This window comes from Bacillus sp. SD075, assembly GCF_017355165.1.
GTDB lineage: Bacteria > Bacillota > Bacilli > Bacillales > DSM-1321 > Peribacillus.
In genome coordinates, this window is record NZ_JADILK010000001.1 from 1 (window position 1) to 57,671 (window position 57,671).

52 protein-coding genes, 1 pseudogene and 1 other annotated feature (1 of these 54 running past the window's edge) are annotated in these 57,671 nt (G+C 42.9%); of the genes and pseudogenes, 40 read left to right on the forward strand and 13 right to left on the reverse strand.

Annotation, left to right across the window (positions count from 1 at the left end; translation table 11 throughout):
* The first annotated feature begins 439 nt into the window (after positions 1-439).
* The 7 genes from IOC57_RS00005 (at position 440) to IOC57_RS00035 (ending at position 7,313) form a co-directional block, all read left to right on the forward strand.
* Positions 440-1,255 carry a uroporphyrinogen-III synthase gene (locus IOC57_RS00005; protein WP_207436801.1) on the forward strand — a complete coding sequence of 272 codons (816 nt, stop codon included), beginning with the start codon at positions 440-442 and terminating at the stop codon, positions 1,253-1,255.
* Positions 1,256-1,268: 13 nt separating this feature from the next.
* A complete protein-coding gene (cobA, locus tag IOC57_RS00010; protein ID WP_207436802.1) occupies positions 1,269-2,717 on the forward strand; it encodes a uroporphyrinogen-III C-methyltransferase in 1,449 nt (482 codons plus the stop codon).
* Between the two features lie 254 nt (positions 2,718-2,971).
* Entirely contained in the window at positions 2,972-3,382 is a 411-nt protein-coding gene (locus IOC57_RS00015; RefSeq protein WP_207436803.1) for a DUF4064 domain-containing protein, read from the forward strand.
* 176 nt (positions 3,383-3,558) lie between these two features.
* The gene (locus IOC57_RS00020) at positions 3,559-5,454 is read left to right on the forward strand and encodes an immunoglobulin-like domain-containing protein (RefSeq protein WP_207436804.1); all 1,896 of its coding nucleotides are present in this window, start codon (positions 3,559-3,561) and stop codon (positions 5,452-5,454) included.
* Positions 5,455-5,642: 188 nt separating this feature from the next.
* On the forward strand, positions 5,643-5,903 hold the full coding sequence (locus tag IOC57_RS00025; RefSeq protein WP_207436805.1) for a DnaJ family domain-containing protein: 261 nt from the start codon (positions 5,643-5,645) through the stop codon (positions 5,901-5,903).
* A gap of 82 nt (positions 5,904-5,985) precedes the next feature.
* A complete protein-coding gene (gene lepB / locus IOC57_RS00030; RefSeq protein WP_207436806.1) occupies positions 5,986-6,567 on the forward strand; it encodes a signal peptidase I in 582 nt (193 codons plus the stop codon).
* A 260-nt stretch (positions 6,568-6,827) separates the two neighbouring features.
* Positions 6,828-7,313, forward strand: coding sequence for a DedA family protein (locus IOC57_RS00035; RefSeq protein ID WP_207436807.1), 486 nt, complete (start codon positions 6,828-6,830; stop codon positions 7,311-7,313).
* Between the two features lie 87 nt (positions 7,314-7,400).
* On the opposite strand, the gene IOC57_RS00040 is transcribed toward IOC57_RS00035, so the two are convergent.
* Entirely contained in the window at positions 7,401-8,135 is a 735-nt protein-coding gene (locus tag IOC57_RS00040) for an SDR family NAD(P)-dependent oxidoreductase (RefSeq protein WP_207436808.1), read from the reverse strand.
* Positions 8,136-8,601: 466 nt separating this feature from the next.
* Here IOC57_RS00040 and IOC57_RS00045 point away from each other — a divergent pair, with 466 nt between their 5' ends.
* The 8 genes from IOC57_RS00045 (at position 8,602) to IOC57_RS00080 (ending at position 17,690) form a co-directional block, all read left to right on the forward strand.
* Positions 8,602-9,939, forward strand: coding sequence for an MATE family efflux transporter (locus IOC57_RS00045; protein ID WP_207436809.1), 1,338 nt, complete (start codon positions 8,602-8,604; stop codon positions 9,937-9,939).
* A 155-nt stretch (positions 9,940-10,094) separates the two neighbouring features.
* Positions 10,095-11,507, forward strand: a complete 1,413-nt coding sequence (gene pepV, locus IOC57_RS00050; RefSeq protein WP_207436810.1) for a dipeptidase PepV — start codon at positions 10,095-10,097, stop codon at positions 11,505-11,507.
* 21 nt (positions 11,508-11,528) lie between these two features.
* Positions 11,529-12,383 (forward strand): D-amino-acid transaminase, encoded by an 855-nt coding sequence (gene dat, locus IOC57_RS00055; RefSeq protein ID WP_207436811.1) that lies wholly within the window; start codon positions 11,529-11,531, stop codon positions 12,381-12,383.
* 214 nt (positions 12,384-12,597) lie between these two features.
* A complete protein-coding gene (locus tag IOC57_RS00060) occupies positions 12,598-13,836 on the forward strand; it encodes an Nramp family divalent metal transporter (RefSeq protein ID WP_207436812.1) in 1,239 nt (412 codons plus the stop codon).
* Between the two features lie 258 nt (positions 13,837-14,094).
* Complete coding sequence (gene thpR / locus IOC57_RS00065; protein ID WP_286184439.1) at positions 14,095-14,652, forward strand: RNA 2',3'-cyclic phosphodiesterase; 558 nt, start codon at positions 14,095-14,097, stop codon at positions 14,650-14,652.
* A gap of 19 nt (positions 14,653-14,671) precedes the next feature.
* Positions 14,672-15,673 carry an NERD domain-containing protein gene (locus IOC57_RS00070; RefSeq protein ID WP_207436814.1) on the forward strand — a complete coding sequence of 334 codons (1,002 nt, stop codon included), beginning with the start codon at positions 14,672-14,674 and terminating at the stop codon, positions 15,671-15,673.
* On the forward strand, positions 15,585-16,616 hold the full coding sequence (locus tag IOC57_RS00075) for a diacylglycerol/lipid kinase family protein (RefSeq protein ID WP_207436815.1): 1,032 nt from the start codon (positions 15,585-15,587) through the stop codon (positions 16,614-16,616). The genes IOC57_RS00070 and IOC57_RS00075 overlap by 89 nt, the downstream gene beginning before the upstream one ends.
* 291 nt (positions 16,617-16,907) lie before the next feature.
* Positions 16,908-17,690: a phosphotransferase family protein gene (locus tag IOC57_RS00080; RefSeq protein WP_063232868.1), complete on the forward strand. Its 783-nt coding sequence runs from the start codon at positions 16,908-16,910 to the stop codon at positions 17,688-17,690.
* Here the strand turns inward: IOC57_RS00080 and IOC57_RS00085 are convergent, their stop codons facing one another.
* Positions 17,691-17,966, reverse strand: coding sequence for a YtzH-like family protein (locus tag IOC57_RS00085; protein WP_207436816.1), 276 nt, complete (start codon positions 17,964-17,966; stop codon positions 17,691-17,693). It lies immediately after the preceding gene.
* Between the two features lie 252 nt (positions 17,967-18,218).
* Between IOC57_RS00085 and trmB the strand changes: the two genes are divergently transcribed.
* Both trmB and IOC57_RS00095 read left to right on the forward strand, forming a co-directional pair.
* A complete protein-coding gene (trmB, locus tag IOC57_RS00090; protein ID WP_207436817.1) occupies positions 18,219-18,857 on the forward strand; it encodes a tRNA (guanosine(46)-N7)-methyltransferase TrmB in 639 nt (212 codons plus the stop codon).
* 141 nt (positions 18,858-18,998) lie between these two features.
* Entirely contained in the window at positions 18,999-19,844 is an 846-nt protein-coding gene (locus IOC57_RS00095; RefSeq protein WP_207436818.1) for a YtnP family quorum-quenching lactonase, read from the forward strand.
* Positions 19,845-19,894: 50 nt separating this feature from the next.
* Here the strand turns inward: IOC57_RS00095 and IOC57_RS00100 are convergent, their stop codons facing one another.
* Positions 19,895-20,212 (reverse strand): PepSY domain-containing protein, encoded by a 318-nt coding sequence (locus tag IOC57_RS00100; protein WP_207436819.1) that lies wholly within the window; start codon positions 20,210-20,212, stop codon positions 19,895-19,897.
* A 178-nt stretch (positions 20,213-20,390) separates the two neighbouring features.
* Here IOC57_RS00100 and IOC57_RS00105 point away from each other — a divergent pair, with 178 nt between their 5' ends.
* The 3 genes from IOC57_RS00105 to IOC57_RS00115 all read left to right on the forward strand — a co-directional run bounded on the left by IOC57_RS00105 (position 20,391) and on the right by IOC57_RS00115 (position 23,055).
* Positions 20,391-21,464, forward strand: coding sequence for a M42 family metallopeptidase (locus IOC57_RS00105; RefSeq protein ID WP_207436820.1), 1,074 nt, complete (start codon positions 20,391-20,393; stop codon positions 21,462-21,464).
* Positions 21,465-21,545: 81 nt separating this feature from the next.
* Positions 21,546-22,067, forward strand: a complete 522-nt coding sequence (locus IOC57_RS00110; RefSeq protein WP_207436821.1) for a DUF84 family protein — start codon at positions 21,546-21,548, stop codon at positions 22,065-22,067.
* 118 nt (positions 22,068-22,185) lie between these two features.
* The gene (locus tag IOC57_RS00115) at positions 22,186-23,055 is read left to right on the forward strand and encodes an AraC family transcriptional regulator (protein WP_207436822.1); all 870 of its coding nucleotides are present in this window, start codon (positions 22,186-22,188) and stop codon (positions 23,053-23,055) included.
* 130 nt (positions 23,056-23,185) lie between these two features.
* Here the strand turns inward: IOC57_RS00115 and IOC57_RS00120 are convergent, their stop codons facing one another.
* Entirely contained in the window at positions 23,186-23,635 is a 450-nt protein-coding gene (locus IOC57_RS00120) for a YtoQ family protein (RefSeq protein WP_207436823.1), read from the reverse strand.
* 122 nt (positions 23,636-23,757) lie between these two features.
* Here IOC57_RS00120 and IOC57_RS00125 point away from each other — a divergent pair, with 122 nt between their 5' ends.
* The 6 genes and pseudogenes from IOC57_RS00125 to murC all read left to right on the forward strand — a co-directional run bounded on the left by IOC57_RS00125 (position 23,758) and on the right by murC (position 30,946).
* The gene (locus IOC57_RS00125; protein WP_207436824.1) at positions 23,758-24,264 is read left to right on the forward strand and encodes a hypothetical protein; all 507 of its coding nucleotides are present in this window, start codon (positions 23,758-23,760) and stop codon (positions 24,262-24,264) included.
* A gap of 109 nt (positions 24,265-24,373) precedes the next feature.
* The gene (locus tag IOC57_RS00130) at positions 24,374-24,685 is read left to right on the forward strand and encodes a thioredoxin family protein (protein WP_207436825.1); all 312 of its coding nucleotides are present in this window, start codon (positions 24,374-24,376) and stop codon (positions 24,683-24,685) included.
* Positions 24,686-24,735: 50 nt separating this feature from the next.
* Positions 24,736-25,542, forward strand: a complete 807-nt coding sequence (locus IOC57_RS00135; protein ID WP_207436826.1) for a DUF1444 domain-containing protein — start codon at positions 24,736-24,738, stop codon at positions 25,540-25,542.
* Between the two features lie 75 nt (positions 25,543-25,617).
* Positions 25,618-26,063: pseudogene (locus tag IOC57_RS25610) on the forward strand (M20/M25/M40 family metallo-hydrolase); the annotation flags it as partial.
* Positions 26,064-26,516: 453 nt separating this feature from the next.
* Entirely contained in the window at positions 26,517-29,357 is a 2,841-nt protein-coding gene (locus IOC57_RS00145; protein ID WP_396020735.1) for a DNA translocase FtsK, read from the forward strand.
* 284 nt (positions 29,358-29,641) lie between these two features.
* The gene (gene murC, locus IOC57_RS00150) at positions 29,642-30,946 is read left to right on the forward strand and encodes a UDP-N-acetylmuramate--L-alanine ligase (protein WP_207436828.1); all 1,305 of its coding nucleotides are present in this window, start codon (positions 29,642-29,644) and stop codon (positions 30,944-30,946) included.
* 45 nt (positions 30,947-30,991) lie between these two features.
* Here murC and IOC57_RS00155 read toward each other — a convergent pair whose 3' ends face one another.
* Positions 30,992-32,104 carry an aminopeptidase gene (locus IOC57_RS00155; RefSeq protein ID WP_207436829.1) on the reverse strand — a complete coding sequence of 371 codons (1,113 nt, stop codon included), beginning with the start codon at positions 32,102-32,104 and terminating at the stop codon, positions 30,992-30,994.
* Between the two features lie 228 nt (positions 32,105-32,332).
* Between IOC57_RS00155 and IOC57_RS00160 the strand changes: the two genes are divergently transcribed.
* The 3 genes from IOC57_RS00160 (at position 32,333) to ytxJ (ending at position 33,918) form a co-directional block, all read left to right on the forward strand.
* Entirely contained in the window at positions 32,333-32,842 is a 510-nt protein-coding gene (locus IOC57_RS00160; protein WP_207436830.1) for a DUF948 domain-containing protein, read from the forward strand.
* A gap of 47 nt (positions 32,843-32,889) precedes the next feature.
* A complete protein-coding gene (locus tag IOC57_RS00165; protein ID WP_207436831.1) occupies positions 32,890-33,462 on the forward strand; it encodes a YtxH domain-containing protein in 573 nt (190 codons plus the stop codon).
* 129 nt (positions 33,463-33,591) lie between these two features.
* Positions 33,592-33,918, forward strand: coding sequence for a bacillithiol system redox-active protein YtxJ (ytxJ, locus tag IOC57_RS00170; protein WP_207436832.1), 327 nt, complete (start codon positions 33,592-33,594; stop codon positions 33,916-33,918).
* On the opposite strand, the gene IOC57_RS00175 is transcribed toward ytxJ, so the two are convergent.
* Positions 33,892-34,083: a hypothetical protein gene (locus IOC57_RS00175; RefSeq protein WP_207436833.1), complete on the reverse strand. Its 192-nt coding sequence runs from the start codon at positions 34,081-34,083 to the stop codon at positions 33,892-33,894. The genes ytxJ and IOC57_RS00175 overlap by 27 nt on opposite strands.
* Before the next feature lie 398 nt (positions 34,084-34,481).
* On the opposite strand from IOC57_RS00175, the gene IOC57_RS00180 reads away from it, so the two are divergent.
* Both IOC57_RS00180 and ccpA read left to right on the forward strand, forming a co-directional pair.
* On the forward strand, positions 34,482-35,558 hold the full coding sequence (locus IOC57_RS00180; protein ID WP_207436834.1) for a bifunctional 3-deoxy-7-phosphoheptulonate synthase/chorismate mutase: 1,077 nt from the start codon (positions 34,482-34,484) through the stop codon (positions 35,556-35,558).
* A 372-nt stretch (positions 35,559-35,930) separates the two neighbouring features.
* The gene (ccpA, locus tag IOC57_RS00185) at positions 35,931-36,935 is read left to right on the forward strand and encodes a catabolite control protein A (RefSeq protein ID WP_207436835.1); all 1,005 of its coding nucleotides are present in this window, start codon (positions 35,931-35,933) and stop codon (positions 36,933-36,935) included.
* Positions 36,936-37,024: 89 nt separating this feature from the next.
* Here ccpA and IOC57_RS00190 read toward each other — a convergent pair whose 3' ends face one another.
* Genes IOC57_RS00190 through IOC57_RS00200 form a run of 3 tightly spaced genes read right to left on the reverse strand, consistent with a single transcriptional unit; the run spans position 37,025 to position 39,508 of the window.
* Positions 37,025-38,206: an acetoin utilization protein AcuC gene (locus tag IOC57_RS00190; protein ID WP_207436836.1), complete on the reverse strand. Its 1,182-nt coding sequence runs from the start codon at positions 38,204-38,206 to the stop codon at positions 37,025-37,027.
* The gene (locus tag IOC57_RS00195) at positions 38,199-38,849 is read right to left on the reverse strand and encodes an acetoin utilization AcuB family protein (protein WP_207436837.1); all 651 of its coding nucleotides are present in this window, start codon (positions 38,847-38,849) and stop codon (positions 38,199-38,201) included. The genes IOC57_RS00190 and IOC57_RS00195 overlap by 8 nt, the downstream gene beginning before the upstream one ends.
* Before the next feature lie 26 nt (positions 38,850-38,875).
* On the reverse strand, positions 38,876-39,508 hold the full coding sequence (locus IOC57_RS00200; protein WP_207436838.1) for a GNAT family N-acetyltransferase: 633 nt from the start codon (positions 39,506-39,508) through the stop codon (positions 38,876-38,878).
* Positions 39,509-39,833: 325 nt separating this feature from the next.
* Between IOC57_RS00200 and acsA the strand changes: the two genes are divergently transcribed.
* Complete coding sequence (gene acsA / locus IOC57_RS00205) at positions 39,834-41,552, forward strand: acetate--CoA ligase (RefSeq protein ID WP_207436839.1); 1,719 nt, start codon at positions 39,834-39,836, stop codon at positions 41,550-41,552.
* A 130-nt stretch (positions 41,553-41,682) separates the two neighbouring features.
* Here the strand turns inward: acsA and IOC57_RS00210 are convergent, their stop codons facing one another.
* Positions 41,683-44,718 carry a transglycosylase domain-containing protein gene (locus IOC57_RS00210; protein ID WP_207436840.1) on the reverse strand — a complete coding sequence of 1,012 codons (3,036 nt, stop codon included), beginning with the start codon at positions 44,716-44,718 and terminating at the stop codon, positions 41,683-41,685.
* Between the two features lie 157 nt (positions 44,719-44,875).
* Positions 44,876-45,092 (forward strand) — a binding site (T-box leader).
* 67 nt (positions 45,093-45,159) lie between these two features.
* Here IOC57_RS00210 and tyrS point away from each other — a divergent pair.
* Entirely contained in the window at positions 45,160-46,416 is a 1,257-nt protein-coding gene (tyrS, locus tag IOC57_RS00215; protein WP_207436841.1) for a tyrosine--tRNA ligase, read from the forward strand.
* 96 nt (positions 46,417-46,512) lie between these two features.
* On the opposite strand, the gene rpsD is transcribed toward tyrS, so the two are convergent.
* Together rpsD and IOC57_RS00225 are read right to left on the reverse strand one after the other, a co-directional pair.
* On the reverse strand, positions 46,513-47,115 hold the full coding sequence (gene rpsD, locus IOC57_RS00220; protein ID WP_063232686.1) for a 30S ribosomal protein S4: 603 nt from the start codon (positions 47,113-47,115) through the stop codon (positions 46,513-46,515).
* Positions 47,116-47,674: 559 nt separating this feature from the next.
* Positions 47,675-48,154 (reverse strand): GAF domain-containing protein, encoded by a 480-nt coding sequence (locus tag IOC57_RS00225; RefSeq protein WP_207436842.1) that lies wholly within the window; start codon positions 48,152-48,154, stop codon positions 47,675-47,677.
* 154 nt (positions 48,155-48,308) lie between these two features.
* Here IOC57_RS00225 and refZ point away from each other — a divergent pair, with 154 nt between their 5' ends.
* Positions 48,309-48,965 (forward strand): forespore capture DNA-binding protein RefZ, encoded by a 657-nt coding sequence (refZ, locus tag IOC57_RS00230; protein WP_207436843.1) that lies wholly within the window; start codon positions 48,309-48,311, stop codon positions 48,963-48,965.
* 1 nt (position 48,966) lies between these two features.
* Here the strand turns inward: refZ and hisJ are convergent, their stop codons facing one another.
* Positions 48,967-49,770 (reverse strand): histidinol-phosphatase HisJ, encoded by an 804-nt coding sequence (gene hisJ / locus IOC57_RS00235; protein WP_207436844.1) that lies wholly within the window; start codon positions 49,768-49,770, stop codon positions 48,967-48,969.
* A 168-nt stretch (positions 49,771-49,938) separates the two neighbouring features.
* On the opposite strand from hisJ, the gene ezrA reads away from it, so the two are divergent.
* The 6 genes from ezrA to IOC57_RS00265 form a co-directional block, all read left to right on the forward strand.
* Positions 49,939-51,633, forward strand: a complete 1,695-nt coding sequence (gene ezrA, locus IOC57_RS00240; protein ID WP_207436845.1) for a septation ring formation regulator EzrA — start codon at positions 49,939-49,941, stop codon at positions 51,631-51,633.
* A gap of 228 nt (positions 51,634-51,861) precedes the next feature.
* Positions 51,862-53,010: a cysteine desulfurase family protein gene (locus IOC57_RS00245; RefSeq protein WP_207436846.1), complete on the forward strand. Its 1,149-nt coding sequence runs from the start codon at positions 51,862-51,864 to the stop codon at positions 53,008-53,010.
* Positions 53,007-54,218, forward strand: a complete 1,212-nt coding sequence (gene thiI / locus IOC57_RS00250; protein WP_207436847.1) for a tRNA uracil 4-sulfurtransferase ThiI — start codon at positions 53,007-53,009, stop codon at positions 54,216-54,218. The genes IOC57_RS00245 and thiI overlap by 4 nt, the downstream gene beginning before the upstream one ends.
* Before the next feature lie 82 nt (positions 54,219-54,300).
* Positions 54,301-54,507 (forward strand): alpha/beta-type small acid-soluble spore protein, encoded by a 207-nt coding sequence (locus IOC57_RS00255; protein WP_207436848.1) that lies wholly within the window; start codon positions 54,301-54,303, stop codon positions 54,505-54,507.
* A 135-nt stretch (positions 54,508-54,642) separates the two neighbouring features.
* Positions 54,643-56,226 carry an acyl-CoA synthetase MbcS gene (mbcS, locus tag IOC57_RS00260; RefSeq protein ID WP_207436849.1) on the forward strand — a complete coding sequence of 528 codons (1,584 nt, stop codon included), beginning with the start codon at positions 54,643-54,645 and terminating at the stop codon, positions 56,224-56,226.
* A gap of 152 nt (positions 56,227-56,378) precedes the next feature.
* Positions 56,379-57,671, forward strand: the 5' portion of a protein-coding gene (locus IOC57_RS00265; protein ID WP_207436850.1) for an amidohydrolase. It continues 309 nt past the right edge of the window; only the first 1,293 of its 1,602 coding nucleotides appear in the window; the start codon lies at positions 56,379-56,381; the stop codon falls past the right edge of the window.

Below are 57,671 nucleotides of genomic sequence, written 5' to 3' on the forward strand. Positions count from 1 at the left end.
CTGTAGACAAACTCGATTTTCATCGAGTTTGTCTACAGTCTGGGCTGTCCTGCTGACAGCTTTTTTTATTGGATGGAAAAGGTAAGATGGGGGAATTGAAGATTCATGGGGGAGAGGGGAATAAATTTCTTTATTTAACTAACGGAACTAAACTAAGATATAAGAAGAGAGTGTTTTGATTCATTCTGTCAAAACTCGCTATATTATTATTGTTGTAGAGTATTTTGTTCCAAACTCATGAGAGCTCGAGCCTCCACGAGGGTGGGACTCATAAAAGGCAAAGTGCTGCCAAACCGTTTTTCCACTGATAACATATCGGATAAAAGAAAGAAAAAGTGTTGATTTTGATATGGAATTCATTTTTTGTAGTTTCAAAGACTGAAAATTTGTATAATGGGTGAGATGGATTTACATGAATGTACATATAGGAGGGGCATGGATGAGTAAGCTTAATGGCAGGACCGTTGCTTTATTGGGAGCGAGGAAGACGGAAGAACTTAGTAAAATCGTTCAAAATCTAGGGGGAGTCCCGCTCGTTCGCCCGGCTCAGGGGACGGTTTTCCTTGATGATTCCCATTTGGAAGAGGATGTCACCCGGTTGATGGCAGGGGAGTTCGATTGGATCATCCTCACGACGGGAGTGGGAACGGAATTATTATATAAGGCGGCAGTGAAGATGGAGGCGGGAGATCGTTTCATAGATGCCTTGCAGTCTATGAAAATTGCAGCCAGGGGCTATAAGACGGTGAATATGCTGAAAAAGCTTGGTCTGCAGCCATTAATCCGTGATGATGATGGAAGTACGGCAGGGCTTGTCCGCAATCTGGAAGGCCAACTGTCTGAAGGTGTAAAGGTCGCTTTGCAGCTTCACGGCGATCCGGCGCCTCTTTTGATGAACTGGTTGGATGAACAAAAAGTGGAACATAAAGAAATCCTGCCATATGAACATATACCGCCCCAAAAAGAAACGATGCAGCAGCTGATCCAAGAAATCCTTGAAGGCAAAATCGATTCGGTTGTGTTCACGAGTGCACCGCAGCCGCGAAATTTAATGAGATTTGTCCGTGAACAAGGTGTGGAGGATAAGATAATCGGCCTCTTTGCATCAGATGTAATTGCACTTGCGGTCGGAAAGGTAACGGCACAGGTTGTTATCGATGAAGGGATCAAGCGGGTCATTTATCCTGAAGATCAACGGATGGGCAGTGCAATGGTGGAGCTGGTGAAATTTTATCAGGGAATTGCAAGCAGATAGGGGTGAGTGAGGCATGACCAAGGGCAAGGTCTATTTTGTGGGTGCAGGTCCGGGCGATGTGGGCCTGATTACCGTAAAAGGTCAAAAAGCGATTGAAAAGGCGGACGTCATTTTATATGACAGATTGCTAAATCCCAAACTGTTGGAGACTGCCACCCACGATTGTGAATTGATATATTGTGGCAAGACACCTTATACGAATGGCATCAGTCAAGGAAACATCAATGAGCTGCTTGTTTCCAAAGCGCTGGCAGGGCATAGGGTCGTCCGTTTGAAAGGCGGAGATCCTGCCGTTTTTGGACGGGTCGGGGAGGAAGCGGAAGCGTTGAAAGATGAGGGGATCCCATTCGAAGTCATTCCGGGGGTTACGTCCAGCATTGCCGCATCCATATACGCAGGCGTCCCCGTCACGCATCGGGATTACGGGCGCTCCTTTGCGATGGTGACGGGCCATGACCGAACGAAGAAGGATATAGATTGGAACGGGCTTGTGAATAGTATAGATACGGTTGCCTTTTATATGGGTGTGGCCAACCTTCCGTATATCCGCGAAAATTTGATCAGCCATGGAAAGCCGGGGAATACGCCGGCACTCGTCATACAATGGGGCACTTATGGAAGACAGGAAAGTGTCGAGGGGACTTTGGATGATATCGTCGAAAGGGTAAGGGAAAGGTCGCTTGGCAATCCTGCGATCACCTTGGTCGGAGATATCATTTCACTAAGGGGGAAACTGCAATGGTTCGAAAAGAAGCCGCTATATGGGCAACGGTTTTTAGTGGCCCGGACCGGGACGGCAAAGAGTTCCTTGGCAGAAGCCCTGCATGAACTTGGCGGCGAAGTCATCGAGTTTCCTAAATGGCTTGCGGCCAAAGTGAAAATAGAAGAAAGTCAGCTGTGCTCTTTTCTTTTGTATGATCGAATTCTCTTTACTTCTCCCGAAAGTGCAGATGGATTCTTGGATTCACTCATTGAACAGTCCATTGATTTCCGCCGGATTACATCTAAACTATATGTGTTATCAAGGAAATCGAAAAAGGCTCTACAGCAAAGGGGATTGATGGCCGAGCTCAAATCCGAGATGTCTGGTTCCGGAACTCTCTTGGTTGTTGGAGATCGAAACAAAGATCAAATAGATCGGGCTCATGGGGACGGAGACTATTTTCAATCAATCGATAAATTCGTCGATGAAAGATTCCTTGAAATCCTTCCGAGAATGCTGGGTGGCATAGCTGTTGGAACGGTACTGTTTTCGAATCGGCATTCAGTCGATATGCTGATGGAATATGGGGAAAAGGCCGACGTGGATATTGAAGGTTTGCTAAAGCAAGCCTCCATCGGGGTAATCGGGGAAAGTACCGGCAATAGACTTAAAGACTATGGATTCACATTGGATATGATGCCCAAAGAACCGTCTGTCGAACAATTGGTGGAGTTGATCGTGAATAGGAATGTTTATTAGGCTCTGCTAAAAACAGAGTCTTTTTCCTTTGGAGACTATCGATACTGTTGGCATTCAGTGTTTATGGCCTATCATGTTATCATTTAATGACGAAATATCACGGCTCTTCGGTTTGTTTTCCTTTTTGCGACTAGGGCAGGGAAAGATTTGGTGGGCCTTGCGGATAAGATTTTGAGGAGTATGGAATAAAAGTCTTTTATTCCTTCCCGGATTGGGTATTATATATAAGTGACTTTTTCAGGGAGGCGAAGCAAATGAAACGGACATGGGAATTCGCATTAAGTATCATAGGCGTGAGTATCGCGGCGATTTTTTTAATCGTGACGATCATAGCGGCCGTTTATCTCAACAGTATCGATTTGAAAGATATGATGGACTACTCATTAATGACAGATTCTGAGTTTTCCTCGTCTGAGGTAGATATGTCAATCAAGCTATTCATGGGCTTACTATGGGCGGGGATCATATCGCTATTCATTGCTTTGGCAGGCGGCTTGATCGCTATCTTTCTATTAAAAGGCGGCAAGGCGAAGGGAGCCGGAATCTTATTGATCATTACGGGCATTCTGACGATCTTCCATGTTTGGCCCCTTATCTTCTTCATCGTACCGGGAATCATGTGCCTAGTAAGGAAACAGAGGGAAACGGTGGAAGTGATCGTTTGATCCGGCACCATACATAGTGCAATTTGTAAACAAAGGAGCTGGCCCGAAAATGCGGGTCAGCTCCTTTTGTGCCGCGAGGATATTTTAGGGTAATATACCTATTTATTCCTGCAATCACCAGTCTGCCATGTTACTATTATTATAGATTCAAATATAAATAGACTGGAGTTCGATCGATGAAGATACCTTTAATGAAGATTGGGGCACTGACCTGTTTAACACTCGGTTTGTTCAACGGACAGGCTTTTGCGGAGTCTGGAATAACCAATGCGTGTTCATCATTCGGTGAGATCCAATCCAATGAAAATCCTTCCCATAAGCAGATTAACTGCTTGCTGACGAATGCGGCAATAGAGGCTGAAATCCCCCCTGAAGTGGTAAAAGCGGTGGCTACGCAGGAGAATGGGGATTGGAGGCAATTTAATGAGGACGGTACACCGGTTAAATCCGACGATGGCGGCATCGGTCTCATGCAGCTTACAAATAAGAGTAAGTATGACCAGAAAAAGCTGGAAAATGATATAGTCTATAATATCGAGGCAGGTGTCGAGGTACTGGGCGGCATGTATTCAAGAAATGGTTATGATTTGCCGAAAATAAAAGGTGCAGGACGCAGGGTCATCGAAAACTGGTATTTCCCTGTCATGGCCTACAATGGGACAAAACCGGTTAACAGTCCCCTTTACCAGGAAAACGGACAAAGAAATGCGAATGCTTATCAAGAGGAAGTTTTTGCTGAGATAGAAAACCAAAGTTATTTGAATGATACAAAACTGGCAAAATATCCATTCAAAACATCGGACTTTCAATATGATCGGGATAGCACTGAAAATATCATCTTTACAAATCTTGTATACACACTGACAGAGCAAACGCATGACTCTGTTTATTGGTTCAAGGCCGGAGACAAAGTGGTGACGACATCCAGCGCGAATATCAGGAAAGAAATAAGCACTACTGCAGGTGCAGTATCTGTTCCACTAAATACAATCTTGATCATAACAGGGAATTTTGCCTATCATGAATCTAAGGGGAATAAATTTGTTTTTTATCCCGTACAAACCGAAGACAAGAGTATTAAAGGGTATGTTTCATCGGCTTACATATCCAATAGGCTATCGATTGCCGCACCTATCCAGGATACGAATAAACCTGTGATTTCAGGGGCTGCCGGTAAATCGATTCCATTCAACTCAACTTTCAATCCTAAAACCAGCGTAAAGGCGCAGGATGATAAAGATGGTGACTTAACGAGTGCCATACATGTGGAAGGTAAGGTGGATACCAAAAAAGTGGGCACCTATAATTTGACTTATACGGTAGCTGACAAGGCAGGGAATGTTGCCAAGGTCACAAGGAAGATAACCGTTTATGATCAAGTCAAGCCGGTGATTTCAGGTGCCGGGAATAAAACCATCAAACTTAATTCTTCATTCAGTCCCAAAACAAGCGTGAGTGCCAATGATAATGCCGATGGCAGCTTGACTAGTAAAATCAAGGTGACGGGTACAGTGAATACGAAGAAAAAGGGGACCTATACATTGAAGTATACGGTCATCGATTCATCGAAAAATGCAGCGACAGTCACAAGAAAGATCACGGTTGATAGCACCAAGCCGATCATTTCCGGTGCCAAAAGCAAAACCATTGCCTATAACTCGACATTCAATCCTAAATCAGGTGTATCCGCGAAAGATAACTTGGATGGCAGCTTGACTAATAAAATCAAGGTGACGGGTACGGTCAATACGAAGAAAAAGGGAACGTATACATTAAAGTATACAATCACTGATTCATCGAAAAATACTGCGACAGTCACAAGAAAGATTACGGTAGATAGCACCAAGCCGGTCATTTCCGGTGCCAAAAGCAAAACCATTGCCTATAACTCGACATTCAATCCTAAATCAGGTGTATCCGCGAAAGATAATCTGGATGGAAGTATAACAAATAAGATCAAAATAACAGGGACTGTGAATACGAAGAAAAAGGGCATCTATACATTGACTTACACAGTTACGGATAAATCGAAGAATATGGTAGAAGTAAAAAGGAAAATCACCGTTAAATAGAAGGAAAAAAAGGATTCCCGCAATAGGGGAATCCCTTTTTTGATGCATGAATGTGTTTGGCTGATAGATATGCCTATATAATAGTAGAAAGTGTTCATGGATGGATCCTCCAGGGTGGAGTGGGTATTGATAAAAATGTTATAATTGTAAATAGATGTAACGTTATGTGATCTGAAGGGGGATTGTTTATGGGGATAGAACACGGGCATGTAAACTGGATGGATCAGATTTTTAAGGAATATGAACGAGACGGCGGGCTGAAGAATTATCCTGGCTTTGGAAAACTGCTTCCGGAGTCGGCGCTATTGGGAAATATAGATGACAATTTCCTGACGAAGGCCAAGGATGCCGGCTACGTTCCGCTTTGGATCAAATGGAAAAAGGAAATTCGGGAAGTGCTATCCGGATTGGTTCGTTTGAAAAAAATGAATGGACCCGAATTTGAATGAATGAACCCATTGATGAAATAAATGAGTTATAAAATGAGGGTATTTGTATGACGTGATCATTAGAGGATTATGATATAATGGCATGAATAAAAAAGAGAGAGAGGGACTTCGATTGGAAAAAGGAAAAGAAGTTTTTTCATGGATAAAAGCGATATTGATTGCAGTCATTCTAGCTTTTTTAATTCGAACGTATATTTTTGCACCGATTGTCGTGGACGGTGAGTCAATGATGCCGACTCTGCAAGACCACGAAAGAATTGTTCTTACCAAGTTTGGGACGAATATCGATAATATAGACCGGTTTGATATTGTCGTGTTTCATGCAACGGTAGATAAAGATTATATAAAAAGGGTTATCGGTCTGCCAGGAGACCATATTGAATATAAAGATGATACGCTTTATATTAATGGGAAAGCTTATGAAGAACCATACTTGGACAAATATAAGAACCAGATGGAAGCGGGAGTGCCACTGACTGAATCCTTCAAGCTCGAAGATATTTCAGGCAGCATGACAGTTCCGGATGGCCAGCTGTTCCTTATGGGGGACAATCGTCAAAATAGTTTGGATAGCCGTGAAATCGGAACGATTTCAGTCGATGAAATTGTCGGCAAGGCGAATCTAGTGTATTGGCCGATCAACGAAATAAAGCTTGTGAAATAAGAAGAAGCGGACTCAAGTTTAGAGTCCGCTTTATTGTTGCCGTTTTTCATTTCCTTAAAGGGGAAACAATGATAGTATTGTCATACAGGCATTTCAACAAAAAACGCGTCCAATCTTCTTTTTTTTCTATTTTTTTTTATGAAAAACAACTCATTTGGTTTAAATTAGGTTATCCTATTAAAAAGAAGTAATCACGTTACCCAGGCCCGAATAAGAAAATGGATTACTTTAAAAAAGGGTGCTGAGATGGAGTACTTTAGATGGATATAGTAAAAGATTTAATATCAAACTATGGTTATTTTGCGATATATGGACTGTTGGCGATTGGGATTATTGGCTTACCGGTACCTGATGAGTTCATGATGACTTTTGTCGGCTATTTGTCATCCATTTCCGTTTTGAATGTCCAGGGAGCATTCCTTGTCAGTTTCCTTGGATCGATAACTGGGATGCTTGTCAGTTATCTCATCGGGAAAAAGGTGGGGAAGCCTTTTTTGAGGAAGCACGGTAAGTGGATTAAAATGACCCCCGCGAGGTTGGAGAAATTGGAGAAATGGTTCAATAAATACGGTCCTTGGACCATTATCATAGCCTATTTCATACCAGGTGTCCGTCACATCGCCAGTTACATTTCCGGTATGAATGGAATGGGGAAACGAAAGTACTTTATCTTTGCAGGAGCAGGGGCTTTCAGCTGGTGTTTGGTATTTACGACTTTTGGCTATTTCATTGGAGTGTTAACTTAACTCATTACACCTTGCAAAATTCCTTTATTGAATCAGAAAACCCCGTTTCTGGATTCCAGAAACGGGTTTTCCCATTTCTGCCTATAATTATTGAGCTGAGTATCCACCGTCGATGACAAGCTCGGCACCAGTTACATATGAAGATTCATCGGATGCTAGATAGAGCACGGCATTTGCAATATCCGCCGGCTGACCCAAACGTTGTAATGGAGTTGCCTGGATCATTTGGTTCACTAACTCTTTTGACTCTTCTAATTTTTGTGTCATTGGTGTTTCGATGATACCAGGGAATACGGCATTGACACGGACGCCCATGCGCCCATATTGCGTTGCGGCAGCCTTGGAAATGGCACGGACGGCACCTTTTGAAGCAGAATAAGAGTTTAAGCCCATTCCGATTTGAGCAGTAAAGGAAGAAATATTCACAACGGCGCCTTTACCTTCTTTAGACATGTGAGGAATAATGTGTTTCATTCCAAGGAATGGTCCAAATCCATTGATGCTTAACATTAGCTGCCAATCTGCCAATGTCGTATCGTTAATGCCTTTTTCCGTTGATATACCGGCATTGTTAACCAAAATGTCGATTCTGCCAAATTTAGCGATAACCTCATCCGTCATCTTTTTCCAGCTTTCGTCTGAAGATACATCCAGTACAGTTCCATGGACGTTATCCAGTTCATTCACAACTTCTACAGCTTTTTCATTGATATCAGCAGCAATGACTTGGGCTCCTTCTTTTGTGAATAGGTCTACCATTTCCCTGCCCATACCAGATGCTCCGCCAGTGATAATGGCTACTTTATTAGTCAATCTTCCCATCATGATCACTCCTATTAGTTGTTATGACGATGAATATATGTTCAAGCCTAGTACAAAGGTGATATTATCAACGAGCAATACTATAACTCCTTCAAAAATCCGTCAAGCATTTTATTTTCCGGCTTGCGAATTTCCTTATTCCAGCTGGATAAAAAAGTACATGTATGCCTGTTAAAAAATGGACTTCCCATAACCGCTGCAAGTTGAAAGCGGTATCAATCTTTTAATCTTCAAATTTTGATACCGTAAATTATCAATATCGAAAATGGCTTAACCCGTTCTGGTTGAAACGATTCACAAGTAATCTTGTAGAGGCAGTGCATGCAGGTTTGGGATTACCATATGTTCAATTCTAGTAATTAAAATTGAAAACGGCAATCTTTTTATACTTTGCATACAAATTTTTATAACGATGTTCCAATTCTAGCTTTTCAGAACTTTTATGTACATAGGGGGTCATCATTTTATGAATAACAGATTGTATCTTTCCTTGGCCATTCCGCTTACGATTTCGACGATGAGTACACCCTTGCTTGGTGCGGTCGATACGGCTGTGGTTGGAAAGTTGAGTAATCCCGCATATATTGGCGGGGTGGCTGTCGGAACCATTATTTTTAATACGATGTATTGGCTTTTTGGTTTTCTTCGGGTCAGTACTTCTGCCTTAGCTGCACAAGCGGAGGGGGCAAGAGATGAAAAACAAAGCTTGATGGCCTTGATTCGGCCTTTTTTCATTGCAGCGATCATTGGCCTTCTTTTTATCGTGATCCAAAAGCCCATTTTGACTGTCTCGTTAGGCGCAATCGGTCCGGAATCGGACGTATCCGCCTTTGCCGCAGATTATTTCGGAATCCGGATATGGGGTGCGCCTTTTGCCTTATTGAACTATGTCATCTTAGGCTGGTTAATCGGGAAATCCAGGATAAAAACATCTTTGTTCATTCAAGTTTTCATGAACGTGATCAATATAGTCTTATGCCTCGTTTTTGTGAATGGCTTTTCATGGTCTGTATCAGGGGTTGCTGCTGCTTCATTGATATCAGAGATTTCCGCTTTTTTGCTGGGCTTGTGGGTGATACGGAAAGCGGTTAACGTACCGGGTTCATTTTCATTCCGGGAGGGGTTCGATCGTGCTTCCCTGAAAAAAATGATGGTGGTCAACAGGGATTTATTCATCAGGACCATTTGCCTGATCACGGTTTTCAATCTTTTTACGGCCAAGGGAGCCACTTTCGGGACAGAGACACTGGCTGCCAATGCCGTACTCATTCAAATCCATTACCTGATGGCCTATTGCTTTGATGGCTTCGCGAACGCGTCGAGCCTTCTGGTCGGGAAGGCGATTGGTTCGAGAGATATAAATCTTTATAAAAAAACACTCTCACTATCGGCGCGGTGGGGCTTGTATGCTTCGTTCTTACTTGCCGTGACTTACTATCTATTTAGCGATGAGGTCATTCTCCTTTTCACGAATATCCCTGAGGTCATCGAATTGGCCCATGAATTTGGACTTTGGATAGTCCTATTCCCATTCAGTGCCTTTATCGGACTCATTTTTTATGGAGTATTTACCGGTGCGACTGAAGCCGTTCCTGTTAGGAACTCCATGCTCCTTGCACTATTGGCTTTTCTATTTGTCCAATTTACGGCAGTCCCGCATCATGGCAATCATGGATTATGGCTTGCATTCCTAGCTTTCAGTTTAGGACGTTCCGTGTTTTTAGCATTATATATCCCAAGGCTAAACCGAAAAGTAACAGGGCTTATGGATGACGATAGTCTAAAGAATTCATCTTCTTTTTAATAAAAGAGGGTGTTTTTTATTTGTGTAAGGACTTTTATCGGTAGTTTGATGTTAGTGATAATAAGGGAATACGAAGAAAAGGTAGCAACGCTTGGCGAAGCAGATAGTAAAAGTGATAAAATGAAAAATATATATAAAAGAGGAGTTGTCATATTTTGAGTGAATTGAATTGGCGAGAAGAAGTTGAAAAACGAAAAATGGACTTATTGCTGGACACACAAAACCTATTGAAAATAAAAAGTGTACTGGATGAAGAACATCCGACAGAGGAGGCCCCATTCGGTAAAGGGGTGAAGGAAGCGCTTGATTTCATGCTTCAATTAGGCGAAAAAGACGGTTTTACTGTGAAAAATGTCGATAATGTCGCTGGTCATATCGAAATGGGTGAAGGCGATGAATTAATCGGGATATTATGCCATGTCGACGTGGTACCTGAGGGAGATGGCTGGAGTTCGGATCCGTTTGGCGCTGAAATTCGCAATGGCCGCATATATGCTCGTGGGGCGATCGATGATAAAGGGCCGACGATGGCTGCCTATCATGCGATGAAGCTGGTCCGGGAGCTAGGAGAACCTTTGAACAAACGCGTGAGGATGATCATTGGAACCGATGAAGAATCGAACTGGCGCTGCGTTGACCGGTACTTTGAAGTGGAGGAAATGCCCTCGATCGGCTTCGCACCAGATGCTGACTTCCCGATCATCAGTGCGGAAAAAGGAATCTGGGACTTCTCGGTTATACACCCTGCCGATGCAGGAAATGGCACGGACTCAAACGTGAATGTTATGGAATTTTCTTCAGGTCGAAGGACGAATATGGTTCCGGATTTTGCTTCGGCAATCGTGGAAGCGGCTAACCCTGCTGAAGTGGTGGCAAACTATCAGGATTATTTGCAAAAATACTCATTGAAGGGGCAAGCCGTTCCGCAAAAAAATCAAGTGCTGCTTGAAATGAATGGTGTCTCGGCACACGCGATGGAACCGAAAAATGGAAAGAATGCAGGTCTCCAATTAGCCGTATTTTTAGCTGATCTTACTCTTGACCCGCATGCGAAAGCCTATTTCACTTTCATTAAGGATCGTTTGTTTGAAGATTCCCGCGGAAATAATTTAGGTGTGGCTTATTCGGATGAGCAAACTGGAGAATTGACGGTCAATGCCGGCGTTTTCAATTATTCTAAACAAGGGGACAGCTCGATTGGTTTCAGTATGCGTTATCCGGTGACGTTCGAGTGGGAACAGCAAAAGGCGGCATTGGAGGAAAGACTTGCGGCATACAATTTGAAAGTGAAGACCAATTCGCATTCAACCCCACATTATGTGGACAGTGAAAGCTTCTTGATTAAGACGTTGCAGGAAGTTTATGAAGCGGAGACAGGTGATAAAGCTGAACTCCTTTCGATTGGCGGCGGCACATATGCCCGTTCATTGAAAGAAGGCGTTGCATTCGGCCCGCTTTTCCCTGGCAGCGAAGACATCGCGCATCAGAAAGATGAATATATTGATATTGAAGATATGCTTAAGGCTACGTCCATTTATGCACGTGCCATTCATGAATTGGCTAAATAAGAGGCGAAGAGGGAGAAAAACATGGGAAAAATCATTTTTAACGGCGACCTTAAAAGTAGGTCCGAAGTGAAGGTAGATATTGAAGACCGGGGGTATCAATTCGGTGATGGCGTCTATGAAGTCATCCGGGTTTATAATGGCGAATTATTTGCGGGGGACATGCATCTGAACCGGCTGATGGACAGTGCGAAGTTGATCCAGATGAAAGTTCCCTATTCTGTTGCGGAAATCAAAACCCGCATGAAAGAACTGATTACTGAAGATCAACTGAAGGACGGTATCGTCTATATGCAGCTGACAAGGGGAGCATCGCCGCGTACACACTCTTTTCCCACTGCAGAGGTGGAACCGGTCTTTGTTGCCTATACCAAGGAAATTCCTTATACAGGAAAAATGAAGCCAGGGGTCAAGGCTGTTACCACCGATGATATACGCTGGCTGCGCTGTAATATCAAGAGTTTAAATCTGCTGGGTAATATAATGGCTAAACAGCAAGCTGTCGAAGCCGGTTGTGATGAAGCGATCCAGCATCGTGATGGTGCGGTGACGGAGGGAAGTTCGTCAAATGTCTCAATCGTGGTGGATGGACTGCTTAAAACGCATCCGGCCACAAACTTGATCCTGAATGGAATTACCCGTCAGGTGATGCTGAAACTTTGCGCGGATCATGGGATTCCCTATGTCGAAGAAGCCTTCACTGTCGAGGACATGATGGCAGCCGACGAAGTCCTTTATACCAGCACAAGCGTCGAAGTGACACCAATTGTTAATATTGATGGCCAATCGATTGCAGCCGGGGAACCCGGTCCGATAACCCAAAGACTGCAGAAATTGTTTTCCGAGGAAATCGAGAAGCAATGCGGTTCCGTTAACTAGATAGAAGCCCCTTTGCCACTATTGGTAGGGGGTTTTTATATGGGCAGTCGGTAGCGAGATGGCCTTTTCCGAATCCCTATTTACCGTTCATTACATCCTTATGCAATCCTCCCTTTTTGACATTTTCAAGAACCAGGAATATACTTGCTATTAACCTAAAAAGTTTACCTTTTGCAACAATTTGTGTTGCATGTAAAAAGGAGTTGATATAGATATGTCCGATGCGTTGCATCAATCTTCTTCGAGAGGAATCAAAAAACTGTTTCCCTATCTGGGGCCTGCCTTTATAGCAGCGGTGGCCTATATTGATCCAGGGAATTATGCGACCAATATTACCGCCGGGTCTAAATATGGCTATACGTTATTATGGGTTATCTTCGCATCGAACTTAATGGCTGTGCTAATTCAATCACTATCAGCCAAATTGGGGATAGCCACGGGAAAGAATCTTCCAGAGTTATGCAGGGAAAAATTTTCGAAAAAAACATCGTTCATATTATGGATTCAAGCCGAAGTCGTTATAATGGCAACCGACCTAGCTGAATTCATAGGAGCGGCACTAGGGATTTATTTGCTATTTGACTTACCGCTTATCACATCGGCAATAATTGCAGCAATTGGATCTTTTGCCATTTTGGAAATCCAGCGCAGAGGTTATCGAACATTCGAAGCTCTGATCACGGTTATGATATTTGTAGTGGTGCTTGCTTTTGGTGCTCAAGTTTTTTATGCAAAACCTGACACATCAGCCGTTGTTTTAGGACTCTTCACTCCAAAGTTCGAGGGAGTGGACAGTATTTTGCTATCGGCCGGTATGCTTGGAGCTACCGTTATGCCACATGCGATTTACCTTCATTCCTCTTTAACTCAAAAGAGAATTGTCGGTATAAACGATTTGGAAAGAAAAAGGATTTATCGTTTTGAGCTAATTGATATTGTCATCGCCATGTTGATTGCAGGTGCGATCAATGCGGCCATGGTCATTGTTTCAGCTGCCCTATTTTATAAGAATGGAATACTTGTAGAGGACTTGGATGTAGCTTATCAACAATTCGGTGACATGCTTGGACCATCAGTGGCAATGTTTTTTGGAATAGGATTGTTATTTGCCGGTTTATCCAGCTCATCCGTTGGTGTAATGACAGGTGATGTAGTCATGCAGGGATTCATTAAAAGACATATACCGATTTATTTAAGAAGGGTCATTACCACCGTTCCCCCCCTGCTCATCATATTATGGGGAGTGAATCCATCCAAAGCACTTGTAATGAGTCAAGTTGTACTCTCGTTTGGCATCGCGTTTGCCCTAGTGCCATTGATCATGTTCACAAGCAACAAAAAAATCATGGGCAGTCTGGTGAACCATAAGATCACTTCGAGTGTCGCTTGGTTTATAGCTGTACTTATCATCGGACTGAACTTGTTCCTGCTTTACGAAACGCTGTTCAGCTAAAAGAAGAAAACGAGAGATAGGACCTATTTTTGGTCCTTTTTTTGATTTATGCTGTGTTTTTTGTTAGCTCGCCCCAGCGCGACATAATTTGACCCGACGAAAAATACGTCCTGAACCCGGCCGTGCATTATCCGTCATGGGCTTCGTTCAGAGGAAGATTCCTAGGGAGGGAATTTTTATAAGGAAGTCCAGGAAAAGGTATATGCAATGGGAATTATGGTAAAATTAATGGGAAAATAGGAAGGAATGTAAGTGTACATGAATACTCATTTTTTCTTTGCTTTAGTATTGCCTGATGATATTAAGGCTTATTTAAATGCTGTTACTGAACAACTAAAGCCAGACTTTCCATTTAAGAAATGGCTGCATCCAGCCGATTATCATATTACGATGGCATTTTTGGGCAATGCTTCCGATACATTGAAAGAGGATGCTTTGGGGCGTGTGGAAAACGAGCTCGCCAATGAGGTCTCCTTCGGCTTGGAACTCGGCGATATCGGCGGTTTTGGCAGGAGTGAGAGTCCAAGGATTCTATGGGCAGGCGTCAATCAGCAAGAAAGGCTTTTTGCCATTCAAAGGAAAGTCTATAATTCTTGTATCGAAGCGGGTTTTGAACTTGATAAAAAACCGTTTAAGCCTCATATAACGCTGGCAAGAAAATATGGGGGGGATAGTCCCTTTTCGTTGGAGAGCGTTCGTCAGATGGCGAATTTGGAAGATAAGCATTTTGAAGCAGATCAAATTGCATTATATCAAACACATCTTGGAGCTTCCCCTTCATACGAGAAGATTTTCACGATGAACCTTCAAAAATAGAGAGATGGGTGGTGGTCGAATGGCACAGCTCATAAAGATGCAGGATTATATTTCCCGGTATGAGCAGGATATTTATCGGTATCCAACACAATTTGCACGGTTGAAAAAACAGCAATGGGATAAACTGAAGGCTGCTTATAGTGCGGGCGAGCTAGATCGGTTGTACAGCGACCATACTGAAAGTGAAGCACAGGTCAATTTTTATCCGCCTCAGGAAGAGTCAAAGGGCCTGTTTAAAAAGGTGAAAGGCATATTTCACCGGACAGGTAAACAGGGGGCAGAAGAACTGCTAATACCGAACCTGGTTGAAGATACTAATGTTTTTTCATTAAGATTTCCGTTCCGTCCGGCCAGTCTGGATGAATTAAAGCAAAATTTTTTAAATCAATTGCTCCGTTTTCAAATGAAATGGGGGAGTTCGACACTTCGTGAAAAGTCATTTGTGGACCAATCATTTTTTTTGGATGAGAGGCTCCGCTTTTTTCTGCAGCGTTTTCCGGATACGTTTCTCGTATTATATAAACCTATCTTTCTATTGAAAAATGCGCCTGTTGAAGTCGAAGTCATTTTATTGTCCCCTATTGATGCTTGGTGCATCACTTTTCTGGAAGCGGAAGAAGACGCTGCTTTCATGGGTTCGAGTGATCGGTTCTGGGTCCGCAGGCATCATAAGCATCCTGACAAAAAGGTGCTTAATCCTTTGTTGGGGGCAAATCGGATGACGAACATCGTCTCCCAGTTATTTGAACTTTATGAAGTGAACATGCCGATTAAAAAGGTGATTTTATCCCGGAATGGATATGTCGATTATCCAGAAGCCGCTTATGATATTACGATATTGGATAAACGGACGTTCCCGGAATGGTTTGAAAGGATGCGGGCAATATCTTCTCCACTCAAGGCACAGCAGTTAAAAGGGGCACAGGCTTTGCTTGAATATTGCCAAACTACATCCAACCTACGGCCTGAATGGGAAGTTGAATATAACCAAACAGAAGGAAATGAGCATGCCGCACCTTAATGAAACGGTGTATTTCATTGTCAATCCAATGGCTGGAAATGAAGAGAGTTTGAAGATCTGGAAAAAAGCCGAGGAAATACTGAAATCAAAAGCTGTTCCCCATGAGGTATTTTTTACACGGGAAAAGGGGCATGCGCTAAGATTGACGAAGGAAATTCTCTCGGGGACGAATCTGGATACCCGGATGATCGCTGTCGGGGGAGATGGCACGATTAATGAAATGATAAATGCCGCCATTGACTTCCCTCACGCTATCATCGGGGCCCTTGCGGCTGGATCCGGCAATGATTATGTAAGGGGCATCCAAAAAACTGGGAGTGTGGAAGAAGCCCTTTCTTTATTTCAGGTTGATGCCTTTAATGCCATTGATATTGGGCAGTTCGAGACGAATGGCAAGGTGGGTTATTTCGTGAACAGCCTGGGAATGGGCATTGATGCTGAAATTTCGGATGAAGCAGACCGTTCCCCTCTGAAAAAATGGTTTAATTTTGTCAGAGGGGGTAAATTAATTTATCTGTTCATTTTTATAAAAAAGTTATTTACTTACAAGCCCAGCTGCATGGAATTGATCGTTGATGGAGATCGACACCTTTTGAAAAAGGTTTGGTTCATCGTCATCGCGAATCAGCCCTACTTTGGTGGCGGGATGAAAATTTCTCCGAAGTCGAAGCTAGATGATGGCAGGTTGAACGTGATTGCGATCCATGATATTACTTTGTTGAAATTATTGATCGTCTTCATCACCGTTTTTTGGGGCGGTCACCTCAACATTAAAAATGTTGATTCTTTTTCTGGTAAAATGATAAAAATGAAGAATCAAGGGTCAGTAAAAGTTCAGTCAGATGGAGAAATTGTTGGTATGGATGAAGTAGCTGCAGTGGTTCTGAAAGAGAAAATTCGCGTCATGTTCAAGGGTGATAACCCATACAAAAATATGAAATGATTTATTTGTTTTTGTTTTATGAGTATAATCGTTTTATAGTACTTGACGAAGAAACCATTTTTCAACTAAAATTTAATTTATGGCTATTGTTTAATTGCTCAATAGCTATTTTTTTATTTCTCTAAATGAGGATGTTTTTAATTGCGGGAATCATCCCGATGCAAGTATATATGCAGCTTCGCCAACAGGCGGATTTTTTATAAAACATGGACTCAAAGTAGTGGTAATACATACACTAGGTGAACGTACCCACATTTGTATGATTAAGCGAGGAAATCGAAGGTGAACCAGTTGGAACATTTATTAGGTCAGGAGTGGGATATATCCCCTGCTGGAGGAGCTACGGGAGAAGCCTTTATTGCCGAGAAAGAGGGGCAGAAGCTCTTCCTTAAACGAAATTCATCGCCATTTTTAGCTGTTCTTTCAGCTGAGGGAATTGTTCCAAAGTTAATGTGGACAAAACGCCTGGAAAATGGGGATGTAATAACGGCCCAGCATTGGATGGAAGGCAGGGAGCTATCTCAGCAGGAAATGAACAATATAAGAGTCGCAAAGCTGCTTCAAAAAATTCATCAATCCGATCCTTTGTTAAGCATGCTCAAAAGGCTTGGGAAATCCCCTTTACGACCTGAAAGTATACTTACAGACATAGAAACCGGGTTATCTTCGGATGTTACGGATATTCCGATTATCAAGCAGGCCATCCATTTTTTACAGAATAATCTACTGTTGATTGAATGCGACGAAAAAGTCGTCTGTCATTGTGATGTGAACCATAATAATTGGCTCATGACTGAAACCGATGGATTGTTCCTGATTGATTGGGACGGAGCGGTCATTGGCGATCCGGCCATTGACCTCGGCATACTCCTGTATTCATATGTCCCAAGGGAAGAATGGAATCAATGGCTTGCCCGTTACGGCAAGAAGCTTGACGCAGGCCTGGAGATGAGGATGAAATGGCACACGGTTTCACAACTTGTGCTTTCCATCCAATGGCATCATCGTAGAAAGCGGTACGAGGAAAGAAATGAATTACTGCAAAAACTGGAAGCATTATTGATGGTTGGCTGATCAGAATTGATCAATATCATCCACCCACTGGGACAAGTCGTTCTGGTGGGTTGAAATATGTTCATCTAAATCTGCGGTACCGATGCCTGTCTGACTGTATTCGTAAATCTCCGTCAGTATCGTTTTCACATTGCTGTCAATTTCCATATTGACCATTAAGGATTTGACGAGCCTCTCAACCTGTTCACATTCAGAAACGGATCCGCAGCAGTCTGTTTGATGATTGGTCAATATATCTTTTAATAGTGACATTTGATGTTCATGGGAAAGCGGCATATATCTTCTCTCCTTTCTTAAATATGGATTCAAGGGATTCCCAGGTGATTCTCGCCTGCCCTTCACTTATTTATGGTGTGTTTTGCGGAAAGTTTTATACATGAAAACTACAGAGACTGTAGCCTGGATGGCCGGCAGTTTTTTTATTGTATCAGTGGGTGCATGCAGGCTTTTCCTGAAAAAATCAACTTGCAGGAATCCATCCACTCGTGTTATGGTTTGAACGATTATATTATAAATAGGGGTGTCATCATGCGTTTAAGAAATAAACCTTGGGCTGAAGACCGTTTGAACGATTTTCCACAATATGTAATTCAGCAGCCGGTGAGCCATAAAGGTAAATGGCATGAAGTTTTCGGTAACGATAATCCGTTATATATTGAAGTGGGTACGGGCAAAGGCCGTTTCATCACAGAAATGGCAAAAGCCCATCCTGAAGTGAATTTCATTGGAATTGAAGTATATAGAAGCGTTATTGTAGCTGCTTTGGACTTGCTGATTGAAGCGGATGTTCCAAATTTAAAGCTGTTGAATGTTGACGCAGCGAACTTAGGGGACTACTTTGCAAAAGGTGATGTGGATCGCGTCTACTTGAATTTCTCTGACCCATGGCCGAAATCACGTCATGCAAAACGTCGGTTAACGTATAAGACCTTCCTCGAAGTATATGAAGGTATCCTGCCAGACAAAGGCGAGATTCACTTCAAGACGGATAACCAAGGGTTATTCGAATCTTCCTTGAAGAGTATTTCCGAATACGGCATGCTCTTGAAATATGTAAGCCTTGATCTGCATAACAGCAATTTTGAAGGCAACATCATGACTGAATATGAAGAAAAGTTCTCGAGTAAAGGCAACCGGATATACAGATTGGAAGCTATGTTCCAATAATAAACGATTAGAAACCAGATGCACAGCTTCTGGTTTTTTTATTTGTTTAAGCCGGCATAATTCATACACGAGGATGACTTGATTGTTATCAATTTCAAAATTTGGAAGTGGGTGTTAAACTAAAGGGAGAGGAGGGGTAAAATGGAAACGATGCAAATAGGGGAATTTAAATTAACATGGCTGAGTGGCGGTGTGACTCACTTGGACGGTGGGGCGATGTTCGGTGTTGTACCGAAACCGCTTTGGTCCAAGAAGTATCCTGTTAACGAAAATAACCAAATCGAGTTACGTACGGATCCGATTTTGGTACAGGCTAATGGATTGAACATGCTTATAGATTCCGGTATTGGTAATGGAAAAATGAATGACAAGCAGAAACGGAATTTTGGGGTGACGGAGGAATCCAATCTTATCGAAGATCTTGACAGACTTGGGATTCAGCCAAATGATATCGATTACATTTTAATGACCCATCTACATTTCGACCATGCCTGCGGTTTGACGAAACGTGAAGGTGAAACTTGGGTTCCTGTTTTCGAGCGTGCAGAAATCATTACGACCCAAACTGAATGGGAGGAAATGAAAAACCCGAATATTCGTTCAAAAAGTACATATTGGGTAGAAAACTGGGAGGCTGTCGCTTCTCTTGTACGTCCTTTTGAAAATGAGCATGAAATTACGGACGGCATTAAAATGATCCATACTGGGGGTCATAGTGATGGACATGCGATCATCATCATTGAGGATGGTGGGGATAGTTTGATTCACATGGCAGATATCATGCCGACACATGCGCATGCGAATGTCCTCTGGGTACTCGCTTATGACGATTATCCCATGACATCCATCGAGGCGAAGGAAAAGTGGATGAAATCCGGACTGGAAAATGGGTCCTGGTATAGCTTTTACCATGATGCCTATTACTGTGCCATCAAATGGGATGAAACGGGTAAGGAGAAAATAGCCGAAATGAAACGGAAGCGGTAAGCGGGAAAGCAAAAGGAGGGACGTCATTTAGACGTCCCTCCTTTTTTATTTCAATCATTTTGCGCATTAAGCTCCAATATCGTTCCTGTCGAGGCATCTGCAACAAATTCGAATTGCTCGCGTTTCCCCTCTGTGTTTCTGGTTATCCCGCCTTTATACACTTCATAGTCCAAATCATTTTTTGTATAGTTCTCCGGCTTCATCAAGATCCAAGAGCCATATATATTTCCATCCTTTTTGACTGTTTCCTTCACTTGGGCCAAGACTTTATCCGGAGAAGGTTGACTTGATTGATCCAATAGTTGCTTTGTTGCAAAGCCAGCAGCAAACCCGGCTGCAGTACCTAGTAAAAACGTTTTCCAATTCATTGATTTCTCCCCCATTGCATTTTTTAAAATAACTTCTTCTAGTATACAGAAGTACGCTTTATTTGACTAATAATTTGAAATTTTACCCATTAACTGATAAATTAGAACTTTCTAGTGTAACACGATGCTAAGTTTTGTAAAATAGTAAGAAACAATACATAGGTTAGGGGTAGAAAAAATGAATCATGAGACTTTGGAGCTTTTTAAAACATTGACGGAATTACCGGGAGCCTCAGGAAATGAACATGCAGTTCGGAGTTTCATGAAGAGTGAGCTGGAAAAGTATTCGGATGAAATCGTCCAAGATCGCCTTGGCGGAATATTTGGCGTAAAAAGAGGCAATGAGGATGGGCCGACTGTACTTGTTGCCGGGCACATGGATGAAGTGGGATTCATGGTCACCTCCGTAACGGAAAATGGAATGATCCGCTTTCAGACCCTGGGAGGCTGGTGGAGTCAAGTGCTTTTGGCCCAAAGAGTCGAAATCATAACCGATAACGGTCCGGTCATTGGTGTCATCGGGTCGATTCCGCCCCATTTGCTAGATGAATCGCAACGCTCAAAACCAATGGATATCAAAAATATGCTGATTGATATCGGGGCGGATGATAAGGAAGATGTGAAGAGAATCGGTATTAAGCCAGGTCAGCAGATTGTACCGATTTGTCCCTTCACCCCGATGGCCAATGAGAAGAAAATCCTCGCTAAAGCGTGGGATAATCGCTACGGTTGCGGACTTTCGATTGAATTGTTAAAAGATTTAAAAGGTGAAACATTACCGAATATCTTATATTCCGGAGCAACCGTCCAGGAGGAAGTGGGATTACGGGGTGCGCAAACGGCAGCTCATATGATCAAACCGGATCTTTTTTTCGCTTTGGATGCGAGTCCGGCAAACGATATGTCCGGAAGTAAAAGTGAATTTGGCCAGCTGGGGAAAGGGGCGCTGCTCCGCATTTTTGATCGTTCGATGGTTACGCATCGCGGCATGAGGGAATTCATTCTTGATACGGCCGAGTCGAATGATATTCCGTATCAATATTTCGTTTCGCAAGGCGGCACGGATGCAGGGCAGGTCCATATTGCAAACGAAGGCATTCCGAGCGGGGTAATTGGCATTTGTTCCCGATATATTCATACACATGCATCCATGATTCATATTGATGATTATGCCGCTGCACGTGAATTGATTGGGAAATTGGTTCGTTCTTGTGATAAAACGACATTCGAGACCTTGATAAAAAACGGTTGATGAAGGAAGCTGAAATGGAACGGGATGCTGTCACGAATCCTTTTCCATCAGCTTTTTTTACATAAAAGGAAGGTAATGATATTGAAAATTGCAGTAGGCAGTAAGAATCCGGCGAAAGTAAGTGCCGTGCTTGGCGTATATGAAGAGGCAGAAATCATTTCGCTTCAAGTGGAGAGCGGGGTCCCGGAACAGCCTTTTTCAGATAAGGAAACGATGGAGGGGGCAATGACACGTGCCCGGAATTGCTTGATTCATAGTGATGCCGAATTGGGTATCGGACTTGAAGGCGGTGTCGTGAAAATGGGGCAAGGCCTGTTTCTGTGTAATTGGGGTGCGATGGCGACAAGGGACGGTGAGGTCTTTGTGGCTGGCGGAGCGAGAATCCCACTACCGGGAATAGTTGCTGAGAAGCTGCTGGATGGTGAAGAGCTGGGACCTGTGATGGACGCCTTTACAAGGCAAGAGAATAGTAGCAAAAAGGAAGGAGCGATCGGTGTAATTACAGAAGGGCGAATTACCAGGGGGGAAATGTTCCTTCATATCATGAGGATGCTAGCCGGTCAATACGAGTATAAGCTGGGAATGAAAAAGCAGGATTTTTGAATCAATGTCATGGAATGGCTGGTTTCGAAAGATGGAAACGAACACTGCCAAAACAGAGCAGAATCAGACAGGATTTTATTGAGCGGGCTTGCTAGTATAGTGACAAGGGGGGAGCGGAATGGGGTGGGTTGAATCAATCCAAAAGGCCATCGAATATATCGAGGAGCACTTATTGGAGGACCTGTCGATCGAGAGCATTTCCAGGCAGGCGAATGCCTCAGCTTTTCATTTTCAACGGACATTCACCATATTAACGGATATTTCCATTGGTGAATATATCCGGCGTCGAAGACTGACCTTAGCCGCCCAGGAGATTTCATCCACAAAGGGCAAGGTCATTGATTTAGCCCTCAAGTATGGCTATGATACCCCCGAGGCATTCACAAAAGCTTTTAGAAGGCAGCATGGGGTATCTCCAAGCGAAGCCCGAAAGTATATGGGGAAGCTGAAATTCTATGAACACCTGGTGATACAGGTGATTTTGAAAGGGGCAAAACCGATGAAATACAATATCCTTGAAAGGGATTCCTTTCAATTGATTGGAATCAAACAAGAGTTTTCCTTGGTTAATGAAGAGAATTTGATTGGGATTCCGAAGTTGTGGGAGAAAGTGAATTCGGATGGAACAGGAAATAGGTTAGCGAAGTTGAAGAATGGCCAAATAGATGGCTTGCTTGGTGTATGTGTCGATAAGCGGGCTGTGGAAAAAAATGAAACGATGGATTATTGGATAGGTGCAGAGTATGCAGGGAATGTGCCTGAAGAGTTTTCAGCCCTTTTGATACCGGCGTCCAAGTGGGTTGTATTTGAAGTTCACGGACCTATGCCTGATGCCATCCAACAAGCATGGAAGCAAATTTTTTCCGAATGGTTCCCTACCAGCGGTTATGAACATGCCGGAACTCCCGAGTTGGAAGTATACGCGAATGACGACGCTTCAAATCCTGACTATTACTCCGAAATTTGGATACCCATTAAAAAGGGATAAGGGTCAACCATGAAATTTATTCGTTTTTCGCTTGCAGGGGAGGTTAGGCATTTATTTCCCCTACAAGCTTTTTAGTTGGGTAAATATGAAATGATCAGTCCTCCATACTTGAACCCTTGGCAAGGGTGATTTACAGCCCCTCTTCAAAAATATAAGAAAGTACCTTCATGGCTTGGTTCACGGATTCGACCGTGACACTCGCCTTTTCCGATAATTCCTTTAAGGCATGGTGATGGGATTCGGGGCGAATCAAAATAAGAGGTTTACCTAGGGAAATGGCGGTGCTTGCGTCCATGGCCGTATTCCATTGTTTATATTTCTCCCCAAACAGAGCGACGACAAGATCAGCTTTTTTCATCAAAAGACCTGTCCGCAAATTATTGATTTGGGAAGCGGCCTCATCCTTCAGGATGGGGTTAGGCTGTTCCCCAAGAATATCTTCACCGATATTATCAGAGCGCTCATGATTTTCCATCGGGCCGACGAATTCTAAAGGAAGTTTCAGTGCAACGGCCTTATCTCTCAATTCGCTTCTCCAATTTGAATGGATCTCCCCAGCAAGATACACGGTTAATTTCATTGTTTTCCTCCTCGGTATTTAAATTGCTTTCATTGTATCATGTTTTGTGAAAATGGATGAATTTCGTAAATAAGGATAATAGTATCCTTAAGTGAGTAAAAGAGATGGCTGGAGGAATGACGATGGCTTTATCAAATATAAAATTTCTTGTTTTCCTGTTAATAGGCAGTTTGATTGTGGGATGCTCAGGTATCGAGAGGCAAACTGAAAAGGCAATGAAGGCCGCAGAAGTGGCTTTTCGTGACGACGAAAAACAGTCCAATCTCGAGGCAGGGCTTATTCAGGTCTATTTGCCAAAGGATTTTAAGGTAGTAGAAGAACATGATAACAATTTGATTGTACAAAAAGGTGATAAGATTTATATATTATTTGTCAATCCGAATGAAAAAGAGGACAGCTCCGTTTTATATTTGGCGATAAAGGAACAAAAGGATCAATATGTAGTGCTGCATTCTTTTCAAACCGATGATAAATTCGGCTTTATCTCGATCAAAGAGATACCGAAAGAAAAGTATGAGCTTGCAGTGGGGATCGGAGGGGTCAAGATGACGACAGAAACGGATAAAGATCAATTAAAAACCGATGCGAAACAAATGATGGAAATCGTTTCATCCGTGCCCCAGAAATAAGATGACCGGGTCGTTCAACCGATCCGAATTAATGGTTGATTCGAGGAGAGTCTGGTATGATTGGATTATAAAAAATAAGATGTCATAAATAAGCAGGGGGAATATTCAAATGGAAAATTTACAAACCGTTGAGCAATACGATGCATTGAAAAATGAAGGCAAACATATCTTTCTTTTTTCAGCAACATGGTGTGGAGATTGCCGTGTAATCGAACCGATAATGCCTGAGATAGAAACGAAATTTCCTGACTTTACATTCATTTATGTTGACCGTGATGAATTCATCGATGTGTGTGCTGCCAATGATGTATTCGGTATACCAAGTTTCATTGCGTATGATAATGGCAAAGAGCTAGGCAGATTCGTAAGCAAGGATCGCAAAACACAAGAACAAATTGAGGAATTCATACAATCACTATAATCAATTTCCCCTTCTCGCTGGGGATTTTTCAATGAAGAGGAGGGTCAGTCATGAAAATGGACAGCACGAAGCTGAAAAATATCTTGAGGGAACGCCTAAAAGATGAGAATCGCACATTCAAATTCGATAGCAAGCAAGATACATTACGGGTGGAAAATGTGAAGACCGGGAAAGGGATCACCATTGAATTGCCCCCTGTGCTTGCTAACTATGAAAACGTACAGGAAAAAGCCATCGATGAAATTGCCTATTACGTGGAAGAGGCCCTGAATGTGATGGGGGAAGAACACAGCATGGAAGGCAAGGAGAAATTCATATTCCCGGTCATTCGATCGACCTCCTTTCCAATGGAATCGGAAGAAGGAAATCCGTTTTTATTCGATGAGCATACGGCTGAAACCCGGATTTTTTATGCCCTTGATTTAGGGAAAACCTATCGTCTTATAGATGAAAAGATGATTCAACGGGAAAATTGGCAGGGTGACAGGATCCGTGAAATTGCCCTTTTCAATGCCCGTTCCCTATCTACTGAAATGAAGTCGGATATCGTTGCAGGTAATGCATTTTATTTTTTGAACACGAATGATGGATATGATGCCAGCAGGATCCTGAATGAATCTTGGCTTCGGGAAATGAAGGACAAGATCGAAGGGACCATGGCTGTGTCCATACCGCATCAGGATGTCATCATCATTGCCGATGTGAAGAATGATACGGGCTATGATATTCTTGCGCAAATGGCGATGAGCTTTTTTGCCAGCGGTCATGTTCCGATAACGGCTCTATCATTCCTTTATGAAGAAAATGAGTTGGAGCCCATCTTCATTATGGGTAAAAACAAAAAGCGTGAACAATAATATATTGAATCACATAAGGACCGTGTCAGCATCTGGCAGCGGTCCTTTTAAAGTTTAGTAGAGTCTTCTGAATTTGCAGACGCCCATTTCGTGACAGCCGTACAAACCGTAGTCAGCCGTCGCTTGAACCCTGTTGATATGGGCGTAGTCACAATCGGCTCCTGCGATGGAAAAGGAAGCTTTAATGTCACTGAAGATCGTATAGAAATAGAAGGGGGTGTCCGCTTTATGACAGCAGAGACCCAACAGCTGATCGATAAGGAAGTCCACCGGATCGTCAAAGGAATAGAAACGGAGTTTGATGTTCAGTGCGAACTTACATATTTGTCTGATTATCCTCCGTATATAATGACCCTGAACTGACTGGATTCGTGATAAATTACTTGGAAAACATGAATGACAAAGATATTAAGAAGGTCGTGGAATTTCCGGTTTTCTCAGGTTCAGAAGATTTTTCTTATTATGCGGAAAAGATTCCAGGCTGCTTCTTTTACATTGGCTGTAAACCGAAAGGGGTGGCGCAGGTTGTATGCAGTTGAATGGAAATAGTCCTTTTGGTCTTGGTTTGCAAAAAAAACGCTGGAACCCACAAAACACCGTTCGGTATTAACGAACGGTGTTTTGTGGGTTTCGGCAGGTATATGGATGTCACCGGAGGTTTCGTACAGGATGATTCAAAGAATGGCCAGTCTGCTTTCAGGTCTGCATGAAAACTTAATCTCTTTGTAAACGCGATTTAACAGCGGTGTTTTATTTAAATAGTAGACTAGGGGCTAATGTTATTTCGCGATGGATAGGTTTACACTCATGCCAGAAGGGGTTTAATAGGGTAGGAGTTGTACGAAATACGTTAAGTTAGTGAGAATGAGATAAAAAAATAGATACTAATCCCAATTTAGCTTAAATTTTCTCGATATTTTTAAAATAACTGGTAGAATTAGTTACATACTACAGATGTAGAAAGAGTGATAGTTTTGAAATGGCTAAATAAGATGAAAAAATGGTTCCAAGCAGAGGAAATTATTGAAATTGAAGAAATTATTATAGATGAACCGCTTGATGAAGAGACATTAAGGAAAATGGATTTTTCGAAGCTTCCGAAATCAAAGGAAGAAGAAATAAAGGTTTACAATCAAAAAGTGGAAAAAATGTCCCAGACGCCAGACCCGGATACGAAAATCCTGTTTCAATATCCAAAAGGACAGTTCAAGTTTCCCCTCATTCCAGACAGGGAGCAGAATAAAAGAAAGCCTAGGGAAAGAAACAGGGAAGACAAGGAACCCAAACAGGGGAAGAATGTGACCAAAGAAACGACGAGAAGGCCTGTAAGGGATCCTGAACCAAAACGGAGAAGCTTAGATCGGGAGGAAACCTCAAAAATAGTCCCGTCGAATACTCCATTCCGCCCAACGGAAATCCCTTCACCCATTTATGGGTTCCGTCGTCCGGAAAAAAAAATAGTCCCTTCTGAAGCAATTGTCGAATATGAATTGGAAAGCAAAATGCCCGTCCTAAAAAAAGCAGAACCCGATATTGAGATTCCAGTATCCATTCCTGCAATCTCAAAAGAAATGTCACATGAGGAATTGACGGTAGAACCAGCCGTTCTTATACCGGAACAAGCGGAAGAAAAAAGGGAAGATTCGGAGATACCCGCTTTCTTTCGGAGGGATTCCATTGAGTCACTGCCAGAAGAGGCAGTAAGCGAGCCTGCCATAATCGAGCCTGAGGTTGAAAAAGAGGAAATTGAGCAGGGACAAGTCGACTTTGGACGCGAAGTTGCTGTATCCATCATGGAACAAGTGGATGACACACCGCCTGAAGCTGTACCGGTTCCTGGGGAAGTTACTATAAAACCAACTGAACCATCCTTCAGTCAAGGGACACGGCCAGAAAGTGAGCCATCAGAGGCAATAACGGAAGTAGAGCCTAAACGTTCGAAAAAACATATCCCATTTAATGTGATGATGCTTAAGCAAGATCGGGAAAAAAATGGATTCATGAATAAAATGATGCCGGAAAAAAAAAGCCTTAATTCGGAAAGGGCGGTAGTTTCATCTGATAAGCGACCAATGGATGATGATGCGGAAACGGGGGCAGGACAAGCGAAGCCATCCGTGATTCCTGAAAGGGAACCGGAGGAAGGCAGAGCTATGTCGAAAGAGGAGACTCCGGTCATTACACCAACCTTTTTGGACAGTGTGGTTGATTTCGAAATGGCCGCCGTTCCTGAAAATGCAGTTGAAACCAATATCGGCTCGAACCCTGGGCCGCTCTTTGAACAGGAATCCCCCATTTCTGGAAATGGGTATCAAGAAGAAGTTTATACAGAGGCGGTAGCAGAAAGTGGCCAGGACGATACCCCGGCAGTTTTTGGTTCCGTGGAAGCGGATGATAATCCATACTATGTGTTTCCGAATATCGAATTGCTGACACCTCCCACTTATGCTGTGCATGATGATGAGTGGCTCGAGGAACAGACATTATTACTTGATGAGACATTGAAAAATTTCAATGTCCGTGCAAAGGTAGTCAATGTCACTCAAGGACCTGCAGTAACTCGTTTCGAGGTGCATCCTGAGCCGGGGGTGAAGGTGAATAAAGTAACGAACCTGATGGATGACATCAAATTAAGTCTTGCTGCTCAGGATATGCGGATGGAAGCGCCTATCCCGGGTAAACATACAATTGGCATCGAGATTCCGAACCGGAAAAGCAAACCGGTATTTTTGCGGGAGGTTTTGGAAAGTACTGAGTTTCAAGAGCATGAATCACCGCTTGCTGTGGCTTTAGGACTCGATATATCCGGTCAGCCGATTATCACGGATTTGAGAAAGATGCCTCATGGATTGATTGCTGGGCAAACGGGATCGGGGAAAAGTGTCTGTATCAACACCATGCTGGTCAGCTTGCTGTATAAAGCGACGCCGCAGGAGTTGAAATTACTGTTGATCGATCCGAAAATGGTCGAGCTTGCCCCATATAACCGGATCCCGCATTTGGTCAGTCCAGTCATAACCGATGTAAAAGCCGCTACGGCTGCGTTGAAATGGGCTGTAGAGGAGATGGAACGGCGTTATGAATTGTTTGTACATGCCGGCGTACGTGATATCACCCGCTTTAATGACCAAGCGGAAAAAGCCGGTCAATATTCAAGCAAGCTGCCATATATCCTGGTGATCATCGATGAGCTTGCAGATCTAATGATGATGTCCCCGGCCGATGTAGAGGAAGCGATTTGCCGGATTGCTCAAAAGGCCCGTGCCTGCGGCATCCATTTGATTGTAGCCACTCAAAGACCTTCAGTCGATGTCATAACTGGATTGATCAAGGCAAATATCCCAACAAGGATCGCTTTTTCGGTTTCTTCACAAGTCGACTCCCGTACAATCATCGATAGCGGCGGTGCAGAAAAATTATTGGGAAGAGGAGATATGTTATTTGCTGAAAACGGCTCTTCAAAAACGGTGCGCCTGCAAGGGACTTTTGTGAGTGATGAGGAAATCGATCAAGTCGTCAACCATGTTAAACTGGAGCAGCAGCCGAATTACCTGTTTGAACAGGAAGACTTGCTGAACAAGGCCCAGGTCACGGAAGAAACGGATGAACTGTTTTTTGAGGCCTGTGAATTTGTCGTGAGCCAGCAGGCTGCATCTGCATCGAGTGTCCAAAGGCGTTTCCGTGTCGGTTATAACCGTGCAGCGCGTCTAATAGAAATGATGGAGCAGCAGGGAGTCGTTTCCGAATCCAGGGGCTCAAGGCCCAGGGATGTATTGATTACGGAAGAAGAACTGGAATTTTTACATGTTAATTAAGAGAACCTAATAAAAGGAAATTGTATATAATGTGAAAGGTGAAAACCCTTTTTTATCCCCTTAATTGAGGGAAAAGCCAATGATTTGATAAATTGGTATCTGCCTGACATGGATGAATGAATAAAAAAGTGATATAATAGTTTTTTGTTGATGAATGATTGAAAATATAAGTTTGAAAAACCTATGAAGAAATTGCGTTACTAACAAGTCTCGTAATGGAAAAACAAATAAAAGATGACGTCATATACTGTCATACAGGTAGACGATTGGTGGAGGTTCGCTTTATGACTGCTTACCATTTTGTGGGAATTAAAGGGTCGGGTATGAGTGCTCTTGCACAAATACTGCATGATATGAATATTGAAGTGCAGGGTTCCGATTACGAAAAAGAATTTTTTACACAATTGGCATTAGAAAAAGCTGGGATTAAAATCCTTCCTTTCAACGAGGAAAATATACAACCTGGAATGACCATCATTGCAGGTAATGCTTTTCCGGATAGTCATCCGGAAATCGTGAGGGCAAAAGAACTTGATTTGCCAATTATCCGTTATCACCGTTTCCTAGGTGATTTCATGAAAAACTTCATCAGCGTGGCCGTTACGGGAGCGCATGGTAAAACATCGACGACCGGCTTACTTGCCCATGTAATGGGGGGGGCTAAACCGACATCCTTCTTGATTGGGGATGGAACGGGTAAAGGAATCGCGAATTCCGATTACTTCGTATTCGAAGCATGTGAATATCGCCGTCATTTCCTTTCCTACTATCCGGATTATGCAATCATGACGAATATCGATTTTGATCATCCTGATTATTACACCAATGTCGAAGACGTGTTCGAGGCTTTCCAAACGATGGCCCTTCAAGTCAACAAAGGCATCATTGCGTGCGGGGATGATGAGCATTTACCACATATTCAGGCGAAAGTACCGGTTATTTTTTACGGATTTGCAGAAGGAAATGATTTTCAAGCGAAAAATGTTTCCGTCACTCCGGATGGCACGACTTTTGATGTGCATGTAAGGAACAATTACTATGATACATTCACTATCCCTACTTTTGGAAAGCATAATGTGTTGAATGCACTGGGTGTCATTGCACTTTGTAAATATGAAAACTTGGATACGGAAGCTGTGAAAGCCCAATTGCGGACTTTTGGCGGAGTTAAACGCCGGTTCTCCGAAAAGGAAATCGGAAGTCAGATCATTATTGATGATTATGCACACCATCCGACCGAGATCTCTGCAACTGTTGACTCGGCGCGTCAGAAATATCCAGAGCGTGAAGTTGTTGCGGTATTCCAGCCACATACTTTCTCGAGAACGCAGGCATTCCTGGATGAATTCGCCGACAGCTTGAATTTGGCCGACAAAGTATACTTATGTGAAATTTTTGGATCTGCTCGTGAACATCAAGGGAAGTTATCGATTGAAGACCTTCAAGGTAAGATTCCTGGTGCCGAGCTGATTACGGAGAACACAACATCAATATTGCAACATCATGAAAACAGTGTCGTGTTATTCATGGGTGCGGGGGACATTCAAAAGTTCCAAGCAGCTTATGAGCATTCACTGCAGGTAAAATAAAAAAACGACCATCCGTTAGTAGCGGATCGGTCGTTTTTTATTATGTTATTTTAAATTTTCAGGATTTAAATTTTCCAGTTCCGGTAAAACAAAGCGTCCGTCCTTGCGTATCAAGACGTCATCAAAATAGATTTCCCCGCCGCCATATTCAGGTCGCTGAATATTGACCAGGTCCCAGTGAATGTCTGAATGGTTTCCGTTAAAGGCATCATCATAGCATTGTCCGGGTGTGAAATGAAAACTTCCATCAATTTTTTCATCAAAGAGGATATCTTGCATCGGGTGTAGAATATAAGGATTTACACCAATTGCAAATTCACCGACATATCGTGCGCCTTCATCAGTATCAAAAATTTTGTTGATGCGTTCCGTATCATTCGCAACCGCTTCAACGATTTTTCCATCCTTGAATGTTAACTTCACGTTTTCAAAAGTAAACCCCTGATAAGGGGATGGAGTATTATACGAAATCACTCCATTGATGGAATCCTTAACTGGAGCCGTATATACTTCACCGTCAGGAATGTTCAGCTCACCCGCACATTTGATGGCTTTAATGTCTTTGATGGAGAAGGATAGATCCGTACCGGGCCCAGTTAAGCGGACCTTATCCGTTTTATCCATCAGTTCAACAAGATTGTCCATTGCTGCGCTCATTTTGCCATAGTCGAGATTGCAGACTTCGAAATAAAAGTCTTCGAATGCTTCTGTGCTCATTTTGGCTAATTGGGCCATGGAATTTGTCGGGTAGCGAAGTACGACCCATTTTGTTTTTGGTACGCGGATATTTCTATGTACTTTACCGACTGTCTGTCCATGGATCGCCATCTTCTCTGAAGGGACATCGGATTGTTCATTGATATTATCCCCGGCACGAAGCCCGATATAAGCATCCATCTGGTTCATTACGTTTGCTTCAAACTCACCCATCATCTTGTACTGTTCTTCTTTGGCGCCCATCAGCAAGGCGCGATCCACTTGGTGATCCTTTAACAGGACGAATGGGTAACCACCTGCTGCATAGGCTTCATTCACAAGTGCGTTAACAAGTTCACGCTGCAATCCAAAGTTTTCAATCAAGATTCTTTCACCTTTTTGAAGCTTCACGGAATAATTGATCAAGTTTTTGGCCAATGTACCAATTCTGGGATCTTTCATAAAAAATACCTCCATTGTTTAAATTCGACTTATCTTTTCTATCATACCCGATTTCCTGCCATTAGTGTCACCCATGAATTTCACGGAGGAACTGGATGCAGACAATAATATTTCCAGATTAGGGTTTGATAGGGTATATTCAAAAAAAAAATACGTTTATAATACTAGGGAAGGGGTAATTAATATCTAACAGCTATTAAATAAGTCGATTTTTTCGGAGGTGTTCCAATGGAGATTATTTTATACGTAAGTGCTGCTGTTGCAGCGATAGCTTTTTTGGTACTTGTTATTTTCCTAACAAAGGTACTGACATCACTTCAAACTACCCTGGACAGTGTGGCCCGGACGCTGACAGGACTAGAGAGCCAAATGCAGGGCATAACGCTCGAAACTACTCAGTTATTACATAAAACGAATACGTTGGCTGAAGATTTGCAGCATAAGTCAGAAAACTTGAACACGGTGGTGGATGCCGTGAAGGATGTAGGCACATCCATCTCTAGTTTTAATTCTTCCATCCAAAAGGTTTCCCATAAAGTGCAGGCTGAGATTGATAATAATCAAGAACGAATCTCACAAATTGTACAATGGAGCAATGTGGCCTTGGAGATCAGGGACAAATGGAAATCCAGAAGCAGGCAGGCTGCCCCGACCCCAACCGAAAGGGCGGAGTTAGAAAGGGAAGCACTGGAAACAGATAACCTACCTAAAAAAAGGTTTTTACGTTCTAGATCTTAAAATCTAGTTAAATAAAAATGAACTGAAAATTGAAAGGGGAATGTATTATGACTCAAAATGAACTAGCGACAAAGGACTATCAGAAATCTTATGAGGACGAACGCGACTCGATCAATTCGAAGGACTTTATGATTGGCGCCTTGATCGGCGGGATGATCGGAGCGGCTACAGCTTTGTTCATGGCCCCGAAAACAGGCAAGGAATTAAGGAATGACTTCAATGAACAAGCTAAAAACATTTCAGAGAAAACAGAGAGATTAAGACTAACGGCGATGGAAAAAGGTACAGTTCTTGCTGATACTGCAAAAGAAAAAACAAACTCCGTTACGGAAATCGTTTCCAATAAATCTTCAAATATCGTCAATAAGGTGAAGAGCCTAAAAACGGGAAAAGAAAATGGCGACGCAGCTGATGATACGACGAATTCAAGCAATAAGGATATAGATGTAACCGGAACGTCCGATTCTCCTATCGTATCCGTCGAAACGAACTTTGCTAACGGCAATGACTCGGAAAATAATCCTGCAGATTCTACTAGCGGAAACAAGAATGCGGCAAAATTAAAACTTGATGAAGCGAAAAAGGCGTTTGATGAAACAGAGAATAATCTAAAGAAATAAATTCCATGGATTCCTTTAATGGGGATGAAGTGGCATAAAGGGACGAAGAATAAGGCGGTGAAGCGCTTCGATGGCTTCATCGCCTTTTTGATGGTAAAATTTATGTGGACAAGGAAAGGAGACTGTTTTATGGTTATGAGTAAAATCGAAACAGAAGAACAATTCAATGAGCTTCTAAAAGAGGATACATTCCTGCTTTTCAAGCATAGTGTGACATGCCCGGTCAGTGCTGAAGCATTTGAACAGTATGAGAGGTACATTTTAGATAACGAACAACTGAAAACGGCCTATTTAGCCGTTCAGGAAGCTCGTCCACTATCCAATTATGTGGCAGAAACTTTTGATGTCAAACATCAATCACCTCAGGCCATCCTGTTTAAAGGTGGAAAACCTACCTGGAATGAATCCCATTGGCGGATTACATATGATTCATTGAGCAAGGCCATTACTGAATGATTTATGAAGGCCGGATCCTTTTTTAGGGGTCCGGCCTTTTATTATTCCGTCTTTAACTGGTGAGCAAAAGAATTTTAAACGATCTCCAGGGGAAACCTCTTCTTGAAAGGCAGTTTCCTGTTCAGCAAGGAGTCCAGGCTGCTTGGCTTGTAACTCATTAACCATTCGTGTATGGCCCAAGGCAAATGGCAGACGAATTGATCATGTTTCCAATGCTATCGAGAGATAAGTTATCAATTAAATTATAGCTTTCCTGTTCTATTTCCAATATAATTCCTACAACGGATCGTGTTTCAATATTCCGTGCAAATCATTTTTTATTGAATGAGCAGCACCTGCATGTATGCATTTATAACTTTAATGCTTAAAAGCGTTTAATTATTAAAGAAAAATATAGTGACATTTATGGACACTTCATTTATAATTGATTTAATTATACATGAAATATTCTAAATTTTTCATTGATAAAACAATCGGGGTGGATGTTCGAGGATCCAGATGGGTTTTTTGTTTGAGTCCGCTGAACCGATTTCTATTTTAAAAAACGAAGGGATGGATTTGTAATGAGCAACAAAGAGCTTGATGGACTTCGTAATCAACTGGATGATGTGAACCTTCAGTTATTACATCTTATTAATCAACGTGCTGAACTTGTACAGGAAATTGGTCGCGTTAAAGAAAAACAAGGTGTAAACCGTTATGATCCGGTCCGTGAAAGAACAATGCTAGATCTTATCGAAGCCAATCATCAAGGACCGCTTGATCTTGGTTCGATTAAACATATTTTTAAAGAAATCTTTAAATTGGGCTTGGAGCTCCAAAAAGATGATCAGAAGAAAACACTTCTTGTATCAAGAAAACAAAAGGCTGAAGACACTATCATCGACATTAAAGGTGAATTGGTCGGTAATGGGATTCCTAGCTTCGTTTTCGGACCATGTGCCGTTGAATCTTATGAACAGACAGCTGCGGTGGCGGAAGTCATTAAAGCTAAAGGTCTGAAATTGATGCGCGGAGGTGCATTTAAGCCACGTACATCTCCATATGACTTCCAAGGGCTTGGTTTGGAAGGTTTACAAATACTTAAACGTGTTGCTGATGAATACGACTTGGCTGTCATCAGTGAAATCGTGAGTGCCAACGATATCGAAGCGGCCATCGATCATATCGATGTCATCCAAATCGGGGCGCGCAACATGCAAAACTTCGACTTGCTAAAAGCGGCAGGTGCCGTAAATAAACCAGTTCTTTTAAAACGTGGATTGGCTGCAACGATTGAAGAGTTCATTCATGCAGCGGAATACATCATGTCGCAAGGAAATGGCAACATCATTCTTTGTGAACGCGGTATCCGCACTTACGAAAAAGCAACAAGAAATACACTTGATATCTCTGCTGTACCGATTTTAAAACAAGAAACTCATTTACCGGTCATGGTTGATGTAACGCATTCAACTGGACGTCGCGATCTCTTGCTTCCTACGGCTAAAGCGGCACTTGCAATCGGTGCTGACGGTGTTATGGCTGAAGTGCATCCGGATCCTTCCGTTGCTTTATCGGATTCTGCACAGCAAATGGACTTCAAACAATTTGATGAATTCTACGATGAAATTAAACGTTTGAACTGGGTAACAGTATAAGCTGGAAAGTTTTTAAATGATCTACTTACGGCCCTTACCAACTTGGCAAGGGCTTTTTTTAATGGTAAAATACCTATTTTTGCAGAAAAAGCTTCGAAATAAGCACTATTGGATTGCAGGAAAGATTCTACTATCGTATGATAAATAACAAGAATGAGAACTGTTCGGAAGATTGAGTCATACATTTCTATGTGAATTTTATACTTGAATAGGGTATTGAATATTTGACTGAGAAGAGAGTAGGACTGCATTTTTTTTAGGCAGATCGTTCCTAAAATAATCTTCCTTATAGAGGAAAACGCATAAAAGATTTATTTTCGAAATAATTCGGGTCTTTTATGGGGAAAATGAAAGAAATGGAGGAATGGATGAATGAATAATATAACCATTTATGATGTGGCGCGTGAGGCGAATGTTTCCATGGCCACCGTTTCCCGCGTAGTTAACGGGAATCCGAATGTAAAGCCTGCAACAAGGAAGAAAGTTTCCGATGTGATTGAGAAGTTAGGGTACCGTCCCAATGCAGTGGCAAGGGGACTTGCTTCAAAGAAAACGACTACAGTCGGGGTCATCATCCCGGATATATCGAGCATCTTTTTTGCCGAATTGGCACGGGGCATAGAAGATATAGCCACCATGTATAAATACAATATCATTTTAAGCAGTTCTGATGAGAATATAGATAAGGAATTCCATTTGTTGAATACGATGCTTGGAAAACAAGTGGATGGTATCGTATTCATGGGCGGCAACATTTCTGATGAGCATGTCAAAGAGTTTAAGAATTCACCGGTTCCAATCGTTCTGGCTGGCTCGGTGGATGAAAGCGGACAAGTTCCATCGGTTAATATTGATTATGAGGCGGCGGCATTCGACGCTGTGACCTTCTTCGCTAAAAAAGGCCATAAGCATATCGCTTTTGTAAGCGGAAACCCTTCCGCGCTGATTAATGAAATGAAATTGGCTGGTTATAAACGAGGGTTGAAAGAAGCGGGGCTTTCATTTGATGAAAGTTATATCGTTGAAGGTGATTATACATATGATTCAGGAATTGAGTCTTTTGAAAAGTACCTGGAAGCTGAAAACAGACCGACCGCATTTATCGCCGGTGCTGATGAAATGGCGCTTGGAATTGTCCATGCCGCACAGGACAAAGGGTATAATGTGCCGGAAGACTTTGAAGTGATCAGCTTCGATAACACGAGATTGACATTGATGGTGCGTCCTCAAATCACGACGATCGTTCAACCTTTATATGATATTGGTGCGGTTGCGATGAGGCTTCTTACAAAGTTGATGAATAAAGAACAAGTGGAAGAAGGTCTTGAAAAAGTGATCCTGCCACATCGGATTGAAAACCGACAATCAACGAAATAACTGGTTTCGAGAGTGTCCCGAGGACACTCTCTTTTTGTTTTTCAAATGTATTCCCGAACAAAAAAGATCGTTTTTCAACGATCTTTTGGTTAACTTTGTTCATTGCGTTTCGACGGCTGCCTGGAAGACCTGATGGGATAAAGGACCTTTTCAAGCGTCAGGGCATTCTTCTCGGTAATTTCAGGCTTCCTCGGAATGGGTTCGTATATATCCTCCGTGTCATCCCATTCATTCGGTAGGGGAACAGGGGACTCAGGCTGCCAGCAATCGAGCCATTCCTTTGATAGGGGACCTGAAATATCATTATTCGTCATTTCAAGCCAGACGCTCGCCCAAGCCCTCGGGACAACGCGCCATATATCATATCCGCCGCCGCCTACTGCAATCCACCTTCCTTCGCAATACATATGGGCCATTTCGTGGGCCAATTTTGGTATTTCCCTATAAATCTTCATGGTAGCAGATAAGTGGGTGAGCGGATCGTAATAGTGGGAGTCGGCTCCGTTTTGCGTTAATAGGACATCCGGTTTGAAGAATTCAATGACCTCTTTAAAGGAAGCCCTATAGCAATCGAGCCAGGATTCATCTTCAGTGAACGCATCGACCGGGATGTTGAATGAGTAGCCGTAGCCTTTTCCTTGGCCCCGCTCATTAATATTGCCTGTTCCGGGAAATAAGTAGCGCCCCGTTTCATGGATGGATAGGGTGCATACATCCGGGTCATCATAAAATGACCATTGGACTCCGTCACCATGATGTGCATCGGTGTCGACATACAAGACACGAGCCCCATATTTTTTTTGCAGGTATTTAATCGCGACTGAACTATCGTTGTAAATGCAAAAGCCCGAGGCTTTCCCACGGAAACCGTGATGCAGGCCACCGCCAAGATTAAGTGCGTGCAGGGACTGACCGGTCATGACGGCATCAACAGCCGTCAAGGTACCGCCTACAAGTAAGGCGCTTGCCTCGTGCATTTTGGGGAAGATGGGGGTATCTTCTGTTCCTAGCCCATAATTTACTGCCTTTTCAGGGGGGAGCTTTCCCTGACCTGCCAATCTGACAGCGTTTACATAATGGTGATCATGGATCAGTTCCAATTCTGCATCGGTAGCCATTCTGGGCTTGATAATTTGATCATCATTGATGGCATGGTGTTTTTTTAATAGATCCAGCGTGAGTTTGAGCCGTTTTTGATTGAATGGATGCTCATCGTTGAATTTGTAGGTAAGGAGTTCATCCGAATAGACGAAAAGGGATGTATCATTCATGTGAAATCCCCGGCAGAATAGGCCATAAAACGGTATAGCCTTCTTTCTTCAAATCCTCCACCACCATGAATGGATTCATCGTCTGTACACGAATTACAAGAATTTTATAATCGGTTTCATTTTTTTCAGGATAAACAAGGGTGCTCAGGATATTCGTATTGCGTCTTTTGAAAATATGAGCAATATCATGAAGGGAACCGGCCTTATCCGGGATTCTGATTTCGATTTGGGAACCGGGCTGATTGACTCCAGTCAACTCAACGTATGAATGGAGTAAATCAGAACCGGTTATGATGCCCACTAACTTCCTTCCCTTTACGATTGGAAGGCAGCTGATATTGTTATCACAAAACACAGCCCCGATTTCTTCCACGAAATCTAGCGGGTGCCCCGTGATTATTTCCGTTTTCATGATGCTTGATAGTGGTTTTTGTAAATCATTTTTGTATTCTTCGGTACGGAATATAGAAGGGGCAGCATCCCGAATATCGCGGTCGCTGACTAATCCCACAAGTTGAAAGCTATCATCGACAATGGGTATATGGCGAATTCGTTTCTCCTTGATGATCAAGACAGCGCTATGGATTGTATCCGTTGGAGTGAGGGTGATAATATCCTCATTCATTATTGTTTCAACAATCATTTTCCTTCCTCCTCTTACTCGCCTCTTTAATACATAAACCGATTCATAAAACGCAATTGGTCGAACTTCTGGATGGATTCAGGCGGAACTCTTTTGCCAATGCGGGCCATCAGGCAGTTGGCCGGGTGGGAACTGATTTCAGGATCATCTGTTGCGAAGTAGACCAGGCCGCCCGCGCTCATCATTTTTTCCATGACCTTGCGATAGTCCCAAATATTCAGCCCTGTCCCTTTCAAATCCCAATGCCAATAGTATTCAGTGGTGATGATGATGAAGTCTTCAACCGAATCGTCTTCCATGGAAAGGCGGATTAGGTTTTTCCCGACGGAGGCACCCCGGTATTTAGGGATGACCTCGATTGCACCAAGCTCAATCAGGTCCTCCATCTCGATTTCCGACCACCGCTCCAAGGGATCGGGATATAAGTAAGTTACATAACCCACGATTGTTTCATTTTCACGGGCGATAAAGATCCTGCCCTCAGGTAAGTCTGCAATCTCTATTAACGCTTTATGCTGCAAAGCAGGCGGGCGAAAGGCGACCAAGCCTTCGTGAAACTCATAAGCGGACATTTTTTCGCCGCTTAACGGCCCCTCGATGATGAGCGTTCCGCTTAATGTTTGCAGTTCCTTAGTATAAAAGGTCTTATTATATTCCATTCTTTCACCACCCTTGTAATATAGTAATCTTACACTCTCTCATGTCTAGGTTGACCGAATGGAAAGCTTACATAAATTATACTTGAAAACAAGGGGCATAATTCAGAAAGTTCACGACATATTTGAATCTTTTGTTACAGTGCTTTTTCTTTTTCGGCCAACAATATGGATTCAAATGGACGGTATAACAATATACTAGGAATTTTCAAAATTCGGCAAACTGGATTTCCCCTAATATGAAGCGTTAAATATTTTAAAAATTGAGATAATTCAACTTTTGTACTATAATGTAAATATAGAGCCGAATGAAGGGGGAGTTTGTCGTATGAATGTGAAAGCGTTACCAGTGGTGGAAGGTAATTTTAATTTAAAGAATTATGATGAAAAATACAAGAAGTTTGACTGGTCTGAGACGGAAAAGGAATTCACCTGGTCTGAAACCGGTAAAGTGAATCTCGCGTATGAAGCCATTGACCGCCATGTCGAAACATACAAGAAGAATAAAGTAGCCCTTTATTACAAAGACGAAAAAAGAAATGAAAAGTATACATTCAAGGAAATGAAAGATTATACGAACCAAGCGGCCAATGTGTTCAAGAACATTGCCAATGTTGAAAAAGGGGATCGCGTTTTCATCTTCATGCCTCGCTCCCCGGAGCTTTATTTTGCATTGTTGGGCGCGGTTAAAACGGGAGCGGTCGTAGGGCCGTTGTTCGAAGCCTTCATGGAAGGCGCCATAAGGGATCGTCTTGAAGATAGTGAGGCAAGTGTGATTGTGACGACACCTGAACTTTTGCCGCGCGTCCCAGTGGATGAATTACCCCACTTAAAGCATATATTCTTGGTGGGGGAAAACATAAAAGAAGAAGGAAAGTACCATCACTTCAATAAAAAGTTAAAAGAAGCAGACAAAAAATTCGAAATTGAATGGGTGGATCGGAATGACGGTCTGATTCTTCACTATACCTCCGGTTCCACAGGCAAACCAAAAGGAGTGCTTCATGTTCATAACGCGATGATCCAGCATTATCAAACGGCAAGATGGGTCCTGGATTTGAAGGATGAGGACGTGTATTGGTGCACAGCGGACCCTGGATGGGTGACAGGGACGTCATATGGGATCTTTGGACCTTGGCTGACAGGGACCTCGAATGTCATTGTAGGAGGGCGATTCAAGCCTGAATCCTGGTATAAGACCTTGGAGGATTTTGGTGTCACGGTATGGTATAGTGCCCCGACTGCCTTCAGGATGCTGATGGGTGCAGGTGATGAAATCGTTAAGCGGTTCGATTTGAGTTCTCTCCGCCATATTTTAAGTGTCGGTGAACCGTTGAACCCGGAAGTGGTGCGTTGGGGAATGAAGGTATTCAATCACCGGATCCATGATACATGGTGGATGACGGAGACCGGGGCCCAGGTCATCTGTAATTATCCTTGCCTGGAAATCAAACCGGGTTCGATGGGTAAACCGATTCCTGGTGTGAAAGCGGCAATAGTAGATGATCAAGGCAAGGAGCTTCCGCCGCATAGAATGGGGAACCTTGCCATCAAGAGAGGGTGGCCTTCGATGATGAAGACCGTCTGGAAGAATGAAGCGAAATATGAATCTTACTTTATGCCGGGTGATTGGTATGTTTCCGGAGATTCCGCATATATGGATGAGGATGGTTATTTCTGGTTCCAAGGCCGGGTTGATGATGTCATCATGACGGCAGGGGAGAGAGTCGGACCATTCGAAGTGGAAAGCAAGTTGGTCGAGCATCCAGCCGTAGCTGAAGCGGGGGTCATCGGTAAGCCAGATCCAGTACGGGGGGAAATTATCAAAGCATTTATCGCCCTTCGTGACGGATATGATGCAAACGATGAGCTGATTGAGGAAATTCGTACATTTGTAAAGCATGGTCTAGCAGCGCATGCGGCACCTCGTGAAATTGAATTCAGGGATAAACTTCCTAAAACAAGAAGCGGTAAAATAATGCGCCGTGTCTTGAAAGCTTGGGAACTGGATCTGCCAACTGGTGATTTATCATCAATGGAGGATTAAAAACTGGGCTCATGCTGCATTTGAAAAGGAAAAGGCATCCATGTTCACTTGCATGGATGCCTTTTTGGGAGATTATAAGAAAACAGGCTGCCGGGTAACCCGGCAGCCTGTTTTCGTTCAAAAAAGAGTGTCATTCTTCCTCTTCTTCAGCTTTATCCGTGTCTTGCTCTTTATCATTGACTGTGTCTTGATCTTTGTCGGTCTCTGGATTTTCTTTATCCGTATTCCCTTTGTTCTGATCTTTTTCTTGAACTTGCTCTTTATTTTTATCTATATCCGTTTCTTTATCTGATTCTTTATCTGTTTTTTTGTCTGCTTCTTTTTTTGAACCGTTCTCTTCTTTTGAGTCTGTTTTTTTATTTTCGTTAGCTATTTTATCTTTTTCACGATCATCTTTATTTTTTGTGGAATCTTCTTTTGAATCAGTCTTTTTAGCGCCGCTTTCAACATGCTGAGAAGGGGATGATTCTTTACCGACTATATCTACGGCTGTTACATAAAAGGAACCGCCTGAGCCGACTTTGTAAACAAGGCTCTCCCCGGCATTGATGCTCGCCACTTTTTTGCCGTCTTTATAGACACGGTAACCGACGACATCTCCTTCATGATGCAAGCCCCATGTAATCTTATCCTTACTGATCGTTATGGATAGGGGATCGGGTGCTTTGCCGTTATCATTCAATTTCGCTTTCGCCCCAACGACATTCCCTGATTTTTCGCCTCCAGGGATCACGGATCCTGGGTCATCGACATATTTCAATCCGATATCTGCAAAAGAATCGGGATTCAACATGAACCCGCCGCTTGTGAATTCGCCCGGCGTTTGGGGTAGGGCTGCGTAGCGTTTGCTGCCGACTGATACATATCGGCCATCTATGAAACTATCATCCGCCTTAGATGGAGCATATTTGGCGATGAATAAATCCGATTTGACAAGCCCGGCCTTTTGGCATGAACTTGAAGGCAGCAGTCCTGAAACACCGCAGAAGGAACGGCTTACTATTCCGCCCGGCATTTCAAATCGCTTATCGGGGTCGATGAGTTTAGGGTCGACTTTATATGCTGCATTGATCAGATCTGCCCAATAATACATATTACGTTTATTATATTCAAGACCATTATAGGTCCCTTGCAAGGATTTCGGTGTGTCATATCCCAGCCATGTACCGAATGATACATTAGGATTGGTAGCGACGAACCAAGCGTCCCAATAGTTTTGTGAAGTTCCGGTCTTACCTGCCCAATCACTCGAGAAAGCAAGTCGATTTCTGACCGAAGCGGCCGTCCCGCTGTTTACGACATCACGCATCATATCAAGCGTCAGGTAAGCGGCTTGCGGAGAAAATACTTCCACTGGTTTCACTTTATGTTCATAGATGACTTTGCCATCTTTCGATACGATTTTATCGATCATATAGGCATCGATGAATTCCCCTGAATTAGCAAATGTGCCAAATGCATTGACGTTCTCTTCAACGGTCACACCTTTTGACATAGCTCCCAATGACATGGCGGGATAGGAGTAATCCTCTTTCGTCACTGTTGTGAAGCCCATTTTTTCCAAATAGGAAGCTGGACCTTGGTTGATTATTTTCATGTAAAAGATCGCTGCAGGGATATTATAGGAATTCTTCAGTGCCTCACGCGCTGTCGTTACTCCCGTATAGCTTCCGCCCCCATAGTTCCCTGGACGCCACATTGATCCTGCTGGAATGGAAATGGGTACGTTGGCCGATACGCTTCCAGGTGAGATCTTTCCTAATTCGATTCCTGGGCCATATACGAGCAGCGGCTTCATCGTTGATCCATTCGATCGCAGTGATGCGGTTGCGTGATTCGTCTGCTCCCGCTTGAAATCACGGCCCCCTACGAAACTGATGATTTTTCCTGTTTTATTTTCGATTAGAATAGCCCCGGCTTCAACGGGCTCACTCACCGTTTTCATTTCTTTCGTATCAGGATCGATGACTTGTGCTGTTTTATCGTATCCATAATTCGGATAGTTTTTCGTTACTTCCTGCATCTTGTCATAAATCTTTTTATTGATTGTCGTATAAATCTGATAGCCGTTTTGACGCAGCTTACGGTCGGCAAGTGCTAGATATTGATCTTTTAAATCATCATTCTTTAAATCTTTCTCTTCATATCCATCTTCCTTTGCGAGATTGACAGATAGGATTTCGATGGAGCGTTTTTCGATTTCATAGGTGAGCCATGGATATTTCTCGGATGGCATCTCCGTTTTACCGATAAAGTCTTTTGTGATGTCGTATGCGTTTGCTTTATCATATTCTTCTTTGGTTATGTATCCGTTACTATACATCCGCTTTAAAACGGTTTTCATCCGGTTGATGCCGGGCTCTTGATTTTCTTTCAGTTTTCCTTTCTGGGTATATGGTGTATATCCGAAAGGGCTTTGCGGCAATCCAGCGATAAAGGCTGATTGGGGCAGAGTCAGATCTTTGGCCTCTACGCCAAAAATACCTTCAGCGGCGGACTCGACACCAGCGATGTTACGGCCTGAAGAGTTTCGTCCCAAAGTGGAGACGTTTAGGTAGGTTTCCAAAATCTCTTCTTTTTCAAAGAACTTTTCGACCCGGAGCGCCAGAAGGATTTCTTTTGCTTTCCGTTCAAATGATACTTCGTTGGTCAGGACCTGGTTTTTAATGAGCTGCTGTGTTAATGTACTTCCTCCAGATTGGACGGCTGCATTCGAAAATTCCTGGTAAACGGCACGCAGGATGGCTTTCGGGACAACCCCGTCATGCTCATAAAAATATTCATCCTCTGTAGCGATGACTGCATTTTTTAAATGCTCGGAAACTTTATCGATGGACACTTCTTCACGCTCAAGGTCACTCTTAAGCTTGCCCAAGTATACGTTATCGGCAAAGTATACTTCAGAGGTCTCTTCATAATTGTAGATGTCTTTTTTCAAATCTTCTTTTGAGCGTACCGGCTCATCATTGACGAGGGCAGCGAAATAGCCGGCCCCGACGCCGCCAGCGAATGAGAATCCTAGAATCCCGACAATAATGAGGATCAGCGTTAAATTCCAAATGACTTGGTATGTAACCCGCGCGTTCTTTTGTGTTTTTTTATTTTGAAAAAAACGGGTCAGCTGCTTCCAGACTGTTAGAAATCTATCTTTTTGATTATTATTCATCGTATCATACCCCCTGAAATCACATATATTATAGCATATAACAGGTAGGGGAAAGGGCATCTTTCTTATTTTTCTAGAATCTGTAAGGGTGATGTTGACAATGATTCTTATGTATGATAAAAGTTTATTAACAATAATAAAATGATTAAATGATTAAATGATCGCGATGATAGGACCCAGTAGTCAGACTATCCCTGTTTCAGAGAGCCGGTGGTTAGTGGAAATCGGTACAAATGGTATGATGAATTACTTCCTTGAGCATTTGCTGTGAAATGATTAGTAGCAGGAAACGGTTGACGGCCGTTATTCGTCTTGAGCGGAGGGCATATTATGTCCTCAAGTTGGGTGGTACCGCGAATTCATTCGTCCCTTCATATTTTATGAAGGGGCGTTTTTGTGTGCTTTTTGCGGTTTTTTTCTAAGATGGAGGAGGAATATTTAATGGAATTGCTTAAAGACCTCGAGTGGAGAGGGATTATTTACCAACAAACGGATGGAGAGGGTCTTAAGGACCTTTTAGAAAAAGAGAAAATTTCTTTATACTGTGGTGTAGATCCAACTGCGGATAGTATGCACATCGGACATCTATTGCCATTCTTGACATTACGCCGTTTCCAGCAGCACGGTCATCGTCCCCTTGTGTTAGTGGGGGGGGCGACTGGACTTATTGGTGATCCAAGCGGTAAAAAAGAGGAACGCCAGCTGCAAACGCTGGAAAAAGTGCTCTATAATGCAGACTGCATAAAAGGGCAGCTATCCCATATCTTTGAATTTGACGGTGAAAATGGTGCGGTCATGGTCAATAACTATGACTGGATAGGTAAAATCGATATGGTTACGTTCTTGCGTGATTACGGGAAATACATCGGCATTAACTACATGCTGGCAAAAGATACGGTTGCTTCCCGCTTGGATACGGGAATTTCCTTTACTGAATTTGCGTACACGATCTTACAAGGAATTGATTTCGGTCATTTATACAGTAATTATGACTGTAAATTGCAAATTGGCGGCAGTGATCAATGGGGCAACATTACGACCGGCCTTGAAATGATCAGGAAATCCAATGATGATAATGCTAAAGCATTCGGTATGACGATCCCGCTCGTAACGAAAGCGGATGGAACGAAATTCGGTAAAACGGAAGGCGGAGCGATTTGGCTTGACCCGGAAAAGACGACTCCGTATGAATTTTACCAATTCTGGATCAATACAGCCGATGCGGATGTTGTGAAATACCTGAAATTCTTTACCTTCCTATCTCGTGAGGTGATTGAAGAGTTAGAGCAATCCGTGCAGTCCGAACCGCATTTGCGTAAAGCGCAAAAAGCTTTAGGGGAAGAAATGACCCGTTTGATCCATGGTCAGGAAGCTCTTGACCAAGCAATCAAAATCTCTGCCGCCCTATTCAGCGGTGAGGTGAAGAATTTAAGTGCAGCGGAAATCAAATTAGGCTTTAAAGATGTCCCTAGCTTCGAACGGGAAAGCAAGGAAGATATCGGTTTGGTCGATTTAATCGTTGAAGCGAAAATTTCGCCATCAAAGCGTCAAGCCCGTGAAGATATTCAGAATGGGGCAATCTCCATAAATGGGGAGAAAGTGACTGATCTGCAATATGTAGTGACGGAAGCTGCCAAGATTGAAGGGGAGTTCATCCTCGTTCGTCGCGGCAAGAAGAAATACACATTAGTGAAATGATTGTTCAAGGCCCGGCTGAATCCCAACCGGGCCTTGTCATGCAAGGGTGTTTAGGTGCAAAAAAAAACCCATCCTTGGATGGGGTTTTTGAAGTTATTAACGAGAGTAGAACTCAACGATAAGAGCTTCGTTAATTTCAGCAGGCAATTCAGAACGTTCTGGTAAACGAGTGAAAGTACCTTCTAATTTTTCAGCATCGAAAGTAAGGAAATCAGGAACGAAGTTAGTTGCTTCAACTGATTCTTTGATGATTGAGAAGTTGCGTGATTTTTCACGAACTGCGATTGTTTGTCCAAGAGACACTTTGTAAGATGGAATGTCTACGCGGCTTCCGTCTACAGTGATGTGACCGTGGTTAACAAGTTGACGTGCTTGACGACGTGTACGAGCTAAACCAAGACGGTAAACTAGGTTGTCAAGACGTGATTCAAGAAGAATCATGAAGTTTTCACCATGAACACCTTTAAGTTTGCCAGCGCGGTCGAACATTGAACGGAATTGACGTTCAGTGATTCCGTACATGTGACGAAGTTTTTGTTTCTCTTGTAGTTGCATTCCGTATTCAGAAATTTTTCTACGTTGGTTAGGACCATGTTGTCCTGGAGCATAAGGGCGTTTTTCTAATTCTTTACCAGTACCTGTTAGGGAAATTCCTAAACGACGGGATAGTTTCCAGCTTGGGCCAGTATAACGAGCCATAGGATGACTCCTCCTTTAAATGTTTTTATTTTGGTAAAATAAAAACCGTGTGAATGTACGATCATGACCATTTTGTTTTCATGTACCTTCGCCCTAGCAGCAGAGAGTTACGAGATACACCTCTGTATTGAGGAACAAAATGAGAACATAAAGGCTGTCACATAGGCTGCAATATTTTACACAAGGAGTATTGTATAATATTCTGCTCAATGAGTCAAGGACAGTTGTGATTAATTAGGAATAGATAAAGAGAATGGCAGCAAGGAAATACACCATATTTTAAAAATGTAATTTTTAGGGAGACCTTTTCCAAGGTAAACCTTATGATGAATAGCAGAATTAGATGGTTTCCGACATTTCTTGGGAGCCCTTGCCATGGGGGTGCTTCAATCCTGTTTCTTTTGCAACATTTCAAAGTGAAATATCAGAGGGTGCTAAAAATGTCAAGAGGGATGATGAGGCGTTATATATTGCGAAGAATCAGGAGATGGCCGGGTGTACATGGGTTCCGAATGGAAAAGGGAGCAGGCAAGGATTGCCGCTCCCTTTCACTTCATATTTATAGATGATTGGAAAGGATTTCAGCGAACTTCTCCAGTCCTTGCTGATCCATTTCGTCAAAACGATCCGTGACCGGGCTGTCGATATCGAGGACACCGAGCAATTTGCCATCCTTCATGAGCGGTATGACAATTTCAGATCTTGATGCCGCATCGCAGGCGATATGTCCAGGGAATTGGTGGACATCCTCAATGCGCAGGGTTTTTTCAGTTGCCGCCGAAGTCCCGCATACGCCTTTGCCCATTGGGATGCGGACACAGGCTGGAAGGCCCTGGAAGGGTCCAAGTATTAATTGGCCTTCTTCGTATAAATAAAAGCCGACCCAATTAATCTCAACGAGAAACTGATTAAGTAAAGCTGCCGCATTGCTTAAATTGGCTATCCGGTTCGTTTCATCTTCGATTAAGGCAAGTAGTTGTTTTTGTACCAGATCATAGTTTTTTTCTTTTTTTCCTTGATACATTTCGACATTAAACAAAAGCGTTCACCTGTCTTCCTCATATTTTTACAGCACTTTCTAATCATGATGCTTTATTGTTGGGAAATTGTCGAGAACTTACTAAAGGATTCAGGCTCTTCCGTGAAGAAGTAGTCCACAAGACTTGTCTCAAAGAAAGCGAGGGATTGCCTGAATGAATCGCCAGACGCCAACGAAACAAGCCATTGTGGATGCTGCATTGCATTTATTTCATTTAAAAGGCTATCATGCTACATCCATACGGGATATTGCGAATAAAGCGAAAGTGAACGCTGCAAATATTGCCTACTATTTCAAGAATAAGCAGGGCTTGCTGGAATTTTGTTTCACTTCCTATTTAGAAGAATATATCCTGGTCCTTGAGACGAACATGACACTGCTGGAACATAAAGGTCCGCAGCATTGCTTGATGAATCTTGTAAAGGATATTCTCGCTTTCCAGAGGGAGAACTTCCTTGCTGCACGGTTCATATATGGGGAATCATCACTCGATTCCAATTTAAACCGCGAAATTCATTCGACTTATTTTACAAAGGAAAAGTCTTATTTTCAATATGTTTTGGAACAAGGGATCAAGAGCAGGAGTTTCCAGCAGGTCTCCGTACCCATGTATATGCTGCAGTTGAAGGGTTTATTGACGGCCCCTGTCCTGCATACCCATTATGCGATGGATGTGCTGCATATCTTCCCGCAGGAATCCTATTACACGAATATTTATGCCAATGAAGTCGGACGTTTTCTGCAAGATACCCTTTTCATCGCAGAAGACTTACAGCCACTGTTAGCCGGCCGGCCTGAAGTGTATACATGAGTTAACCATTGAACCCTGCAATCAGTGCCTGATGGCCCTGACCCAAATCTTTAGCCTGATGGGCATCGGAACCGTAAATAAGCGGAATGCCGAGATCTAAAGCACGCTTTGCAAATCGTTCAGGAGGGTAGGGTTCACCGCATAGCGGCTTTACAAGCCCGGCCCCATTATAATCTAGTTCATACTTTTGATCCCTGATCATATCGAGAATTTTGTAAACACGCTCGTCAAAACTTGATGCCGGTGCATATCGATGCTGGAATTTATGGACAAGCGTAATATGCCCGATCCGCTTTGGTTTATAAATGCCTAAATCAGTTTCTATTGATTTTTCCAGAGTATCGTAATATTTGGCATACACCGATTCCACTGAACCTAGTTCATTGGCAATCTCACCAAACCCATTTTCGCTGAAATCGATGCAATGCCAACTGTTTTGATGCTTGATGAAGTGGACGGAAAGTATACTATCATCAAGGAATTCTCCGATTTCGTCGAGGAATTCTTTTGTTTCTTTTTCATACCCCTCTATAAAGTCAACCTCCAGACCTGTTTTGATCAGGATTTTGTCTTTATAGCGTTTTTTCAGTACGCGGAGCTCTTGAAAGTAATCCAGGAGCAGGGCAGCGTCCATGCCGCTGTCTTTTTCAGGCGTAGGATCTTGAAAATCTCGTGGCAATGGAGCATGTTCCGTAAATGTGATTTCCTTTAATCCTAGCTCGATTCCCCGCGTAATGTATTCATCGAATTTATCCGTAGAGCCGTGAGGGCAAAACGGAGTGTGCACATGACCGTCAGCTTTCATGGTTCTTCCCTCCCAAAAAACAGGTATTTGTAGCAATTTTCTACAAAAAAAACATTTTTCTCGTCAAAAATTATTGCTAACATGGTATCATAAAAGCATTAAATTTAACATTTTTATAATTGATATATAAACGAGCAAGACTGTAAGGACTAGAACAGGGGGCTTACCATGGATTACATAATTGGGGTAATTGTATTAATTTTGATTTTCATCATTTGGGGTTATTTTTTCAAAAAGAGATATTTTAAAGAAATCGATCGACTGGAATCCTGGAAAATAAGCATCATGCACCGCCCCGTGCTGGAAGAGCTTTCTAAAGTCAAACAATTGAACATGACAGGTGAAACAGAGGAAATGTTCGAAAACTGGCGCATTGAATGGGACGCCATTATTACGGATCATATGCCTGAAGTCGAAGAACTTTTATTCGATGCTGAGGAATTCGTCGATAAATACCGTTTCAGCCGATCAAAAGAGGTACAGCACAAAATTACAGTCAAGCTGAATGAAATCGAGGAAATGATCAAAAAGATCTTATACGAACTGAATGAACTCATAGGCAGTGAAGAAAAGAATCGATTGGAAATTGAAGATATCAAAGAGTCCTACCGTCATTTGAAGAAATCCTTGCTTGCACACAGGCATAATTACGGGAAAGCGGCTGATAAGCTGGAAAATTCCTTGGATGAAGTATTGCAGATCCTTCAGAAGTATGAAGAAGAGACCGTGAACGGCAATTATTTGAATGCGAGGGAGCTTGTTCTATCCATTAAAGAAAAATTGGCGGTTCTGTCAGATAAAATGGAAATGCTCCCTAAATTATTGGTGGATAGCCAATCCGAGCTGCATTCCCAGCTTCATGAATTGAAGGATGGTTATGAGGAGATGTCAGGACAGGGGTATCTGTTGAGCCACATCCAATTCGAGCAGGAAATATCACGTCTTGAGGAGGAACTGGAACTATATAAAACACAATTGGAAAATGCCGAAACGGAAGCTGTGGAAAAAGGCATTAAAGAAATGCGCGAAAGCATTGAGGTGCTTTATGACCTTTTGGAAAAAGAAGTACTTTCAAAACAGTACATCTTGAAAAATGATGAAGTTCTCAGGAAAACGATAAGTGACCTTGAATATGAAAACGATAAACTTAAGGTTGAAACCATACATGTTCAACACACATATCATCTGACGGAAAATGAGCTCGATGCACAACGGAAAATGGAAAAGCAGATTGCCCAGATTTCGAAACGCCATCAATTACTCGTTCTGAAAATGGAGGATAATGTGATGGCAAGCTCCCTTATCAGCGAGGAGATGCAGGGGCTGGCTGTACAGTTGGAGGAATTACAGGAAAATCAGAAAGACTTTACCGTTAAATTACAGGCTCTAAGAAAAGATGAAATGGATGCCAGGGATTCACTGGCCGAATTGAAACGCAAAATGGTCGATACTGGACGTTTAATAGCAAAAAGTAATATTCCAGGTCTTCCAGAAGAGTATAAAGTGGTGCTTCAGGACGCTAAAGAATGCATGGATGACGTTCAAGGGAAACTTGAAGAAAAGCCGCTTGAGATGGCCGCTGTTTATATTTATTTGGAAAAAGCGGTTCAACAGGTGAATAGGGTCCACGAAAAAGCGCAAGAATTGATCGAGCATATGTATTTGGCCGAAAAGGTGATCCAATTCGGAAATCGCTATCGAAGCAGTCACGATATGGTGGCAGAGAGCCTTAGGGAAGCCGAAGCCAAATTCCGTAGCTATGAATATCAAGCCGCATTGGAAACGGCAGCCACGGCCATAGAAAAGGTTGACCCAGGCAGTTTACAAAAAATCGGAGCGAACATTGAAGAAGCCCTATCCTGAAAACCCGCAATGGCGGGTTTTTTTCTTTTATTCGGACCCGGAATAGATTGTTGGGAGGTTCAATCATTCTGCAGGAATAAAAAGAAGCAGGACTCCTATCATTCATGGACCAGTGTTTTACATTCTCTTTCAAATTCAATTATGTTAATATTAGAAGTTGCACAGCAACATTGAAACTTATATTTAGTAGAGCGACCATCATAGATACAAAACATGGAAGGTGAAACCATGATTTATTTTGACAATAGTGCAACAACAAAACCATATCCCGAAGTGATCGAAACTTTTATGAAGGTAACTTCGGACTATTTCGGGAACCCTTCTTCGCTTCATGGACTTGGGGTGCAATCCGAAAAACTGCTTTCCGCTGCAAGAAAGCAGACCGCTGATTTATTAAAGGTGAAGAGTTCGGAAATATATTTCACTTCCGGGGGGACGGAAGGAAATAATCTTGCCATTAAAGGGGCCGCCCACTCTCAGGGAAATCGCGGTAAACACGTAATCACGACAGCGATTGAACATCCTTCTGTTGAAGATGCATGCCAATCATTGACGAAAATGGGTTATGAGATCACGTATCTTCCCGTTAACGAATTTGGGCAAATTGATGTAACGGACCTTAAGGATGCGTTGAGGGAAGATACCATTTTGGTTTCCGTCATGCATGTTAATAATGAAGTTGGCTCGATACAGCCGATCGCTGAAATGGGCAAATTGTTAAAACAATACCCAAACGTGCTTTTTCATGTCGATAATGTTCAGGGTACAGGCAAAGTTACGTTATCATTGCGTGATGCCAATGTGGATTTATGTACAATCTCCGGCCACAAGGTTCACGGCTTGAAGGGGACGGGCATCCTTTATGTTCGGGAAGGCGTGCGGGTCGATCCGCTTTTCCATGGTGGCAATCAAGAAACGAAAATCAGGAGCGGCACCGAAAATGTCGCGGGAATCGTCGCCCTATCGAAGGCTTTGCGTATTAGTATGAACAACCAATTGCTGTATCATGATAAGCTGCAGCAAATCAAAACTTATTTATATAAAGGTTTGCAGGAAATGGGCGGGGTGTTGGTTAACAGTCCAAAAGAGGGTGCACCTCATATTGTGAATTTTTCCGTTCCGGGACTTAAATCCGAGGTATTGCTGCATGCACTTGAGTCGGAAGGAATATATGTTTCGACGACTAGTGCCTGTTCTTCGAAAAAAAGGACGATAAGCAAAACGGTGGATGCGATGTTCCATAATTCAGCTCGTTCCGAAAGCGTCATCCGAATCAGCACTACCTATGGAAATGAAATGGAAGAAGCAAAGCAAGTTCTGGCGGCGATAAAGAAAATCGTCGCTAATTTAGAAAAAATAATGAGGGTTGCAAAATGAAATTTGATCATATAATCATCCGTTATGGAGAAATCTCCACGAAAAAAAGAAACCGTAAAGGCTTTGTAGACAAAATGAAGGCACATATCCGCTGGAGTTTAAAAGATATAGAAGGTGTAGTGCTTACAGCCAACCGAGAGCGGATGTACGTACTTCTGAACGGTGCGGACCATAAGCCGGTCATTGACCGATTGAAAGGCATTTTTGGCATTCAGTCATTAAGTCCTGCGATAAAAATAGAGCGTGATCTGGAAGTGATGAAAACGGCAGCATTGTATTACCTTAATCATACTCTTGAAGAGGTAAACACGTTCAAAATCACGACAAAACGTGCGGATAAGGATTTCCCATATAATACAGATGAAATTAACAGGGCAATCGGCGGGCATTTACTTCGAAATACAGAAGATTTAAAAGTGGATGTAAAGAATCCTGATTTGAACCTGCTAGTGGAAGTGAGACGCGAAGCCGTGTACTTGACAGGTGAAATCATCCAGGGGGCAGGCGGTCTTCCATTCGGTTCAAGCGGGAAGGCTATGCTGATGCTTTCAGGCGGGATTGATAGCCCTGTTGCTGGTTTCCTTTCGATGAAACGGGGATTGGACGTGGAAGCGATCCATTTTTACAGTCCACCGTTCACAAGCGAACGTTCACGTCAAAAGGTCATTGATTTGGCCGGCAAGCTGGCAGAAATAAATGGAAGCATGAAAGTGCATATCGTTCCATTTACGGAAATTCAATTATTGATTCAAAAACAAATCCCGGAAAACTACTCAATGACTACAACCCGCCGTTTAATGATGCGGGTCGCCGATCGAATCCGTGAAAAGAAAGAAGCCATGGCACTGATTACCGGTGAAAGCCTTGGACAGGTTGCAAGCCAGACGATGAGTAGCATGTTTGCCATCAATGAGGTGACGAATACTCCGATCCTGCGTCCGCTGATTACCATGGATAAGACAGAAATCATCAAAATTGCAAGAGAGCTTGATACGTTTGAAATATCCAATCTGCCGTACGAGGATTGCTGTACGGTCTTTACGCCGGCAAGCCCAAAAACGAAACCGAAACGTGAAAAAGTCAATTACTATGAAAGCTTCGTCGACTTTGAATCCTTGATTGAAAAAGCGGTCTCCGGAACAGAAGTATTGACCGTTAAGCCTGGTCAGACTTTCGATAAGGAAGAAGAGATGGAGGACTTATTTTAATATCCTGTAATTACCAATAAAATAGTGCGAATGAAGCCATGTGTTTTAACACACTCTATAATCACAAGGAGGTGAAAAACACATGGCAAACAACAACAGCTCAAACGAATTATTGGTACCAGGAGTTGAACAAGCTCTACAACAAATGAAATATGAAATCGCTACAGAATTCGGCGTACAACTTGGTGCCGACACAACTTCTCGCGCTAACGGTTCAGTTGGTGGAGAAATCACAAAACGCCTTGTTCAAATGGCTGAACAACAATTAGGCGGAGGATTCAAAAGATAATTTAATAAATATGGCTACAGAGAGCGGGTTCTTACACCCGCTCTCTTTATTTATTTGTAAAAATACATAGAAATATTAGAGAAGTATCTTGTATAATGAGTAGGTACTAAGAGTTCATAATTGGAGGGGAAGAATATGAAGCGTGAAGACTTATTGGCTCCGGAACATTACAACTTAGTGAGTGAAATGGAACGTTATGCAAAAGATCCAGGAAAAGTTGCTATACTTTGGGAGAACGAAACCGGAGATAAAAAACAACTTACATATGAGAATCTATTAAAAAGTGCCAATAAAATTGGAAATGCCTTCAAGACAAAAGGACTGGGTAAAGGTGATACGGTCCTTATCATAATCCCTCGTTTGGTGGAAGCTTATCAAGTGTATTTAGCTGCATTGAAAATTGGCATGATAGTCATACCTTGTTCTGAAATGCTTCGTGCGAAGGACTTGCAGTATCGGGTCAACCATGGCGATGTCAAAGGAATCATCAGTTATCATGAATATACTCATGAATTGAATGAAATAGAAGGAGCGGAAAGCCTCCTGAAATTTGCAATCGGAAAACGAACCGAAAATTGGCTGGATTTGAATGAGCTTGCTGATAAGGAATCCGATCAGCTGACTATGGCCGAAACGAAGAGCGCGGATATGGCGTTCCTATCGTATACTTCCGGGACGACAGGAAATCCAAAAGGGGTCGTCCATACACATGGATGGGCTTATGCCCATTTAAAAACATCTGCTGCGAACTGGCTCGGCATCAGCGAAACGGATGTGGTCTGGGCCACTGCAGGCCCAGGTTGGCAAAAGTGGATCTGGAGTCCTTTCCTGGCGGTTCTAGGTACAGGAGCGACCGGCCTTGCCTATCATGGGAAGTTCGAGGCAAAAAAATACCTTCAGCTGCTTCAAGACTACAAAGTGAATGCATTATGCTGCACACCAACCGAGTATCGATTGATTGCAAAGGTGGATAACCTTGATGACTATGATTTATCCCATCTTCATAGTGCTGTATCAGCGGGAGAGCCTTTAAATCAAAAAGTGTTCGAGGTCTTTAAAAGCCATTTCCATATTGAAGTGCGTGATGGATATGGACAGACCGAGAATACCCTGTTGGTAGGTGTAACGAAAGGCATGGAAATTAAATTGGGCTCCATGGGCAAACCGACTCCGGGCAACCATGTGGAAATCGTTGATGATTCCGGTAAAGCCTGTTCTCCTGGCGTAGTGGGGGATATTGCCGTACATGTCGATACACCCGCTCTCTTTAAAGAATATTTTAAAGATCCCGAGCGAACATCGCAGCAATTCCGTGGGGACTATTATATTACCGGTGATCAAGCGAAAAAGGATGAGGATGGTTATTTCTGGTTTGAGGGCCGTTCTGATGATATCATCATCAGCTCGGGTTATACGATCGGACCGTTTGAAGTGGAAGATGCACTCGTTAAGCATCCATATGTTAAAGAGTGTGCTGTTATCGCAAGTCCTGATGAAATAAGAGGAAATGTGGTCAAGGCATATGTAGTCTTGATGGATGATATCGATCCGGGCAGCCAAGACTTAATCAAGACGCTCCAAACGCATGTGAAAGAATTGACTGCCCCATATAAATATCCAAGGAAAATTGAATTTTTAGAAGAGCTGCCCAAGACGACATCGGGTAAAATCAAACGGGTGGATTTAAGGAAAAGGGAAGAAGCACTCCTTAACAATTGATCAAAAGCATTACCGTCAGCCCCCTCGGCTGGCGTTTTTTTATATTACAGGGTTTGGATAAAAGCATAAATATGGGAATCAGTAATATGAGATGGTACACTTACTGCATATCTGCACAGTAACGATCATTTAATAAGGAGTGTAAAGCGGGAATGGGAACGTTATGGTTCAATGGGTCGATTTATACGATGGTTAAAGAAAACGATCAAGTGGAGGCTGTCTTCACTGAAAAGGGGGTAATTGTTGAAACCGGCAGCGTGGTCTATTTGAAAAATGAATATGCCGGCAATATTTCCAGGGAAATCGACTTAAAAGGACAAACGATGCTGCCAGGGTTAGTGGATAGTCACCTTCATTTGGTCGGGCATGGTGAAAGGCTGCTTCGTTTAGACCTCTCTTTGTTGGACAGCAGGGAGTCCATCATAAAATCCTTGCAGGAAAAGTGCTCAAAGACCCCGGCTGGAAAGTGGATTGTTGCCGAAGGGTGGAATGAAAACGAATGGCCGAGTCCTGAATTGATATTACGGGATGAGCTTGACGCGATATCGACAGAACATCCCATCGTATTGAAAAGGATCTGCCGTCATGCCTTGGTGGTCAATTCCCGTGCCCTTTTGGAAGCGGATATTAAAGAAGATATTAAAGAACCTTCAGGCGGGGTGATCTGCCGTTATCCTGCCGGACGTTTAAATGGTTTATTTAAAGAAAGTCAGGCGCAGAGCCTTATTTTAGACAGTCTTCCTGGCATCGATCAAGAGTATATCGAAAACGCGCTCACAGAGGCCATAGAAGACGCATATAAGCTAGGTTTGACTGGCGGTCATACTGAGGACCTCAATTATTACAATGGCTTCATGCCGACATATCAGGCATTTAAATCTGTGATCGAGGACCGGGAAATGGCCTTCCGCGCCAATTTACTCGTCCATCACGAAGCGTTTGAAGAAATGCTAGCAGCAGGAGGCGGCTATCAGAAAGGTACGCGATATATCAAATTCGACAGCATGAAGATATTTACTGACGGTTCCTTAGGCGGACGCACAGCCCTTTTGAGCGAGCCTTATGTAGATCAAAAGAATACGAATGGAGTCGCGATATTCACTGAAAACGAGCTTCGGGAATGGGTGAAAAAAGCAAGGGATGCCGGAATGCCGATTGCTGTCCATGCGATTGGCGATCTCGCTTTTGAATACGTCTTGAATGCAATTGAAACCCTCCCCCCGAAAGAGGGACAGAGGGACCGGCTCATCCATGCGCAGATTGTCCGGCCGGAGCTGTTGGGGCGGGCGGCAAAGTTGCCGGTTATCTTTGATATCCAACCGGGTTTCGTCCCTTCTGATTTCCCATGGGTGGAAGAAAAGGTTCCGGCCAATCTATTGGCATCCTCCTATGCCTGGAAAACCTATTTGAATTTGGGCATCATTTGTGCGGGTGGGTCTGATGCC

Coding starts and splice junctions, on each gene's coding strand:
- IOC57_RS00135 (WP_207436826.1), top strand. CDS start 24,736: ATGAAAATGGACAGCACGAAGCTGAAAAATATCTTGAGGGAACGCCTA.
- IOC57_RS00130 (WP_207436825.1), top strand. CDS start 24,374: ATGGAAAATTTACAAACCGTTGAGCAATACGATGCATTGAAAAATGAA.
- IOC57_RS00155 (WP_207436829.1), bottom strand. CDS start 32,104: ATGAAAGATCCCAGAATTGGTACATTGGCCAAAAACTTGATCAATTAT.
- thpR (WP_286184439.1), top strand. CDS start 14,095: ATGAATACTCATTTTTTCTTTGCTTTAGTATTGCCTGATGATATTAAG.
- cobA (WP_207436802.1), top strand. CDS start 1,269: ATGACCAAGGGCAAGGTCTATTTTGTGGGTGCAGGTCCGGGCGATGTG.
- IOC57_RS00015 (WP_207436803.1), top strand. CDS start 2,972: ATGAAACGGACATGGGAATTCGCATTAAGTATCATAGGCGTGAGTATC.
- IOC57_RS00210 (WP_207436840.1), bottom strand. CDS start 44,718: ATGAATAATAATCAAAAAGATAGATTTCTAACAGTCTGGAAGCAGCTG.
- IOC57_RS00255 (WP_207436848.1), top strand. CDS start 54,301: ATGGCAAACAACAACAGCTCAAACGAATTATTGGTACCAGGAGTTGAA.
- IOC57_RS00105 (WP_207436820.1), top strand. CDS start 20,391: ATGAATCATGAGACTTTGGAGCTTTTTAAAACATTGACGGAATTACCG.
- dat (WP_207436811.1), top strand. CDS start 11,529: ATGGGAAAAATCATTTTTAACGGCGACCTTAAAAGTAGGTCCGAAGTG.
- IOC57_RS00095 (WP_207436818.1), top strand. CDS start 18,999: ATGGAAACGATGCAAATAGGGGAATTTAAATTAACATGGCTGAGTGGC.
- IOC57_RS00045 (WP_207436809.1), top strand. CDS start 8,602: ATGAATAACAGATTGTATCTTTCCTTGGCCATTCCGCTTACGATTTCG.
- hisJ (WP_207436844.1), bottom strand. CDS start 49,770: ATGAAAGCTGACGGTCATGTGCACACTCCGTTTTGCCCTCACGGCTCT.
- refZ (WP_207436843.1), top strand. CDS start 48,309: ATGAATCGCCAGACGCCAACGAAACAAGCCATTGTGGATGCTGCATTG.
- trmB (WP_207436817.1), top strand. CDS start 18,219: ATGCGTTTAAGAAATAAACCTTGGGCTGAAGACCGTTTGAACGATTTT.
- IOC57_RS00085 (WP_207436816.1), bottom strand. CDS start 17,966: ATGCCGCTTTCCCATGAACATCAAATGTCACTATTAAAAGATATATTG.
- ytxJ (WP_207436832.1), top strand. CDS start 33,592: ATGGTTATGAGTAAAATCGAAACAGAAGAACAATTCAATGAGCTTCTA.
- rpsD (WP_063232686.1), bottom strand. CDS start 47,115: ATGGCTCGTTATACTGGCCCAAGCTGGAAACTATCCCGTCGTTTAGGA.
- IOC57_RS00190 (WP_207436836.1), bottom strand. CDS start 38,206: ATGAATGATACATCCCTTTTCGTCTATTCGGATGAACTCCTTACCTAC.
- lepB (WP_207436806.1), top strand. CDS start 5,986: ATGAATAAAAAAGAGAGAGAGGGACTTCGATTGGAAAAAGGAAAAGAA.
- acsA (WP_207436839.1), top strand. CDS start 39,834: ATGAATGTGAAAGCGTTACCAGTGGTGGAAGGTAATTTTAATTTAAAG.
- IOC57_RS00245 (WP_207436846.1), top strand. CDS start 51,862: ATGATTTATTTTGACAATAGTGCAACAACAAAACCATATCCCGAAGTG.
- ccpA (WP_207436835.1), top strand. CDS start 35,931: ATGAATAATATAACCATTTATGATGTGGCGCGTGAGGCGAATGTTTCC.
- IOC57_RS00195 (WP_207436837.1), bottom strand. CDS start 38,849: ATGATTGTTGAAACAATAATGAATGAGGATATTATCACCCTCACTCCA.
- ezrA (WP_207436845.1), top strand. CDS start 49,939: ATGGATTACATAATTGGGGTAATTGTATTAATTTTGATTTTCATCATT.
- IOC57_RS00060 (WP_207436812.1), top strand. CDS start 12,598: ATGTCCGATGCGTTGCATCAATCTTCTTCGAGAGGAATCAAAAAACTG.
- IOC57_RS00200 (WP_207436838.1), bottom strand. CDS start 39,508: ATGGAATATAATAAGACCTTTTATACTAAGGAACTGCAAACATTAAGC.
- IOC57_RS00035 (WP_207436807.1), top strand. CDS start 6,828: ATGGATATAGTAAAAGATTTAATATCAAACTATGGTTATTTTGCGATA.
- IOC57_RS00120 (WP_207436823.1), bottom strand. CDS start 23,635: ATGAAATTAACCGTGTATCTTGCTGGGGAGATCCATTCAAATTGGAGA.
- IOC57_RS00125 (WP_207436824.1), top strand. CDS start 23,758: ATGGCTTTATCAAATATAAAATTTCTTGTTTTCCTGTTAATAGGCAGT.
- IOC57_RS00005 (WP_207436801.1), top strand. CDS start 440: ATGAGTAAGCTTAATGGCAGGACCGTTGCTTTATTGGGAGCGAGGAAG.
- murC (WP_207436828.1), top strand. CDS start 29,642: ATGACTGCTTACCATTTTGTGGGAATTAAAGGGTCGGGTATGAGTGCT.
- mbcS (WP_207436849.1), top strand. CDS start 54,643: ATGAAGCGTGAAGACTTATTGGCTCCGGAACATTACAACTTAGTGAGT.
- IOC57_RS00165 (WP_207436831.1), top strand. CDS start 32,890: ATGACTCAAAATGAACTAGCGACAAAGGACTATCAGAAATCTTATGAG.
- IOC57_RS00070 (WP_207436814.1), top strand. CDS start 14,672: ATGGCACAGCTCATAAAGATGCAGGATTATATTTCCCGGTATGAGCAG.
- IOC57_RS00175 (WP_207436833.1), bottom strand. CDS start 34,083: ATGGTTAATGAGTTACAAGCCAAGCAGCCTGGACTCCTTGCTGAACAG.
- IOC57_RS00100 (WP_207436819.1), bottom strand. CDS start 20,212: ATGAATTGGAAAACGTTTTTACTAGGTACTGCAGCCGGGTTTGCTGCT.
- IOC57_RS00020 (WP_207436804.1), top strand. CDS start 3,559: ATGAAGATACCTTTAATGAAGATTGGGGCACTGACCTGTTTAACACTC.
- tyrS (WP_207436841.1), top strand. CDS start 45,160: ATGGAATTGCTTAAAGACCTCGAGTGGAGAGGGATTATTTACCAACAA.
- IOC57_RS00180 (WP_207436834.1), top strand. CDS start 34,482: ATGAGCAACAAAGAGCTTGATGGACTTCGTAATCAACTGGATGATGTG.
- IOC57_RS00040 (WP_207436808.1), bottom strand. CDS start 8,135: ATGGGAAGATTGACTAATAAAGTAGCCATTATCACTGGCGGAGCATCT.
- IOC57_RS00160 (WP_207436830.1), top strand. CDS start 32,333: ATGGAGATTATTTTATACGTAAGTGCTGCTGTTGCAGCGATAGCTTTT.
- IOC57_RS00025 (WP_207436805.1), top strand. CDS start 5,643: ATGGGGATAGAACACGGGCATGTAAACTGGATGGATCAGATTTTTAAG.
- thiI (WP_207436847.1), top strand. CDS start 53,007: ATGAAATTTGATCATATAATCATCCGTTATGGAGAAATCTCCACGAAA.
- IOC57_RS00115 (WP_207436822.1), top strand. CDS start 22,186: ATGGGGTGGGTTGAATCAATCCAAAAGGCCATCGAATATATCGAGGAG.